The sequence below is a fragment of the Kitasatospora sp. NPDC093679 genome, assembly GCF_040683455.1.
Taxonomy (GTDB): domain Bacteria; phylum Actinomycetota; class Actinomycetes; order Streptomycetales; family Streptomycetaceae; genus Kitasatospora; species Kitasatospora arboriphila.
The window spans coordinates 1-55,191 of the sequence record NZ_JBFBDW010000035.1 but is presented as its reverse complement, the minus strand read 5'-3'; the positions used below and the strand labels follow the sequence as shown (position 1 = coordinate 55,191).

Annotated in this window: 48 protein-coding genes and 11 pseudogenes (1 of these 59 only partly in view); 33 read left to right on the top strand and 26 right to left on the bottom strand. The window is 72.8% G+C overall.

Features of this window, described 5'->3' with window-relative positions; all coding sequences use genetic code 11:
• Window positions 1–187: the beginning of a zinc-binding dehydrogenase gene (locus tag AB0O09_RS25790; RefSeq protein WP_363544919.1), read on the bottom strand. 737 nt of this gene lie to the left of the window's left edge; only the first 187 of its 924 coding nucleotides appear in the window; the start codon lies at window positions 185–187; the stop codon falls past the left edge of the window.
• An 89-nt stretch (window positions 188–276) separates the two neighbouring features.
• Between AB0O09_RS25790 and AB0O09_RS25785 the strand changes: the two genes are divergently transcribed.
• Together AB0O09_RS25785 and AB0O09_RS25780 are read left to right on the top strand one after the other, a co-directional pair.
• Complete coding sequence (locus tag AB0O09_RS25785) at window positions 277–720, top strand: MarR family winged helix-turn-helix transcriptional regulator (RefSeq protein WP_363544916.1); 444 nt, start codon at window positions 277–279, stop codon at window positions 718–720.
• A 557-nt stretch (window positions 721–1,277) separates the two neighbouring features.
• A complete protein-coding gene (locus AB0O09_RS25780) occupies window positions 1,278–2,357 on the top strand; it encodes a terpene synthase family protein (protein ID WP_363544914.1) in 1,080 nt (359 codons plus the stop codon).
• A gap of 312 nt (window positions 2,358–2,669) precedes the next feature.
• Here AB0O09_RS25780 and AB0O09_RS25775 read toward each other — a convergent pair whose 3' ends face one another.
• Window positions 2,670–3,293, bottom strand: a complete 624-nt coding sequence (locus AB0O09_RS25775) for a histidine phosphatase family protein (protein WP_363544911.1) — start codon at window positions 3,291–3,293, stop codon at window positions 2,670–2,672.
• A gap of 620 nt (window positions 3,294–3,913) precedes the next feature.
• Window positions 3,914–4,747 carry a class II glutamine amidotransferase gene (locus tag AB0O09_RS25770; RefSeq protein ID WP_363544908.1) on the bottom strand — a complete coding sequence of 278 codons (834 nt, stop codon included), beginning with the start codon at window positions 4,745–4,747 and terminating at the stop codon, window positions 3,914–3,916.
• Window positions 4,748–5,302: 555 nt separating this feature from the next.
• Between AB0O09_RS25770 and AB0O09_RS25765 the strand changes: the two are divergent.
• The 3 genes and pseudogenes from AB0O09_RS25765 to AB0O09_RS25755 form a co-directional block, all read left to right on the top strand.
• A pseudogene (locus AB0O09_RS25765) lies at window positions 5,303–5,503 on the top strand (NAD(P)-dependent oxidoreductase); the annotation flags it as partial.
• Window positions 5,504–6,396: 893 nt separating this feature from the next.
• Window positions 6,397–7,386: an SDR family NAD(P)-dependent oxidoreductase gene (locus tag AB0O09_RS25760; RefSeq protein ID WP_363544906.1), complete on the top strand. Its 990-nt coding sequence runs from the start codon at window positions 6,397–6,399 to the stop codon at window positions 7,384–7,386.
• A gap of 133 nt (window positions 7,387–7,519) precedes the next feature.
• Entirely contained in the window at window positions 7,520–7,696 is a 177-nt protein-coding gene (locus AB0O09_RS25755) for a hypothetical protein (protein WP_363544903.1), read from the top strand.
• Window positions 7,697–8,072: 376 nt separating this feature from the next.
• On the opposite strand, the gene AB0O09_RS25750 is transcribed toward AB0O09_RS25755, so the two are convergent.
• Complete coding sequence (locus AB0O09_RS25750) at window positions 8,073–10,343, bottom strand: helicase (RefSeq protein WP_363544994.1); 2,271 nt, start codon at window positions 10,341–10,343, stop codon at window positions 8,073–8,075.
• A gap of 337 nt (window positions 10,344–10,680) precedes the next feature.
• Here AB0O09_RS25750 and AB0O09_RS25745 point away from each other — a divergent pair.
• The 3 genes and pseudogenes from AB0O09_RS25745 to AB0O09_RS25735 all read left to right on the top strand — a co-directional run.
• Window positions 10,681–10,920 (top strand): annotated as a pseudogene (locus tag AB0O09_RS25745) (phosphotransferase); the annotation flags it as partial.
• Window positions 10,914–11,054: pseudogene (locus AB0O09_RS25740) on the top strand (FCD domain-containing protein); the annotation flags it as partial. The pseudogenes AB0O09_RS25745 and AB0O09_RS25740, both read left to right, overlap by 7 nt.
• A gap of 321 nt (window positions 11,055–11,375) precedes the next feature.
• Window positions 11,376–11,525 (top strand): hypothetical protein, encoded by a 150-nt coding sequence (locus AB0O09_RS25735; RefSeq protein ID WP_363544901.1) that lies wholly within the window; start codon window positions 11,376–11,378, stop codon window positions 11,523–11,525.
• 282 nt (window positions 11,526–11,807) lie between these two features.
• Here AB0O09_RS25735 and AB0O09_RS25730 read toward each other — a convergent pair whose 3' ends face one another.
• Window positions 11,808–11,900: a DUF6131 family protein gene (locus AB0O09_RS25730; protein WP_363544899.1), complete on the bottom strand. Its 93-nt coding sequence runs from the start codon at window positions 11,898–11,900 to the stop codon at window positions 11,808–11,810.
• A 220-nt stretch (window positions 11,901–12,120) separates the two neighbouring features.
• Between AB0O09_RS25730 and AB0O09_RS25725 the strand changes: the two genes are divergently transcribed.
• The 3 genes and pseudogenes from AB0O09_RS25725 to AB0O09_RS25715 all read left to right on the top strand — a co-directional run.
• Complete coding sequence (locus tag AB0O09_RS25725; protein WP_363544896.1) at window positions 12,121–12,594, top strand: hemerythrin domain-containing protein; 474 nt, start codon at window positions 12,121–12,123, stop codon at window positions 12,592–12,594.
• A gap of 267 nt (window positions 12,595–12,861) precedes the next feature.
• Window positions 12,862–13,170 (top strand): DUF6296 family protein, encoded by a 309-nt coding sequence (locus tag AB0O09_RS25720; protein WP_363544893.1) that lies wholly within the window; start codon window positions 12,862–12,864, stop codon window positions 13,168–13,170.
• Between the two features lie 81 nt (window positions 13,171–13,251).
• Window positions 13,252–13,494 (top strand): annotated as a pseudogene (locus AB0O09_RS25715) (NAD(P)-dependent dehydrogenase); the annotation flags it as partial.
• Here AB0O09_RS25715 and AB0O09_RS25710 read toward each other — a convergent pair.
• Both AB0O09_RS25710 and AB0O09_RS25705 read right to left on the bottom strand, forming a co-directional pair.
• On the bottom strand, window positions 13,380–14,516 hold the full coding sequence (locus tag AB0O09_RS25710) for a LysR substrate-binding domain-containing protein (RefSeq protein WP_363544891.1): 1,137 nt from the start codon (window positions 14,514–14,516) through the stop codon (window positions 13,380–13,382). The pseudogene AB0O09_RS25715 and the gene AB0O09_RS25710 sit on opposite strands and share 115 nt — an antisense overlap.
• 195 nt (window positions 14,517–14,711) lie before the next feature.
• Window positions 14,712–15,422, bottom strand: coding sequence for a hypothetical protein (locus tag AB0O09_RS25705; RefSeq protein WP_363544888.1), 711 nt, complete (start codon window positions 15,420–15,422; stop codon window positions 14,712–14,714).
• Window positions 15,423–15,530: 108 nt separating this feature from the next.
• On the opposite strand from AB0O09_RS25705, the gene AB0O09_RS25700 reads away from it, so the two are divergent.
• The 5 genes from AB0O09_RS25700 to AB0O09_RS25680 all read left to right on the top strand — a co-directional run bounded on the left by AB0O09_RS25700 (window position 15,531) and on the right by AB0O09_RS25680 (window position 18,060).
• A complete protein-coding gene (locus AB0O09_RS25700) occupies window positions 15,531–15,965 on the top strand; it encodes an Hsp20/alpha crystallin family protein (RefSeq protein ID WP_363544886.1) in 435 nt (144 codons plus the stop codon).
• A 177-nt stretch (window positions 15,966–16,142) separates the two neighbouring features.
• Entirely contained in the window at window positions 16,143–16,547 is a 405-nt protein-coding gene (locus AB0O09_RS25695) for a DUF2267 domain-containing protein (RefSeq protein WP_363544883.1), read from the top strand.
• Window positions 16,548–16,606: 59 nt separating this feature from the next.
• Window positions 16,607–17,005, top strand: coding sequence for a DUF2267 domain-containing protein (locus AB0O09_RS25690; RefSeq protein WP_363544880.1), 399 nt, complete (start codon window positions 16,607–16,609; stop codon window positions 17,003–17,005).
• An 85-nt stretch (window positions 17,006–17,090) separates the two neighbouring features.
• Entirely contained in the window at window positions 17,091–17,459 is a 369-nt protein-coding gene (locus AB0O09_RS25685) for an STAS domain-containing protein (protein WP_363544878.1), read from the top strand.
• Window positions 17,460–17,706: 247 nt separating this feature from the next.
• Window positions 17,707–18,060 (top strand): hypothetical protein, encoded by a 354-nt coding sequence (locus AB0O09_RS25680; protein WP_363544875.1) that lies wholly within the window; start codon window positions 17,707–17,709, stop codon window positions 18,058–18,060.
• 88 nt (window positions 18,061–18,148) lie between these two features.
• Here the strand turns inward: AB0O09_RS25680 and AB0O09_RS25675 are convergent, their stop codons facing one another.
• Complete coding sequence (locus tag AB0O09_RS25675; RefSeq protein ID WP_363544872.1) at window positions 18,149–19,150, bottom strand: pirin family protein; 1,002 nt, start codon at window positions 19,148–19,150, stop codon at window positions 18,149–18,151.
• A gap of 337 nt (window positions 19,151–19,487) precedes the next feature.
• On the opposite strand from AB0O09_RS25675, the gene AB0O09_RS25670 reads away from it, so the two are divergent.
• Window positions 19,488–20,045 carry a hypothetical protein gene (locus AB0O09_RS25670; RefSeq protein WP_363544870.1) on the top strand — a complete coding sequence of 186 codons (558 nt, stop codon included), beginning with the start codon at window positions 19,488–19,490 and terminating at the stop codon, window positions 20,043–20,045.
• 414 nt (window positions 20,046–20,459) lie between these two features.
• Here the strand turns inward: AB0O09_RS25670 and AB0O09_RS25665 are convergent, their stop codons facing one another.
• Window positions 20,460–20,924, bottom strand: coding sequence for a hypothetical protein (locus AB0O09_RS25665; protein WP_363544867.1), 465 nt, complete (start codon window positions 20,922–20,924; stop codon window positions 20,460–20,462).
• A gap of 327 nt (window positions 20,925–21,251) precedes the next feature.
• Between AB0O09_RS25665 and AB0O09_RS25660 the strand changes: the two genes are divergently transcribed.
• From AB0O09_RS25660 to AB0O09_RS25650, 3 genes are all read left to right on the top strand, one after another.
• On the top strand, window positions 21,252–21,965 hold the full coding sequence (locus AB0O09_RS25660; protein ID WP_363544864.1) for an ATP-binding cassette domain-containing protein: 714 nt from the start codon (window positions 21,252–21,254) through the stop codon (window positions 21,963–21,965).
• Window positions 21,962–23,905: a YhgE/Pip family protein gene (locus AB0O09_RS25655; RefSeq protein WP_363544861.1), complete on the top strand. Its 1,944-nt coding sequence runs from the start codon at window positions 21,962–21,964 to the stop codon at window positions 23,903–23,905. The genes AB0O09_RS25660 and AB0O09_RS25655 overlap by 4 nt, the downstream gene beginning before the upstream one ends.
• A gap of 198 nt (window positions 23,906–24,103) precedes the next feature.
• Complete coding sequence (locus AB0O09_RS25650) at window positions 24,104–24,895, top strand: maleylpyruvate isomerase family mycothiol-dependent enzyme (protein ID WP_363544859.1); 792 nt, start codon at window positions 24,104–24,106, stop codon at window positions 24,893–24,895.
• A 372-nt stretch (window positions 24,896–25,267) separates the two neighbouring features.
• Here AB0O09_RS25650 and AB0O09_RS25645 read toward each other — a convergent pair whose 3' ends face one another.
• Complete coding sequence (locus AB0O09_RS25645) at window positions 25,268–26,155, bottom strand: LysR family transcriptional regulator (protein ID WP_363544856.1); 888 nt, start codon at window positions 26,153–26,155, stop codon at window positions 25,268–25,270.
• 81 nt (window positions 26,156–26,236) lie between these two features.
• On the opposite strand from AB0O09_RS25645, the gene AB0O09_RS25640 reads away from it, so the two are divergent.
• Together AB0O09_RS25640 and AB0O09_RS25635 are read left to right on the top strand one after the other, a co-directional pair.
• Window positions 26,237–26,974 carry an SDR family oxidoreductase gene (locus AB0O09_RS25640; RefSeq protein WP_363544854.1) on the top strand — a complete coding sequence of 246 codons (738 nt, stop codon included), beginning with the start codon at window positions 26,237–26,239 and terminating at the stop codon, window positions 26,972–26,974.
• A gap of 162 nt (window positions 26,975–27,136) precedes the next feature.
• Window positions 27,137–27,364: pseudogene (locus AB0O09_RS25635) on the top strand (hypothetical protein); the annotation flags it as partial.
• A gap of 382 nt (window positions 27,365–27,746) precedes the next feature.
• Here the strand turns inward: AB0O09_RS25635 and AB0O09_RS25630 are convergent.
• Both AB0O09_RS25630 and AB0O09_RS25625 read right to left on the bottom strand, forming a co-directional pair.
• Window positions 27,747–29,213, bottom strand: coding sequence for an ornithine decarboxylase (locus AB0O09_RS25630; protein ID WP_363544851.1), 1,467 nt, complete (start codon window positions 29,211–29,213; stop codon window positions 27,747–27,749).
• 92 nt (window positions 29,214–29,305) lie between these two features.
• Window positions 29,306–29,911 (bottom strand): NAD(P)H-dependent oxidoreductase, encoded by a 606-nt coding sequence (locus AB0O09_RS25625; protein ID WP_363544849.1) that lies wholly within the window; start codon window positions 29,909–29,911, stop codon window positions 29,306–29,308.
• 820 nt (window positions 29,912–30,731) lie between these two features.
• Here AB0O09_RS25625 and AB0O09_RS25620 point away from each other — a divergent pair.
• Complete coding sequence (locus tag AB0O09_RS25620; protein WP_363544846.1) at window positions 30,732–31,232, top strand: ATP-binding protein; 501 nt, start codon at window positions 30,732–30,734, stop codon at window positions 31,230–31,232.
• 60 nt (window positions 31,233–31,292) lie between these two features.
• On the opposite strand, the gene AB0O09_RS25615 is transcribed toward AB0O09_RS25620, so the two are convergent.
• On the bottom strand, window positions 31,293–32,309 hold the full coding sequence (locus tag AB0O09_RS25615; protein WP_363544843.1) for a YihY/virulence factor BrkB family protein: 1,017 nt from the start codon (window positions 32,307–32,309) through the stop codon (window positions 31,293–31,295).
• 465 nt (window positions 32,310–32,774) lie between these two features.
• On the opposite strand from AB0O09_RS25615, the gene AB0O09_RS25610 reads away from it, so the two are divergent.
• The 5 genes and pseudogenes from AB0O09_RS25610 (at window position 32,775) to AB0O09_RS25590 (ending at window position 36,259) form a co-directional block, all read left to right on the top strand.
• Window positions 32,775–33,191, top strand: a complete 417-nt coding sequence (locus AB0O09_RS25610) for a GNAT family protein (protein WP_363544991.1) — start codon at window positions 32,775–32,777, stop codon at window positions 33,189–33,191.
• A 193-nt stretch (window positions 33,192–33,384) separates the two neighbouring features.
• Window positions 33,385–33,714: pseudogene (locus AB0O09_RS25605) on the top strand (integrase core domain-containing protein); the annotation flags it as partial.
• 41 nt (window positions 33,715–33,755) lie between these two features.
• Entirely contained in the window at window positions 33,756–34,091 is a 336-nt protein-coding gene (locus tag AB0O09_RS25600; RefSeq protein WP_363544841.1) for a hypothetical protein, read from the top strand.
• A 311-nt stretch (window positions 34,092–34,402) separates the two neighbouring features.
• Window positions 34,403–35,653: pseudogene (locus tag AB0O09_RS25595) on the top strand (IS256 family transposase).
• A 51-nt stretch (window positions 35,654–35,704) separates the two neighbouring features.
• On the top strand, window positions 35,705–36,259 hold the full coding sequence (locus AB0O09_RS25590; RefSeq protein WP_363544838.1) for a hypothetical protein: 555 nt from the start codon (window positions 35,705–35,707) through the stop codon (window positions 36,257–36,259).
• Between the two features lie 29 nt (window positions 36,260–36,288).
• Here the strand turns inward: AB0O09_RS25590 and AB0O09_RS25585 are convergent.
• A pseudogene (locus AB0O09_RS25585) lies at window positions 36,289–36,584 on the bottom strand (transposase); the annotation flags it as partial.
• A gap of 50 nt (window positions 36,585–36,634) precedes the next feature.
• Window positions 36,635–37,792 (bottom strand): FAD-dependent monooxygenase, encoded by a 1,158-nt coding sequence (locus tag AB0O09_RS25580; protein WP_363544836.1) that lies wholly within the window; start codon window positions 37,790–37,792, stop codon window positions 36,635–36,637.
• A gap of 70 nt (window positions 37,793–37,862) precedes the next feature.
• Between AB0O09_RS25580 and AB0O09_RS25575 the strand changes: the two genes are divergently transcribed.
• Complete coding sequence (locus AB0O09_RS25575; protein WP_363544833.1) at window positions 37,863–38,420, top strand: TetR family transcriptional regulator C-terminal domain-containing protein; 558 nt, start codon at window positions 37,863–37,865, stop codon at window positions 38,418–38,420.
• A gap of 281 nt (window positions 38,421–38,701) precedes the next feature.
• Here the strand turns inward: AB0O09_RS25575 and AB0O09_RS25570 are convergent, their stop codons facing one another.
• The 7 genes and pseudogenes from AB0O09_RS25570 to AB0O09_RS25540 form a co-directional block, all read right to left on the bottom strand.
• Entirely contained in the window at window positions 38,702–39,118 is a 417-nt protein-coding gene (locus tag AB0O09_RS25570; protein ID WP_363544830.1) for a nuclear transport factor 2 family protein, read from the bottom strand.
• A gap of 482 nt (window positions 39,119–39,600) precedes the next feature.
• Complete coding sequence (locus tag AB0O09_RS25565) at window positions 39,601–39,741, bottom strand: hypothetical protein (protein WP_363544827.1); 141 nt, start codon at window positions 39,739–39,741, stop codon at window positions 39,601–39,603.
• Window positions 39,742–39,849: 108 nt separating this feature from the next.
• On the bottom strand, window positions 39,850–39,975 hold the full coding sequence (locus tag AB0O09_RS25560; protein WP_363544824.1) for a hypothetical protein: 126 nt from the start codon (window positions 39,973–39,975) through the stop codon (window positions 39,850–39,852).
• 158 nt (window positions 39,976–40,133) lie between these two features.
• Window positions 40,134–40,274, bottom strand: a pseudogene (locus AB0O09_RS25555) (hydrophobic protein); the annotation flags it as partial.
• Between the two features lie 1,375 nt (window positions 40,275–41,649).
• Window positions 41,650–42,888 (bottom strand): protein kinase, encoded by a 1,239-nt coding sequence (locus AB0O09_RS25550; RefSeq protein WP_363544821.1) that lies wholly within the window; start codon window positions 42,886–42,888, stop codon window positions 41,650–41,652.
• 599 nt (window positions 42,889–43,487) lie between these two features.
• Window positions 43,488–45,182, bottom strand: a complete 1,695-nt coding sequence (locus AB0O09_RS25545; protein ID WP_363544819.1) for an FAD-dependent oxidoreductase — start codon at window positions 45,180–45,182, stop codon at window positions 43,488–43,490.
• 101 nt (window positions 45,183–45,283) lie between these two features.
• Window positions 45,284–46,714 (bottom strand): APC family permease, encoded by a 1,431-nt coding sequence (locus tag AB0O09_RS25540; protein ID WP_363544988.1) that lies wholly within the window; start codon window positions 46,712–46,714, stop codon window positions 45,284–45,286.
• A 338-nt stretch (window positions 46,715–47,052) separates the two neighbouring features.
• Between AB0O09_RS25540 and AB0O09_RS25535 the strand changes: the two genes are divergently transcribed.
• Window positions 47,053–48,153, top strand: coding sequence for a hypothetical protein (locus AB0O09_RS25535; RefSeq protein WP_363544816.1), 1,101 nt, complete (start codon window positions 47,053–47,055; stop codon window positions 48,151–48,153).
• Between the two features lie 305 nt (window positions 48,154–48,458).
• Window positions 48,459–48,610: pseudogene (locus AB0O09_RS25530) on the top strand (flavodoxin family protein); the annotation flags it as partial.
• A 51-nt stretch (window positions 48,611–48,661) separates the two neighbouring features.
• Here AB0O09_RS25530 and AB0O09_RS25525 read toward each other — a convergent pair.
• Entirely contained in the window at window positions 48,662–49,360 is a 699-nt protein-coding gene (locus AB0O09_RS25525; RefSeq protein WP_363544813.1) for a phospholipid scramblase-related protein, read from the bottom strand.
• Between the two features lie 242 nt (window positions 49,361–49,602).
• Here AB0O09_RS25525 and AB0O09_RS25520 point away from each other — a divergent pair, with 242 nt between their 5' ends.
• Entirely contained in the window at window positions 49,603–50,454 is an 852-nt protein-coding gene (locus AB0O09_RS25520) for an SAM-dependent methyltransferase (RefSeq protein ID WP_363544811.1), read from the top strand.
• Window positions 50,455–50,544: 90 nt separating this feature from the next.
• On the opposite strand, the pseudogene AB0O09_RS25515 reads toward AB0O09_RS25520, so the two are convergent.
• Window positions 50,545–50,757 (bottom strand): annotated as a pseudogene (locus tag AB0O09_RS25515) (hypothetical protein); the annotation flags it as partial.
• 375 nt (window positions 50,758–51,132) lie between these two features.
• On the opposite strand from AB0O09_RS25515, the gene AB0O09_RS25510 reads away from it, so the two are divergent.
• Window positions 51,133–51,438: a hypothetical protein gene (locus AB0O09_RS25510; RefSeq protein ID WP_363544808.1), complete on the top strand. Its 306-nt coding sequence runs from the start codon at window positions 51,133–51,135 to the stop codon at window positions 51,436–51,438.
• 490 nt (window positions 51,439–51,928) lie between these two features.
• On the opposite strand, the gene AB0O09_RS25505 is transcribed toward AB0O09_RS25510, so the two are convergent.
• Together AB0O09_RS25505 and AB0O09_RS25500 are read right to left on the bottom strand one after the other, a co-directional pair.
• On the bottom strand, window positions 51,929–53,071 hold the full coding sequence (locus tag AB0O09_RS25505) for a hypothetical protein (RefSeq protein ID WP_363544806.1): 1,143 nt from the start codon (window positions 53,069–53,071) through the stop codon (window positions 51,929–51,931).
• A complete protein-coding gene (locus AB0O09_RS25500) occupies window positions 53,068–53,586 on the bottom strand; it encodes a sigma factor-like helix-turn-helix DNA-binding protein (RefSeq protein WP_363544803.1) in 519 nt (172 codons plus the stop codon). Before AB0O09_RS25500 ends, AB0O09_RS25505 begins: the two co-directional genes overlap by 4 nt.
• Between the last annotated feature and the right edge of the window lie 1,605 nt (window positions 53,587–55,191).

The following is a 55,191-nucleotide window of genomic DNA, read 5'->3' as shown; positions in this document are numbered from 1 at the left end:
TCCCGGCGACCTCGCCTCCGAGCGGGACCGGCTCGCGGCCCTCGCGAACCTTGCGCACGGTGGGCAGGGTCACCCCGACCGCCTCGACCCGGATCAGAACCTCTCCGGCGCCCGCCTCGGGTCGGTCGATCTCCTCGGCGAACAGCACTTCGGGCCCACCGTCGACCTCATGGCGAATGCGCAGCACGGGACCTCCCCCGATCCGAACTCATTGGACATCCCAACGATAGGGCGCATGTCGTTGGGAAGTCCAATGACTTTGGATAGGGTGAGCCCATGACCACGGACCTCCAGCGCATCCAGGGCCTGCCCACGTGGCTCATCGGCCGCGTCGCGGCCCGAGGCCGGGGCATGGTCGCCGACGCGATCGCGGCGGAGGGGCTGAAGCTGATGCACCATGCGGTGCTGGCCGCCACCGCCGAGTACGGACCGGTCACCCAGGCCGACCTGGGCCGCCGGCTGGCCGTCGATCCCAAGGACATGGTCGGTATCCTCAACCACCTCCAGGAGCAGGGCCTCGTCCTGCGCGCCCCCGACCCCTTCGACCGCCGCAAGAACGCCGTCACCGTCACCCCGGAGGGCGCAGCCGTCCTCTCCCGCTGCGGCACCCTGGCCGAAGCCGCCAACGCCGAACTGCTGGCACCACTCACCCCGGACGAGCGGGAACAGCTGATCGCCCTGCTGAACCGGCTCCACAAGGCACCGGAGAGCCTGGACTGATCCCACAGGATCGACGGGCAGACCCTGGTGGCGTGAGCCGGAGATCCGCCGGCAGTGGCAGTGGCAGCGGGACTGTGGGCGGTGGGGACCGGGGGATGCCTCGGGCGTTGCGAGCGGTGCGGCCCGGCGGTCGGTCGGAGGGCGGGCAAGCAGGATCCGGGCGTGGCGCTTGCGCCGGTGGACACGGCCGATCCCGCGGGCGAACCCTCCACCTGCCGCTCGTGATCCCCGCAGCGGGACCCGACCGCGGCCCGCTGCATCCGGTCACGACCAGGCCTTCCTCCTCCTGGACGGGCCGGGCCTGCCGCACGTCAGCGGCCCGGCGGCAGTCGAGCACCCGCAGCGCAGGAGACGGGCAAGGGCGGAGCGATCGGCCTGTGCGGCTGTCGGCGTTCGCCTCGCTTCCTGCGCCGAGCCCTGCGGCGTGGTGCGGAAACGCACCGGTGTGACCGGACGGTCGTTGGTCTGTCGGGCGCGTGAGACGGCTCATGCCCCTCGCGCCGGCCGCCGAGAAGCGCGGCCGGCGCGGATCCCCTCTGCACGAGGAGTTCCGACCGTTGACCGACTTCCACCGGCCCGGCCTGCAGCCGCGGGAGGCCTTACGCGCCGACCTGACCGCTGACGCGCTCGGTTTCCTACGACAGTACGGCCTGCACCCGGCCCCCGAGGCGTACCTCGCGCACGGTTACGTGGACCTGTGCCTCAAGGCGTGGCCGACCGCCGGCGGGCCCCCGCTGCGCCTGGCCGTGCGGTGGGCTCTGTGGACGTGGACCACCGACGACCTCCTGGACGGAGGCCTCGGTGCCGACGCCCCGCCGGACGCGATCGAGCGACTCGCCCACGCGCTGCGGCGCGTCGCCGCCGGGAGCGAGCGGCCCGCACCCTACGAGCACCCCGTCGTCCACGCGCTGGCGGAGCTGGTCCGGCAGACCCGGGCGGCCATGCCCGACCACTGGTGGCAGCGCTACCGCGAGCAACTGGACGCCTGGATCGTCGCGGCGCGCGACAAGCTGGTGCACTACCTGCGGCCGGAACGGACACCAACGCTGCACGAGTACCTGCTGCTCCGGCCGGCCGACGGCGGGATGCTGCTGGCCGCCATGTGGTGCGAACTCGCCGGCCGGTGCATCACACCGCACTGGACCGACCCCGTGGTCCACGACCTTCTCGACGCCTTCTCGACCTGCGGGATCCTCATGAACGACCTCGCGGGCGGCACCGGCGAGGGCGAGACCTTCAACGCCGTGGCCGCCCGGATGGCCGACGACGGGCTCTCGGTGGAGCAGGCGCGCCGGGAGGTGAGCGAGCGGCTCGAGGCGGAGGAACGGCGCTTCCGGTGGCTGTACTCGGCCGTCAGGCGCGGCTTCCCCGCCGGGCCGCTCCCCGAAGCCGGCACCGCCACCACCGACCACCCGGACCTGGTCCTGGACACCCGCCGCTTCGCCCTGCTCCTCGACCAGTTCCGCACGGCCCTCACCGCGTGGACGGGCACCAGCGCCCGGTACCCGGCACCCCGAGCCCCGCACCGGGCGCGCCGCGCTCTTCGCAGCGTCCTGGTTTCCCCCGCACGCCGTACGTGGAGGGCGGTGGGTCGGTGCTCTCGGCGGACACCGGTGAACGGTGATGCGGTTCTCTGAACTTTCCTCCCGCCTCCCGCCTCCTTCCCGCCTCAGGCCTCCTTCCCCGCCACAGGCCGCGGACAGGGCGTCAGGGGAGGCGGAGGGCCGGGCCCGTGACGAGGAGGTAGGCCGAGACGGTTCTGTGCCCCCGACTCGTCCACGACCTCGGTGAAGAGCGCGACGACATCACCCTGATCGCCGCCCGGATCCCGGGCCGTTCCGGCAATCGAACGCCCGCAAGCCCGTGCCGGAGCCTCGGGGGTCGCCCTCGGGCGGGGGTGGCCGGACATCGAGGCCTGCGGGGGCGCCGTCGTCGCCCATCGACGGGGTTCAGATGTGGAGTTCGGGTGGGAAGCCGGTCCAGCGGAGGTCGGGGGTGAGATGGCCGGTGTCGTTGAAGAGGAGGAGGGCCGGGGGCCGGTCGGGGGTGTAGCGGATGACGGTCAGCGCGGCGTTGGCGTGGTTGATGCCCAGCCACCGCCATTCCGGGGCGGAGAGGGCGGCCCGGACGAGCCAGCCGATGAGGAAGTTGTGGGTGACGACGAGTTCGTGGCGCGGTTCGTCGCCGGGGACGGGGCCGGTGAAGTCCGCGAGGGCTGCTGCCGCGAGCGCGGGGCCCTGCTCGCGTTCCCGGACGGTGAACCGGTCCAGGAACCCGGTCCAGGTGTCGGCTGCCTCCGGCGGCAGTTCCTCAGGTGCTGGGAGGTGGGGGAGGTAGTCGCCGGCGGCCGGGGAGAGGTGACGCGGGACGTCGTCGAGCTGTCCGGCGATCAGCCGGGCGGTCTGTTCGGCGCGGGCGAGGGGCCCGTGGTGGATCACGGCCAGCGGTACCCCGCGCAGCCGTCGCCCGAGGAGGGAGGCCTGGCGGCGGCCCGCGTCCGTCAGGCGGCTCTCGTCGGGGGAGGCCTCGCCGTGGCGGGTGAGGTAGAGGTAACGGGCGGCCGTACCGCTCATGGGCGCATCCTCCAGCGGGGTCGATCTTGCGGATGCACGGACGGACGCCGACCCGTACCGACCGGTTCCGCGAACGGTGGGGGCGCTTCGCGTCGTCGGCGAGCCGCTGGCCGGACCGGGTCGGCCGGTGCCGGATGTTCGAGGACGGTGTCGCTCTCGGTGGGTTCCGGTCCGGCTTCGGCCGGAGCGTCTTGCGGCTGCCGGGCCGCCATGGCGGCGCCCTCGGCCGGGGACGCAGATCGGGCCACCACCCCGGCAACTCGGCTCTGGGACTCGTGACGACACCCTGCCGCGGCCTCACTCGTGTTGGTCCGTACGGCCGGCCGGCAGGGACGACAGGCGGACGACGGCGAGGGCGGTGCCGACCGGTGCAGGACAGGAGCCGCGGGAGGCGCATCCGGTCAGGTCGGCGCGGTGACCCGCCGAGCAGCCACGCAGCGCATCGGCAGTCCGGTCGTCGACGGACACGTCCGCGGCGCCGGAGGCGCAGGGCACCTGGGCTGCCGGCTGAGGAGGCGGTGCGCCGTGACCGGGATTCCGTGTCGCCGTTCCGTGCGTAGCGTCGAGGGTGGGTCGGCCGGCGGCGCACCGTCCCCCGGACCGGCCCTCCGGCCTCCTCGTCAAGCAGGAGTTCGGGGAGCGAAGGAGATCAGTTCCTCCCGGTCCTTGCTGACCACGCCGTAGGTGGCCTCCGGAACCTCGACCCAGGCGCCGGGCAGGTCCCCGATCGGTTCGGAGACCACCAGGCGCGCATCGTCGGCCGCCTCATGCAGGATGGCCCGATCGGGATACATCTTCCTGAGCTGTGGGACGCTCCGGTTGAAGTACAGCGATCGGGTCCGGCCCGCGCTCGAATACCGGAACGCCCACAGTGAATCGCCGTCGCTGGTCGCGATCGTTCCCTGGAAGGGGAACTGGTGTCCGTGCTCGCGGCCGCGCGCCTCGACGAACCCGATCATGCGCGCGACAGCGCCCGGAGGGTCGTCCTCGAGCCCGAAGGTGAGTGCCAGGTAGAACATCAGCTCGGTGTCGGTCGTGCCCTTGATGTTCAGCCAGAGCGCGGGGTCGATCTCGAAGGCGAGTTCTCGCTTGATGTCGCCGAGCCCGTCGATGAAGCCGTTGTGCATCCACAGCCACCGCCCGTACCGGAACGGGTGACAGTTGCTCTGCTGCACGGAAGAGCCGATGGCGGCGCGGATGTGCGCGAAGAACAACGGTGAGGTGGTGTGCGCCGAGACCTCGCGCAGGTTGGTGTCGTTCCACGCCGGCTCGGTGCTGTGGAACACCCCTGGCGCGTCGGTCCCGTCGTACCAGCCGATCCCGAAGCCGTCTCCGTTGGTCGTCTCGGCTCCGAGCTTGGAATGCAGACTCTGATCGATGAGCGAGTGGACCGGGGTGTAGAGCACATCCGTCAGCCGGACAGGAGACCCCCAGTAGGCGAGCCATCGGCACATGGTCGACCTCCTTGCGGACGTGGCGACCCGGCATGTCCCTTCGGTGGGAGAACACCGGCGGCGCCGGTCACTGCAGAAATTATCGATCAGTCCCGGGGGCGGTGCAGGACGAGAGCACGCCTGGCGAACCACGGGAAAGGGGCGCTCTCAAACGAGCTGCCCGATTGTTCACCGCCTGCAGTACTGCACCGAGTCATCTCGGCACGACCATGACAGTGACAGGCCGAGATGCGCCGTTCACACGCCGACACGGGACCGGAGACGCACCTCGGCAGCCGCCGCTCACCCGGCCTCCGCCGCGGTCGGCCGGCCGCCCGGCCGGCTTCCGGGCCCGGTCCGACACACCCGATGCCTGATCCTCACCACCGTCACCTGCCTGACCGTCCTGCGGGCCCACCCCCTCACCCCCGAGCGCCGGCACCGTTTCCTCGCCCTGCGCGAACGCACCCCGCCCCCGGCCCTCGCCGCAACCGACCGGAGCGCCGTCCGCGGCAGGGCGCCGCCGGGCCGGGCAGGCCCTAATCGCCCGGCGGGGTGAGGACGTTGTCCCGGCCCCAGGCGGAGAGCGGCGACTACACCTCCGACGTGGCATCCAACCTCGCCATGATGGTCGCCGGCAACGCCACCCTGCTGCGCACCGCCGATGAGCAGGGTGTCAGCCCCGAACTGCTCATCCCCTACACGGAACTGATGGAGCGCCGGCTCGATGCCGGCCACGGCAGGGAGGACGGCACCGGCCTGGTCGACCTGCTCTGACCTCCCGGAGCGACATCACCGTGCCGAAGCCCCCACCTGGTTACGGTTCGAGGCGGTACGCCGCTGCTCGGCACGGTCATGATTCAGAAGATCACCAGGTGCGCGCACCGACCTGCGCCGGCCCTGAGTCGTGGGTCCGGGCTCCCTGCCGTGCTGCGAGAGAGGCTCACGGAGGCCGGTCGGCGACCCCGCCGTGGCCTTCTCGCACCCCGGTGCCGCACCCCTGCACCGCCCGGCCGCGCCCCGCCAGGAGCAGTGGTGCCGCGCGACCCTCTACGGCGCGATGTCGCCCTCCCAACACATCCGCGCCGGATGCGTCGGAGACCAGCGGTACACGGAGAAGCCGCCCGGGTGGGTGCAGCCCTCGCCCGAGTCCAGTGCTACGCCGCCGGCGATCTCCGTGAGGGTGAGCGGGAGGACATCCAGATAGGAACCGTCGAGGGGTCCGGCGAACAGTTCCAGACGGCCTGCTCCCGGTTCGCTCCACAGTCCGGTGCCCGGTCCTCGGCCCGGCCCATGCGGCTCACTCCTGACCGGATCGGGCCACGCAGGCTTCATCGGCTCTCCGCCCTCCGCTCCAGCCGACACCTGGCGCCCTCCCCGTGTGTGCCCGTTGCGCCTGGAGCCGGCATCCGGCTTCGGCGTCCTGTACAAGTCAAGCGCTTCGGACCGCTGAAGTGTCACGGGGCGGGGCGGGGCGAGGCGGCGGCGACGGACGGGCCGGTGTCGTTCGGACCGTGCCGGGCTCATGCGGCGGCGGGGTGCCGTTCGAGGAGAGACGGAGGCCAGGATCCCGGGCCGCGCCCCTCCGCCCGGTACGCCGGAGGCGTCCGCGGGCGGGGCGGCGGGTCGGGCCGAGGTGTGGGCGATGACCGGTGGGGCAGGCGTGGGGCATGTCGGTGGCTTCGGCGATGGATACGGCGCTCGACCGCACGGTGGTGCTGGGCTACGGGAACGTCGGCCTGTGGGCACGCAGGCGCCTGCCCACCTGGCCGGCGGACCCGCCGCGCATGGACGGCAAGGTCGTGCTGGTGACCGGGGCCGCGTCGGGCATCGGTCTCGCGGCGGCGGCGGGCTTCGCCAGACTCGGTGCCTCGGTGCGGGTCCTGGCCCGCGACCGGCTGCGGGCCGAGCAGGCGGTGCGGCTGACCCGCGAACGTGCCGGCCCCGGCACCCCGGCGGCGCTGCCGGTCGCCTGCGACCTGACGAGCCGGGCCGAACTGCGGTCCTTCGTCGAGGCGTTCCTGAGCGGCGAGCCGCGGCTCGACGTGCTGGTCAACAACGCGGGCGTGATGCCGGACGAGCGCAGCTTCGGCGCGGACGGCGTCGAGTTGGACTTCGCCACCCACGTGCTCGCGCCGTGGATGCTCATCCGCGGTCTGGCCCCGCTACTGGCGCGCTCCGCGCCGGCCCGCGTCATCAACGTCACCTCGGGCGGCCAGTACGACCAGCACATCCCCACCGGCGACCTGCAGTCACTGCACGGCCGGTACGGCCCGAAGAAGGTGTACGCGCGCACCAAGCGCGAGGAGATGGTGATCACCGAGCAGTGGGCCCGGCGGCTGGCCGGCCAGGGCATCCACGTGCACGCCATGCATCCGGGCTGGGCCGACACCAAGGGCGTGCGGCAGTGGATGCCGCTGTTCCGCGCGGTGACCCGGCCGATCATCCGCACCCCGGAGGAGGGCGCGGACACCGTCGTGTGGCTCGGCGCCGCACCCGAGGCCCTGCACTCCACCGGTCTGCTGTGGCACGACCGCCGCCCCCGCCCCACCACCTACGCGCTCGGCGCCGGACCGGACGGCGACGCCGCCCGCCAGGAGCTGTGGGACCACCTCGCCGACCTCGCATCGGCGTCGGATCGTGACCGGCCGGCACCGTAGCCCCGAACGGGGCACCGATGGTGGTTACGCACCGGCCGACCTCGGCCAGAAGCGGTGTGTACCCGGCCGGGCAGGGTGTCTCACCTTCCGCACGGCACCGCCCAGGCGTGGGCACGAGCGAAGGGAGCACCTGATGAAGATCACCACCAAGATCGCCCTCGGGATAGCGCTTGTCGTCGGGTACGTCCTCGGACGACTCAAGAAGGGACGGTGGGCCCTCGCCGTCGCGGGGTACCTGGCCGGACGGCGTCTCGATCCGCGGGAGCTCGTCTCCGAAGGGTTGCAGAAACTGGGGGAGGCGCTGTCCTAGGGTGCCGAGCCGCCTGGGCAGGGCCCGTCCTGGCCCGTCCGAGGAGAGCACGTCCTGGACCTCACGCGCGCCGCAGACCGGCCAGGGGGCGGGGCCGCGGTCTGCGGCGAGGAACCGGCTCGGCTCTGCCGGGCGGTGGCGTCGATCCCGGCCACCGCCCGGGAGCCCCGGCCGGCGTCCCCTCCGGCCGGGGTGACGGCGTACCCCGTGGCCGACGAGCGCGAATGCCGTCTTCAGCCGATGCCGGCCGTGCCGGTCGTGACCACGGAGGTCCTCATGTGCGCCTCACCTCGAGGAGAAACGCATTCCTCGTCCGCTCGGCTGTCGGGGCGGGCGACACGGGGATTCGGATGCCGTCCGTCCGACCCCCGTTCCGTCAGGTCATGGTCGGCGCCTGCTCCTCCAGCTCCAGGCCTTCCGGCAGGGCCGCACTGTGCACCACTCCCAGCCGCTGCGTGGCGCGGGTCAGGGCCACGTAGAGCTCCGCGCGCCCGAAGTCGGCCGGTTCGACCACCAGCACGCTGTCGAACTCCAGGCCCTTCGCCTGCGTCGGCGAGAGCAGGACCAGCGGGCGGGTGAGGTCCGGTTCGGGCCCGGAGTCGGCGCCCGGCAGTGCCGCCGCCAGGTCGCCGAGCAGATGCTTCGGTGCCACCACGGCCAGCCGCCCGCCCGCGCCGTCCGTCGGGACGGGCTCCGCCGCCACGCACGCCGCCACCGCGGCGGCCAGCTCCGCCGCGTCCGCCACCCTCCGCGCCCACGGGCGGACCCCCGTCGACCGCACCGAGCGCGGCGGCCGGAAGCCCGGGTCCGTCGCCCGGACCACGCCGGCCGCGACCTCCATGATCTCGGCCGGGGTGCGGTAGTTGACGTCCAGCAGCACCCGCTCGAAGCGCTCGCCCACGTGCGGGCCCAGCGCGGCCGACCAGGTGCCGCAGCTGCCCGGCTCGGAGCTCTGCGCAGGGTCGCCGACCAGGGTCATCGAACGGGTCGGGCAGCGCCGCATCAGCAGCCGCCACAGCATCGGCGTCAGCTCCTGCGCCTCGTCGACGATGACGTGGCCGAAGGCCCAGGTCCGGTCCGCGGCCGCACGCTCCGCGGCGCTGCGCCCGTCCGCCTCCTCCTGACGGTCCGCCAGCCGTTCGGCGTCGATGAGGTCGTGGGCGGCCAGCTGCTCGGAGTCCTCGTCCTCGCGATCGGCGAACTCGTGGCTGCGCGAGCCGTACGAGAGGTCGAGCACGCCCTGGGCGTAGGCGATGGCCTCCTGCCGCTGTGCCTCCTCCGCGGCGAGGCGGGCGGAGTCGTCCTCGCCGAGCAGTTCCGCCGCCTCGTCCAGCAGCGGCACGTCCGCCGGGGTCCACGGCCAGGCCGTGAAGGGACCGCACGGGGCGCGGCGGACGGCCGCGGCGTCGGCGTCCGGGAGGTGGGTGGGTTCCTCCAGGTAGTCGGCGACCAGTCGCTCTGGCGTCAGCAGTGGCCACAGCTCGTCGATCGCGGCGTGGACCTGTGCGCTGGCGGCGACGCCCTTGCCGATCAGTGCCCGGTCGTCGGCGCCGAGCAGGTTCGGGCCGCCGTAGGGATCGGTGCCGATCCGCTCCACCAGTTGGGCGGTGAGCCCGTCGATGACGGCGAAGGCGAAGTGCGGCCTGGCGAGGTTGTGCGGCAGATGCGTCCTGCGGGCGCGGTCGCGAGCGGCGGCGACCAGCTCCCGGTCCAGTACCAGCACGCCGTCCTCGTGGTCGATCCGCAGCTCCGGCCAGCCCGTGGCCTGCCGGTCGCGGAGGTGGGCGGCGAGGGCGTCCGCCATGGCGGCACCGCCCTTGACGGCCGCCGCCTCGGGCGTGTCCGTGCCGGTGGCGCGCACGCCGGGGAAGAGCTCGCCCGGGGTGGCCAGCAGCACCCCGGTCTCGCCCAGTGCGGGCAGTACCTGGCCGATGTAGCCGAGGAAGGTCGGGTTGGGCCCGACGATCAGCACCGCGCGCCGGGCCAGCAGCTCGCGGTGGGCGTAGAGCAGATAGGCGGCGCGGTGCAGGGCCACCGCCGTCTTCCCGGTGCCGGGACCGCCCTCGACGACCAGCACGCCGCGGTGCGGGGCGCGGATGATCCGGTCCTGCTCGGCCTGGATGGTCTGCACGATGTCGTGCATCCGGCCGGTGCGGGCGGCGTCCAGCGCGGCGAGCAGCACGGCGTCGGCGGTCGCGCCCTCGTGGCCGGTGCGTTCGGCGTCGTCGAGGTCGAGGATCTCGTCGTGCAGGGCGGTGACCCGGTTCCGCTCGGTGGTGATGTGACGCCGCCGGCGCAGGCCCATCGGCTCGTGGCCGGTGGCGAGGTAGAACGGGCGGGCGACGTCGGCGCGCCAGTCGACGACCAGCGGCGTCCGCTCCTCGTCGTCGGCGCGGATCCCGATCCGGCCGATGTGGTGGTCGGCCCCGTCCCGGAAGGCCAGCCGGCCGAAGCAGAGCCCGTGTTCCCCGGAGGAGTAGAGGGAGAGCAGTCCGCTCTGCTCGGCCACCAGCACGTCCCGCTCCAGCAGCATCTGGGCGTTGGTCGCGCCCTGTGCCAGCGCGGCGTCGACCCCGGCGGCGGCCCGTGCCTCCAGTTCGGCGAGGCGCCCGCAGAGCAGATCGATGAATTCCTGTTCCCGGAGAATTTCGCCGTTTGACAATTCCGCTCCCGCTCACATATACTGACGCCATAAGGTTTCCGGAGTTCATGTTTTCGGGTCGTTCCGAATGAACTCATGGAATCCACTAATCTACGAGGTAAATGTCCGGGACGCCAGTGCGCCCCGGTTTTTTTGTTGTGCAGGGTGGCCGACTTTTACGTCGTCGTGGTCGTGGCGCCCGGCGCCAGGGGCCCGACCGGCCTGAATCCAGGCCGGTCGCCCGTCCTGGGGCCGCAGTCCGCCATGATCATGGTGGCGGTGCTGGTCCTCCGCTCGGAGTGTGCCGCGGCAGGGCGTTGAGCCGGGTGGCGGGGCCGCGCTGATGGCCCACCTCGCTCGGCACGGCTACCCGGTGCCTGCCGTCCGGCCGGAGGACGCACCGGACCGGGACGGCCTGGTGATGCAGCGGATCACCGGACCGACCATGGCGGAGGCGCTGCTCGCCGGCACGATCACCCCGGAGCAGGCCGGCGAATCCCTGGCCGAGCTGCTGAACCGCCTGCACGCCGTGCCCGCCCCGGCAGGAGCCGACGCCGGGCACCTCACCCTGACGGGCGGGGCAGCGACATCGAGGGCGCCGTCAGCGGCACGCTCTGCGAGCACGCGGACCTCCTGCGGTCCGTCCGCGACCGCGACCCGGGCGCGGCAGAACGCGCGATGGCCGAACACGTGCGGATGGCGAGGGCATCGACCTGAGGTCGGGTCATCCGCGCAGGAGGAGGAGGCCGGGTCGGTGTGAGGTCGCCGGCGGGGGATCCGGCCGGACAGTGTGCCGACGGGTCAGGGCGGAGCAGCCGACGACCGGTGCCTCTGGGGCGGGTCGCCGCTGAGCGCTTCGTGCAGGGTGAGGGCGAGGCACGGCGAGGTGCCCATGCTGACGTGGCCGTCGAGGGCGAGCACGTGGGTCCCGGCCGGCCCGGGCCGGCGGGCGGCACGCAGGTCGGGTGACATGGACCCGCACAGACGGGGCAGGCGGAGGCCTTGTCCGTTGACCTGCGCCCGGAGGTGTTCATGAGCATGGCCATGCTTCTGCTGCTGATCCCGCTCGCGCTGGCGGCGATCCTCACCGCGACCGCCCCCTCGCCCGCCCGCCACCGCGGCCCGCGTGCCGCCGCCGTCCGGGCCGACAGGGCGGCCCGCCCCCGCCACGCCCGGGCCTCCCGCTGACACCGCCGCTCCGTCGAGCGGTGAACGCGGCCGACTCCGTCATGGCGCGGTCGTGCGCCCGGCGGCGGAAGCGGTATGGCGCGCGGATCACGGCGGGCGGCCGGGCGGGAATTCCGTCCGGCCGCCCGCGGCCCCGCGCCGGAAGCCGTGGGTAGGACCCCTCGCTTCGCCCCGGCGCCCGCACCCACCGGCACGCCCACGCCGTCGGCAGAGCGCCCCACTGCCGGAGTGGGGCGCTCGGAGGGCGAGCTCGGTCGGCCCTGCACTCGTGCTGCGGCCGCGTCAGTAGTAGTGGGTGCGACCGCCGACACCGTGACCCAGGAGCCCGGCGACCCACAGGATGAGGCCTATGACGACCAGGACGACGGCGAGCACGGGCGGGTCTTCTTCACGGACGGTGGACAGCGCGCGTTGCGGCCCCGACTGCCCCGTCGTGCCGGGCACATGCGGGCACGGTCCGGAGCCGTCGGGCCGGCGGGCTTCGGCCGCGCCTCCTTCCGCCCGTCGGAGCCGCGGGCGCGCAGGGGGATGAGGCGGTCCCGCCCGGGTAGGCGTATCGGCCGACGGAACCAATGTGCCGGGACCGGAGGTCGGGATGGACGCGATCGTGCTGCTGAGGGACGACCACAAGACGGTCGAGAAGCTCTTCAAGGCATTCGAAAAAGCCGACGACGAGGCGCACACGGAGAAGCGGAAGATCGTCGATCAGGTGATCGAGGAGCTGACCGTGCACGCGGTCATCGAGGAGGAGGTGTTCTACCCGGCCGCGCGCGAGGCCGCTCCGGACACCACGGACCATGTGCTGGAGAGCGTGGAGGAACACCACGTCGTGGTGTGGATGCTGTCCGAGCTGGCGGGCATGGATCCGGCGGACGAGCGGTTCGACGCGAAGATGACGGTCCTGATGGAGAACGTGCGCCACCACGTCGAGGAGGAGGAGAAGGACTGGTTCCCCGAGGTCCGCAAGGCCATGGGCCGCAACCGCCTCGTCGAACTCGGCGAACGTCTGGAGGAGGCGAAGAAGAGCGCCACCCGCGACCCGCTCGAGGTCCCCAGCGCGACCAAGTGACCCCGCCCGGACGGGGTGTCTTCTCCGGCGGCGTGCAGAAGACCACCAGGGCACGGACCGACCTGCGCGGCGCCGCGATCCACCGGGTCGCGGCGCTGCGCCGCTTTCTCCGTTTCCCCCGCGCGTGTGATCACGTGCATGACGCGGTCCGACGCCCGATGGCCGCCCGAGCCGTGGTTTGCCGGGACCGGGGCCGTGCAGAAGCCGGGTGCTCCGGTCGGACCTCGCGATCTCCGGCCGCCTCGTGGTGGAGAGGACGTGATCGCCGTGACGCTGGATCGCGTTGACCGCTGGATGCTGACGTTCCCCGGGCCGGCCGGGTGCCACGGGGAGCAGGACACCGTCGTGGTGGAGCAGCAGGCCGGATTCGGACCGCACGGGCACCCGGTCTACGCGGACGCCGCACGCACCGTCCGGGTCGAGATCGAGGACGGCGGCCTGGTGCACGTCCTCGACTGCGTCGGCCGCCCCGTACCGGACAACCCCGTGCACGCCCGGCCCCTCCGTCGGCCGCCGACCTCGCCGCAGCCGCGGCGCGGTCCGCGAACGGTGCCGAAGCCGAGGATCACCCCGTGAGTGCGATCGCGCTGGTCGCGGCGTCCGCGGACGTCCGTCCGGTCGACCTCACCGACCTGCCGGAAGGGATCCGTCCGCGTGATGGCCGATCAGCACACCCCGCGTGATCCCGCCTCGCAGTATCCGACGCCGCCGTTCCCCGAGCAGTCGCAGTCCCACCCGGGCAGCGGCGAGGCCATGGGCCCGGAACCGGACCACGGGGAGACCTCCTACAGCGGTACCGGCCGCCTGGCGGGCCGCGTCGCGTTGATCACCGGTGGCGATTCGGGCATCGGCCGGGCGGTTGCCCTGGCCTTTGCCCGAGAGGGTGCCGACATCGCCTTTCGGGCTGCCGCGGTCTCGCTGTTCGGCTCCGTCGGACCGGGTATGCGCGCGCGGCACGAAAGGCACCCGCTGGCCACCCGTCCCTCCGCCGTCAGGCCGTTCCGGTGCCGGCATCGAGCAGGCCGGACGCCTCCGCACCGACACCGGCGCCGCCCGTTCGGCACGGGGGCGCGGTGCCCGGTCGAGCGGCGCGCGGACGGGGGAGGGCCCGGTCGGTTGCCCGCCCTACAGCGTGGGTGCCGTTGGCAGGGCGTCGTGCAGGCGTCCGAGGAGGGCTCGGGCCGCGGGACTTGCGGGTCCGCCGGCCAGGCGAGGACGATGCGGGCACGGATCCGGGGCCGGACGATCGGCAGGGTCCGCAGGGATTCGGTGCGGCCCGGTCCTTCCTGGTCGAGGGGCAGGACGGCGACGCCCAGCCCCCGGGCGGCGAGCCGCGCGAGCACGTGCGGAGCCGCCGCTTCGAAGGCGATCCGGGGCCGGAATCCCGCCTGCGTGCAGGCGCGTTCGAGGGCTTCCCGGACGCCGGTGCCGCGCGGTAGGCAGATCAGCTGTCGCCCCTGCAGATCGGCCAGGGGGAGTTCGGTGCGGTCGGCGGCGGCGAGGAGCGGGTCGCCGGGTGAGAGGGCGGCCCCGATCGGGGCGTCGACGACCGTCCGGTGGGCGAGGCCGGGCGGGGGCTCGTCGCCGATGGGCCCCAGGAGGGCGATGTCGATCTCACCGGCCAGGAGTGCGGCCTGCATCCGGTCCGAGGTGCCTTCGGTCAGCGCCATTTCGAGGGCGGGGTGGGCGTCGTGGAAGTCCGCGAGGAACGAGGCGACGTCGAAGGCGTGGTCGGTGGCGCCGGGGACCAGCCCGAGCGTGACCCGGCCGCGCAGCAGTCCGGCGTGCTCGTCCACGGCGTTCCGCACCGCGTCCGCGGCGGCCAACGCGGCCCGCGCGTAGGGCAGGACGGTCCGGCCCACCTCGGTGGGCGTCACTGCCGCATCGAGCAGCGGGCCGCCACCGCGCCGCCGGCCGACCATGCGGACATCCTGCGCCGCTGGGAGCTGTTCAACGACGCCCGGACCGTCACCGCCGTGCTGGCCTTCGCCCTCCTCACCCACCTCGCCCTGAGAGCACCTCAAGTCATGCGCCGGCGGTGGAAGGCCGCAGCAGAGGCGGGACACGCGGTGCCGGAGCACGGGGAGGGCCGTATGCGGTCGCCGGCGGGCAGGGGTTCAGGCGCGGCGCCGGTCGCTGTCGTGGCGGAGGCTGTCGGTGTGCCGGGTGAGGTCGTCGAGGCGGTCGGCGAGCCGGGGGTGGGCGTCTCCCAGGTGGTCGCGGACGGCGGCGAGGGGTGCGAGGAGGTCCGCGGCGTCGGCGGCGGCGAGGGAGGCGTGGACGGCGTCGAGTGCCGGCCGGGCCGAGGGCGGCAGGTCGTCGAGGGCGGTGATCTGCGCGGCGAGGACGCGCAGGTCGGCGGCGTTGTCGCGGGCCCAGGTGGTGACGGTGCGCTGGGCGGCGCGGCGGTCGCGGACGGCCTTGACGCGTTCGGCGCCGGTGGTGGCATCAGCGGGAGTGGTGCCGGCCGGCGGGGCGGAGGCGGGCTTGAGCCGCAGGTAGCGGTTCTCGGCGGCCTGGCGGCTGGCGACGCCCATGGGGTGGGCGAGATCGGCCCAGGTGGCGCCGGCCGCGCGGGCGGTCTCCACGAGGCCGGCCTCCCAGCCGGCGAGTTCGGTGCGCAACTCGCGCAGCAGGAGCAGCGCTGCCAGGGCGGGTTCGGGGCCGGGCTGCACGGGCGCGGTGGGGGTGCTGTCGATCGGGGGTGCGTCCTGGGCGGTGCGGACGGCGTCGTCGATCACGCCCAGCGCGGCCGCGGCGGCGAGGAAGGAGGCGGGGCCGACCGGCGCTGCGGGGCCGATCGGTGGAGGGCCGGGTCTCTCGGGCATGTGCGTCACTCTTTCGACGACTCGGTGTTTGTCATCCGATGGATGACATGTTAGAACAGATTCAGGTGAAAGCGCACTGGCACCCTTTTCCACTGGAGGTGTTTCGCGATGCTGATGCGCACCGATTCGTTCCGCGAGCTGGACCGTCTGACCCAGCAGTTGCTGAGTACCCAGGGCACGTGGTCGCGGCCCACCCCGATGCCGTTGGACGCTTACCGCGACGGCGACGAGTACGTGATCTGCTTCGACCTGCCGGGCGTCGACCCGGAGGCGATCGACATCGACGTCGAACGGAACATGCTGACCGTGAAGGCCGAGCGCCGCCCCCGCCGCGACAGCGGGGACGTGAAGTGGGAGCTGTCCGAGCGCCCGCTCGGCGTCTTCTCCCGCCAGGTGATGCTGTCCGACACCCTCGACCCCGCGGGGATCACCGCCGACTACGACGCCGGCGTGCTGACCCTGAAGATCCCGGTCGCGGAGAAGGCCAAGCCCCGGAAGATCGCCATCAGCCACACCGGCAGCCGCAAGCAGATCCAGGCCTGAACGGCCGCGAGCCGCCGGCCCCGCCCAGCTCTCCCCAGGCGCAACGGGCGGGGCCGGCCCACCCCACGTGCCCGGCGGCGGGGCGGGTGCCGCCGGTGGTCCCCGCCCCCGCCGGGACCCGGCAGTTGCAGCGCAAGGCGCTCGGACCGGATCCACTCACGACAGGGAGGTTCTCCGGTGCCCCTGCGATGGGACGCGTTCCTGGACGAGGTGCGGGAACGCGGCGAATACGACACTCCGCACGAGGCGGAGCGGGCGGCCCGCGTCGTGCTGGCGCTGCTCGGCGCCCACCTGGTCGGCGAGGTGCGCGCCGAGCTGGCAGCCCGCCTGCCCGAGGCCTTCGCCCTGGTCCTGCTCAACCCCCTCCAGGCCGCCGAACCGCTCAGTCCCGACCGGTTCGTCCGCGCCACTGCCGCCTGGATCGAGGGCGCCACCGAAACCACCGCCCTGTGGGACATCGGCGCCGTCCTCAGCACCACTGCCGAAGCCGCCGGCGACGACCTCACCGAACGCATCCTGCTCCAACTGCCGCCCGGCTACGACATCCTCTTCGGCCGCCCCCAGCCCGGCCGACGCCCCTGAAACACCGGGTTCCCGACGCCACCGCGTGCAGGCACCCACGTCCCGGAAGGCCACCGCCCATGACCCGGCACCGCCTCCTCCTCCAGCAGGTCCGCACCCTCGGCCGCTACAGCGACGACGAAGAAGCCGGTCGCGTCCTCGATACCGTCCTGACCCTCCTCGGCTCCCAGCTCACCGGCGAAGAGCGCTGCGACCTCGCCGCCGTCCTCCCGGAGCAGGACCGGGCCGTCCTCGTCTCGCAGGTCCCGCTGCCCGAGCCGGTCACCGCCCCGGCCTTCGTCGAGGCCGTCGCCAGGGCCCTGCACACCAGCCTCGCCTGCGCCCGCTGGGACACCTCCTCCGTCCTCGCCGCGCTCGCCGACCACGCCGGCGACGAGCTTATCGACCGCCTGCTCGTCCGGCTGCCGAGCGGCTACGCGCTGCTGTTCGGCCGGGCGGACCTCGCCGTCGCCGCCTGACCCCGCTCGCGCCCGAACCAGCTCGTCCGGGCCGGACACCGGAGCCGGCCCCCACGGAGCACGACGCAGGGAAGGAAGGGCGGCCATGCCGGGCGACCTGAAGACGAACGTGGAGCGCGTGGGCCCCGTTGCGGTGTGCTCACTCGCCGGGGACCTGCACATGGACAACCAGGAAGAGGTGCGAGCGGCCCTGAAAACCGCCCTCGGCCTCCTCCCCGAAGTCCTGGCCGTGGATCTCACAGGGGCGGAGCTCTTCACGTCCAGCGGCCTGAACGCCCTGCTGCGGGCACGCCTGGACGCGGCCGACCGCTTCGTGCCCCTCGTGCTGATCACCCCCAGCCGCGCGGTGCGCCGCGTGCTCGCGGTGACCGAGGCGCAGGACCTGTTCCCGATCTGCGCCACCGCGGAGGAGGCCGCCCGGTACGCCCCGACCAACCGGGCCCCGGGCGGGTGACCCGGGCCCGTTCGCACCCTGCGGCGCCGACACCGGCCGTCCCCGGGGGCCGGCCGGCAGCCGGTGGCCCCGGGATCGTGCACCCTGGGCCGCCCCGGGCAGTTCCCGGCCGGGGCGGCCTGTGGTGCGCCTGGTCTCCGCCTGCCGATCCGGCGTGCGCCACTTCCCCGGGCGGACGCCCTTGTCCGGGTCGGGCCGCTTCCCTAGGCTGACCGGGCACGTCCCGCCGGGGGGAAGGACACCGCGCATGATGAGACGTCTTGTTCCGCTGGCCGCAGTGATGTTGGCGCTGGCCGCCTGCAGCTCGGCCGGGTCCGACGGCCGGAAGGCCGACAGCGACGGCGAGCTGGCCTGCTCGCTGGTGCGGAGGCTGCCCGACCGGATGCCCGACCAGCCGGCCGGCGGTTCGTCGGACCGTTCCTGGGACGTCGCCGTCGGCCGACTGAGCACGGCCGCAGAGCTGGCCCGGGTGGCCGCGCTGGAGGACGAGAAGTACCAGCCGCTCGCCGACACACTTGCCACCGCCCGGCAGACGTTCTCCACCACCTTCGACCTCCACCGCGCCGAACCGGGCATCAAGCAGGCGCGCACCCACTGCTGACACCGTCGCCCGCAACGCCGAGACGGTTCCTGTCGTCGGGGCGGCCGACGACGCGCGACGCGACGGCCCCGGGAGCCACGCTCCGCCGTCACCGTTCCGGGCGGCGATCGGCTCCCCGCGCGGTGTGCGGCATGATCGCGTCGTCCGGGATCACCCCGAGCCGGCCCGCCTCGTAGTCCTCCACGGCCTGGATGATCTCGGCCTTGGTGTTCATCACGAACGGCCCGTAGTGGAAGACCGGCTCCCGGATCGGCTCGCCGCCCAGGATCAGCACGTCCAGGTCGGCCGTGTCGCCGTCGGGCCGGCTGCTCGCCGTGACGGTCAGGGCGCCGCCCGGGCCGAAGACCGCGAGCTGGTGGGCGGCGAGGGGCCGGCCCTCGGTCCCCACCGAACCGTGTCCCGCCAGCGCGTAGACCAGCGCGTTGAAATCGGGGCGCCAGGGCAGTACCAGACGGGCTCCGGCCGCGATGGTGGCGTGCGCAAGGGTGATCGGCGTGAACGTCGAGCCGGGGCCGGCATGTCCGTCGAGGTCTCCGGCGATGACCCGCACCAGCGCGCCGCCGTCGGCCGAGGACAGCAGGGTGACCTGGTGCCCTTCGATGCTCTGGTACTTGGGCGGGTTCCACTTGCTGGCCCTGGGCAGGTTGACCCACAGCTGGATGCCGTGGAACAGCCCACCGGAGACGACCAGCGCCTCGGGCGGCGTCTCGATGTGCAGGATCCCCCTCCCCGCGGTCATCCACTGCGTGGCGCCGTCGGTGATCAGACCGCCGCCCCCGTGCGAGTCCTGGTGCTGGAAGAGACCGTCGATCATGTAGGTGACGGTTTCGAAGCCCCGGTGCGGATGCCAGGGCGTGCCCTTGGGTTCGCCCGGTGCGTAGTCGACCTGGCCCATCTGGTCCATGTGGACGAACGGATCCAGCGCCTCCATCGGAACACCGGCGAAGGCCCGGTACACCGGGAAGCCCTCGCCCTCGAACCCGCTGGGCGCGGAGGTCACCGCGGTGACCGTCCGCTGCGTGGCGACCTGCGGATCGGGTTCGGCGACACGCGGCAGGTCCAGCACGTTGTCCACGGTCACGGCGGGCATGGCAGCCTCCCCGAGGGGTCGGAAGGTCCGGTCCAGTCTAGTGCCGGGGCGGCCCGCCGGCATCGTCGCGCCCCGGGTACCCGATCTTCCCGACCCCGACCCCGACCCCGGCCACGGCCCGCGCGGACCGGGGGCGACATCTGCGGGCCGCCGGCCGGCCGGCGGGGCGCGCACGTGGCCTCGCCGACCGTCGGAACGGGCACCGGGCTCACGCGGACGGTCCTCCTGCCGAAGCATCATGACGGCCGGTCATGCCGGGAGGAGCGGATCGGTCCGACCGTCGGCCGCTGTCGGAGGGGCGCGATACCGTTTCGGATCTTCGTTCGAGGGGGATTTCATGCGTCAGCTTCTGCTCGGTCTGATCATCGCCGTCACCGTCGTCCCGCTTGCCGCATGCAGTGAGGGCTCGCCCTCCAGCAGCCGGGCGTCAGCGGCGGGCGCGCCGTCGGTCTCCAGCACGCCGTCCGCCGTCGATGCGCCGACGCTCTCCGCGGAGGCCCAGGCCAAGCTCGCCGCGTGGTTCGCGGACAGCCGCCACAGGCAGGGCATGCAGGCCCTCGACCACGGCCTCCGCGACTTCAAGCGCAGCGTGGCCATCGCCCCGGCCGCCCCTGCCGACTACATGACGATCCGGTCGGCGTGCAGCGACCTCGACCACGATCTCAACATCATCAAGGACTTCGACCCCGTCCCCGATCCGCAGTCCCAGGCGCTGTGGTCCTCGGCGGTCACGAACCTGCGGCAGGGTGCGGCCGACTGCCTGACCGCTGCCACCGCCAACGACGCCGCCAAGGTCACCCGGGCCAAGGCCGCGCTCCTCAAGGGCGACACCGACTACTCGGCCGTCGTGGCCCGGCTGGGCACCGTCCTCGGCGTCGCCCCCACGGCCGGCTGAGGACGGCGCCGACGCCGCGGCGGCCGGTCCGGGACACGGGTGTCCCGGACCGGCCCCGGGCACCCGACCGACTGCCCTGGGTTCAGGTGCAGGTGGCGCGGCTGTCGTCCTCGACTACCGCAAGACCGACCACCTGTAGCCACGGCCAGCCGGTCCGCCCGCGCCTTCCCCCGCGCTGCCGCCGGGGCCGATGTGCGTCAGGAGCCGGGGCGGACCCGGCGTAGGGGACTCGGCGACCGGCGGATCCGGACGAGTCCCCCATGTCACCGACGGCGGGCACCGGGTGTCCTTCGGAAGACCCCCACTCTCGACTGCCCCGGCCGACGGGCGTCGTTGACCCCGAACCTCGGGGGTGCAGGCGGCCGGTGCCGAGGGGGCGCCTGCCCCCCTGTCCCGTCCGGGCCGGTACGGCGACTACCGAATCCGCATGCAGGGCTGGTGGTTCGGCATCGACATGTAGTGGCCGGCGTCGAAGCCGCCGACGTTCAGGGTCGAGACACCACGGCTACCGCCCGTGCCGTAGCCGAGGTCGGTGAGCCGGCGGCAGAGCGCCAGCGCGTCCTCGGGGGTGGTGTCTTCCGTCACGTGGATCGTCAGGGCCCGACCTCCTCCCACGGCGTCCGCGGCTTCGGGCGGAGGCACGAGCGTCTCGCCGTCCAGGACGTGGGGCAGGCAGCGCACGTCGTCCGGAAGGCCTGTGGTGGAGCCGCCCATCCAGCTCGACGTGGGCCGCGGCGATGCGCAGGCCTTCGGTGCCGGAGAGCCCTGCGGGCTCACCGACATCACCGGTTCGCTGCTCTCCGCGCTCGGCGCGGCCCGACCCTCGGCAGCCGAGGAACATCCGGCCAGCATCAAACCGGCCAGCACGGCGCCTGCCACTGCGAGTCTCATCGCGACAACCCTCTCCCCAAGATCGTTTCCACTCTAGCGGCCAGGTCAAGTCACTTGTCGTCCAGGCGTGAACGCCCGCATCACGTCCGGCCCCGCCGCGGGCCGCACCCCCCTCAGACACCCCCTCGGACACCCCCTCGGAGCGGCCGCCCCGACGGCTCCGGATCCCGGAGCGTCCACCACTGCCCACGGCACGTCCAGGCCGCGTGCCGTGTTCCCGGCGGACGGGACTCTCCTGCACCTCCGGCCGTCGGCGTGACCGGCATCTCACTGCCGCGGGGGAGTGGAAGCCGCCCCGGCGGACAACCGGTTGCCATGGAGATCCAGGGACTACCGGTCACCGCACACGGCCTCGCGGTCCACGGACCACGCGGACCCGTCTTCGAGGACGTGGATCTGGAGGTCCCCTCGGGGGGCCTGCTCGTCGTCCACGGCCCGGGCGGCTCCGGCCGCACCAGCCTGCTGCTCGCCCTCGCCGGACGGATGCGGATCACGGCGGGCACCGTGCAGGTCGGGCAGTACAGGCTGCCCGGCCGACGACGCGACACCGCAGCGGTACGCACGGCCGTGGCCGTCGCCCGCGCCGAGCCGGCCGTCGCGCTGGAGGGCCGCCTGACCGTCGCCGAGCACATCGCCGAACGGACCTGGCTCCACCCGGGAACCACACGGACGCTGGTGGCCGAAGCCCTCGCCGTGACCGCCATCGCCCCCGACCCCGCCGCCCTCACCGAAGACCTGCACCCGGCCGACCGGGTCCTGCTCGCCGTCGCCCTGACCCTGGCCCAGAAGCCCGCCGTCCTCGTCGTCGACGACGCCACCCACGGCTGCCCACCCGCCGACCACCACCGCATCTGGCACGCCCTCCAACAGGTCTGCGGCACCGGCTGCACCGTGCTCGCCGCCGACACCGCACCACCACCGCTCGGCCCGCACCACACGCTGAGCCTGCCCCGGCACACCGCCCACCTCCTACGGGCCCGCTCCCTGCCCGCGGCGGCCTCCCCGGCGGTCGGAAGCGAGGCGGCATGACCGCGCTGCGCCTGGCCGCCCTGGAACTGCGCCGCTTCCGCGGACCGCTGCGCCGCTTCGTCCCCCTGCTGCTCTGCCTGATCCCGCTCCTGTACGGCGCCATGTACCTCTGGGCGAACTGGGACCCGTACGGCAGGACCTCGCGCATCCCGGTGGCGGTCGTCGACGAGGACCGCCCCGCCCACAGCATCACCGGGGAACCGGTCGACGCCGGCGCCCAGCTCGTTCAACAGCTCAAGGCCTCCGGCGACTTCGGCTGGCGGTTCGTCGACGCCGACGCGGCACACGCCGGCCTCAGGTCCGGACGCTACTTCTTCGTCCTGCACATCCCCGGCGACTTCAGCGCGCGGCTCGCCACCGGCGGCACCGACCGCCCGGAGAAGGCCGGCATCACCATCGAACTCAACGACGCGAACAACTACATCGCGGGCATCATGACCGAAGTCGTCCAGTCCCGTCTCCAGGCACAGGTCGACTCGGCCGCGCACGCCGCCTACGTCCGCGCCCTGTACGGCGAACTCGGCGGCATCCGAGACCGCCTCGCCACCGCCTCCGACGGCGCCCACCGCCTCCAGGACGCCACCGACACCGCCGGCCGCGGCGCCGCCGCCCTCACCAGCGGCACCACCGCCCTGCACACCGGATCCGCCCAGGTCGCCGCCGGCAGCGACAGCATCTCCGCCGCCGTCACCCAACTCGACCGGGCCACCGAACTCCTGGACCGCAAGGCCGCCGCCGACCTCCCCGCCGCCGCGGCCGCCCTCGTCCGCACCGCCGAACTCGCCGCCGACGGAACGCACACCGTCCACGACACCACCACCCGCATCAAGACCGCCACCGGCGAGCAGACCACCCGCCTCACCGCCCTCGCCGACCACCACCCGGGCCTCGCGGACGACCCCGCCTACCAGGCCCTCCTCCAGCAGGCCCGGCAACTCGACGACACCGCAGGCCGACTCGACGCCGCCGCAACCGCCGCCGACACCGAAGCCCGGCAGAACCTCGACCACGCCCACCGGCTCCAGGACGGCGTCACCGGACTCCAACAGCACATCCAGGACGCCCGGACCCCGCTGCGCCTGGTCGACACCGGCACCCGCGACATCGCCGACGGCGCCCGCACCGCCACCGACGGCCTCACCGCGCTGCAGCAGGCCGCCCAGAGCCTGCAGACCGCCACCGGCCAGGCCCACGCCGCCGCCGGAACCCTCACCGCCACCACCGACGAAGCCCTCCGGAAGATCCCGCCCACCGACCCCGACCACGTCGCCCGCGCCGCCGAGGTCCTCGGCACCCCCGTGCACATCGACCGCACCGACCTCCACCCCGCCGGCGTCTACGGCCGCGGCCTCGCCCCCTTCTTCTTCGGCATCGCACTCTGGGTCTTCGGGCTCTTCGCCTACCTCCTGCTACGACCCCTCAACCCGCGGGCCCTGGCCGGTCGGACACCCGCCCGTACCGTCGCCCTCGCCGGCTGGCTCCCCGGCGCCGCGCTCGGCTGCGCCGGCGCCGTGGTCCTCTACGCCGTCGTAGACCTCGCCCTCGGCCTCCACCCCCGGCACCCCGTCCTCACCCTCGCCCTGCTGCTGCTCGCGGCGGGCTCCTTCGTCGCGGTCGACCACTTCCTGCGCACCGCCCTGGGCGCCCCGGGCGACGTGCTCTCGCTCGTCCTGCTGATCCTGCAGCTCACCGCCTCCGGCGGCCTCTACCCGATGCCGACCGCCCCGGGCTTCTTCCAGGCCCTCAACCCGCTGCTGCCGATGACCTACCTCGTCGACGGCCTGCGCGTGACGATCTCCGGCGGCGAACCGGCCCATCTCGTCCGCGACGTCCTCGTCCTGGCCGCCTTCGCCGCCGCCGCCCTCACCGCCACCACGCTCACCGTCCGGCGCCACCGCACCTGGACCGTCGCCCGCCTCCACCCCGACATCGCGCTCTAGACGATCAGCGGCCGGCCCGGGACACGTCGTGCCGGTCTTCCGGGGCGTCCAGGACGTGACGCGGCTGACGCCGGGACAGCAGGCGGGCGGTGGGCCGCCGTTCGCGGCTCCGGCCCGAGCGGGCCCGTGCTGCGCCGCTGCCGCGGTGGCCGGGGAAAACCGTTTTCCCGTGGGCCGAGCAGGTGATAGACACCCCGGGTGCAGAACACTCTCGATTTCTCCGACCTCCTGCGGCTGATCGACGAACGGTCGACCGCGTTCCGGGCCGCGGTCGCCTCCGCGCCCGACCTCGACGCGCAGGTGCCGACCTGCCCCGAGTGGACGCTGTTCGACCTGGCGCAGCACCTGGGTGGCGGCGACCGCTTCTGGGCCGCCATCGTCGGTGCGGGCCCCGCCGACGCCCCGCCGGCCGGGGCCGCCGCCGCGCGGGCCGCCCTGGTCGTACCGCGGGAGCGCGAGGCCCTGGTGGCCTGGCTGGAGGAGTCGACGCAGCTGCTGCTGGGTGCGCTGCGGGAGGCGGGCCCGGACGCCGGCTGCTGGGCGTGGTGGAGTGCCCTGCAGACGCCGCGGACCTCCGGCGGGGTCGCCCGGCACCGGGTCCAGGAGAGCGCGGTGCACACCTACGACGCCCGGCTCGCCGTGGGTGCCCCGCAGCCGCTGCCGGCCGAGGCGGCCCTCGACGGTGTCGAGGAGTTCCTGTTCACCTGCGTCGCGACGCCCAGCGCGTGGCCGCACAAGCCCACCGCCTTCGACTTCCACGCCGCCGAGGGGCGCTCCTGGCGCCTCACGGTCGACGGCGACGGCGCCCGGACCACCCGTCTGCCCGCCGCCACCGGGGCCGAGGGCCCGGACGCAGCCGCTGTCTCCGCCCACGCGACAGCCGGTGAGCTGGTCCTCTTCCTCTACGACCGTGTCCCGGCGGACTCCGTGCGGATCGACGGCGACGCCGGGCTGTTCGACCTGCTCCGCGCCTGGGAGCCGGAGGAGTAGGACGTCACGGGCCGTCGTGTCAGTCCCGGCCGGGGCTGACACGACGGCCCGTGTCATTTCCAGGTACCGGCTCTCCTGGTCACCTCGTCCGAGACTGCCGGCGCTCACGGCCCGGTCGGTGTGCTCTCCGGCGTTCAGGCGGGCGGGGACGCACAGCCGGGTGGCGGAAGCCGTCGCCGTGTCCGGCTCGGTCCAGGGGATGCGGTGGGGCCCGCTGTGGGAGACGTGCGCGTGACGGGCTCTCAACCGGCGACGGAGTCGATTCGTCTGCCGTCCCGGACGGTCCGGGTCCTGAGGGCCTGTCTCATCGGTCTCGTGGGTCCTGGGGCTGTCCGAGCCGTCCCGGGCGGTGGCCGGTGGGGCAGGGGCCGGTCACAGCCGTGTGGCCGTGCGGACCAGGCAGGCCAGGGCGAGGGAACGACTGTGTGCGGGCCAGGCTATGTGGGTCACGACGGGAGGCGCGTCGGTCAGCGGGACGGCCGCGTGCTCGGCCCACAGCCAGGAGCGGGCGGAGTCGGGGACGACCGCCACCGTGCGTCCGAGGGCGATCAGTTGGGCCAGTTGCGTCTGGTTGTGGATCTCGGGGCCCGGCCCGGGGGCGTAGGTGCCGTGGGTGGGCCAGCGGGCGAGCGGCAGATCGGGGACGTCCCTGACCTCGGCCAGGGACAGGGTCTCGCGGGCGGCCAGCGGGTGCCCGGCAGGCAGGAGGGCGACCTGCCCCTCGGTCATGAGCGTCTCGCTGTCGAATCCGGCGAGGGAGTTCCACGGGGTGTGCATGAGCGCGACATCGGCACGTCCGTCGCGCAGCAGCTCCTCCTGCTCGCACATGCCGCACAGCAGCACCTCGACCTCGGCGCTGCCGGGTTCGACCGCGTAGGCATCGAGGAGCTTGCGCAACAGCTCATGGGACGCGGCCGCCTTCACCGCGAGCACCAGCCGGTCGCGGGGGCCCCCAGGGCTGTCGGCACCCCCGGCGCGCCGGGTGCGGCGGACGGCGGCAGCGGCCGCGTCGAGAGCCGCCCGGCCCTCCTGCAAGAGCACCTCTCCGGCGCCGGTCAGGCGGACACCGCGGCGGTCGCGCTCCAGCAGACAGACCCCGAGGCGCCGTTCGAGCTGCTGGATCGCCCGTGACAGCGGCGGCTGGGCCATGCCGAGGCGCTCGGCGGCACGCCCGAAGTGCAACTCCTCGGCCACAGCCACGAAGTACCTCAACTCGCGGGTTTCCAGGGGGGTTTCCGGGGAGTCCACGGCCGACAGCATACGCGGTGATACCCGCCGGGTATGACAGGGCACCGTACCGGTGTTGGCCGCACCACCCGCCCACCGGCCAGCATCATCTGCATGAGCGAAACGATGATCGCGCTGGTGACCGGCGCGAACAAGGGCATCGGGTACGAGATCGCGGCCGGACTGGGCCGCCTCGGCTACCGCGTCGGTGTGGGAGCCCGCGATGCGACCCGGCGTGAAACCGCCGTCGGCAAGCTGCGCGCCGCCGGCGTGGACGCCTTCGAGGTACCGCTGGACGTGACCGACGACCGGAGCGTCACCGATGCCGCAGAACTGGTCGAACGACTGGCCGGACGCCTGGACGCCCTGGTCAACAACGCCGGAATCCCCGGCGAGATGGGCCCGGGATGGCTACAGGAGCCGACCGCCCTCGACCTGGAGGTGCTCCGCACCGTCGTGGACACCAACGTCATGGGCGTCGTCCGGGTGACCAACGCGATGCTGCCGCTGCTGCGGCGCTCGGCCTCGCCGCGCATCGTCAACGTCTCCAGCAGCGTCGGCTCCCTGGCCCGCCAGGCGGACCCGGACATCGAGGTCGGCCCGATCATGGCGGCCTACGCGCCGTCGAAGTCCTTCCTCAACGCCCTCACCCTGCAGTACGCCCGGCAGTTCGCCGGTACCGACATCCTCATCAACGCCGCCTGCCCGGGCCTGGTCGCGACCGACTTCACCGGCTTCCACGGACCCCGCACCCCCGCACAGGGCGCAGCCACCCCGATCCGGCTCGCCACCCTCCCCGACGGAGGCCCGACCGGTTGCTTCTTCGAGGACGACGGCGTCGTCCCCTGGTGATCACCGGCCCACCGCGGACCGGTCGGGGTGGCGCCGCGCGAGGCGCCCGACCGGCCCGCGGCCGAGGTTGTTTCCGCCCCGGCGGGTAGAAGCACCCCAGCGCCCTGCGGCACGTCCGCACCGGCCGATGCGCCCGCCGGGTGTGGGAGGAGGGCCGCGGTCATGGGCGAGGAGACCGGTCACGTCACCGGGACCAAGGACAGGGACTACGACCTGCTCTGGTTCGCCGAGGCGTGCCTGAGCAACGCGCTGCGCCTGGAGACGTACGCGGCGGACGCTGAGAGCGCGGGGGACGGCGAGGTCGCCGAGTTGTTCCGCAAGGCGCAGGCCGACAGCCGCAAGGGCGCGGAGACGGCCAAACGGCTGCTCGCCGCCCGCCTCACCGGCGGTGCAGGCGGCGGAAGCGGGGACGAGCACGACGGGGACGAGCATGACGGGGACGGCGCGGCCGGCACCACGACCGAGGGGGCCGATGAGGGTACCGCCACCGTCCTGCGTGAAGACCCCGAGGTCGGCGACGGTGCCCCCGGGCCGGCCGGCGAGCCCGGTGCCCTGCCGCAGGATCCGACCAAGCCGTAGGCGGCCGGCCCCGGCCGCCGAGACCCGGAGGACGGCAGGGCGACCTCACGGACGCTCCTGAGCCGCGGATCGTCCGACCTGCGCCGGCTCGGGGCGAGAGCGCGTCCCGCCCTCGCCGCGAGCCGGGGCGATGTCCTTGACGTGCTCCCTCATTCCCCGTCGGTCGTTGCGCGCCCACCCCGTGCCTTCCGCATCAGCTTTCGACGGCGACCCGCACGGTCTTCAACCGGGGGGCGGCGGCGTCGGGGACGACCATCCCGGCATCGATCCCGGTGCGCAGGTAGGCGATGACGTCGTCGTTCAGTCGCTCGCCCGGCAGGGCGGCCGGGATGCCCGGCGGGTACGGGGTGAGCATCTCGGCGGCGATCCGCCCGTCGGCCTCCTCGACGGGCACGTCCTCCACCGGTCCGAAGAAGGCGTCGCGGGGGAGCACGACCTGTTCCAGGCGCAGCCGTGCGGGGCCGGGGACGTGGACCTTGCCGGCGGGCGGGAGGCCGGGTGCGACGGAGACGAGTTCGGTGAGGGCGGAGAGGAGGGCGTGCGCGGTGGTGGTGTCGTCGGCGTGCGTGAGCTGGGCGCTGATCCGGCGGTGGTCGCACACGTGCAGGTCGACCTGGTGGTGGGAGCGCAGCCAGTCGCCCGCGAGGTAGCCGGTGGTGTCGAGCGCGGAGATGTCGACGACGAGTTGCAGCGGGTCGAGGTCGGCGGCGCGGCCGGGCCGGCAGAAGTCCTCGCGGCCGTGGACGTGCAGGCCCTCCAGCGCGTCGATGCGCTCCCGCAGGCCGGTGGCGAGGTCGAGGGCGGCGTCGTACAGGCTGCGGCCGTGCTGGACCATCTGCCGGCGCCAGCCGTCGAGTGCTGCGTAGATCAGGACGGAGGGGCTGGTGGTGCCGAGCAGGTCGGCGCGCTCCTTCAGGGTGGCCGGGTCCACCAGATCGCCCTGCAGGTGGAAGACGGAGCTCTGCTCGAAGGCGGAGCCCATCTTGTGGACGGAGGTGACGCAGACGTCGGCGCCCGCGTCCATGGCCCAGGTCGGCAGCTCGGGGTGGAAGGGCAGGTGGGCGCCCCAGGCCTCGTCCACGATCAGCGGTCGGCCGTGGCGGTGGGCGGTGTCGGCGATCGCGGCCAGGTCGGCGCAGGTGCCGTACGGGGTGGGGGAGGTGACGAGGGCTCCGCGGGCGTCGGGGTGCCTGCGGAAGGCGGAGTCGAAGGCGTCCGCCGAGGGCGGGTGCGCCAGGTGCAGGTCGGGGTCCCACTGCGGGTCCACCCAGACCGGGCGGATGCCGGCGAGGATCAGGCCGGCGACGACGGACTTGTGGGCGTCCCGTCCGACGAGCAGCTCCTCGTGCGGGCCGGCGACGGAGAGCATGGCCGCCTTGACCGACAGCGAACTGCCGCAGGTGGAGAGGAAGGTGTGCTCCGCGCCCACCGCCTCGGCCATCAGTTCCTGTGCGTGTTCGAGGATGTGCCGGGAGGAGGTGCGGTCGTCCAGGCCGGACACCGCAAGCACGTCGGAGCGGAAGACGTCCGCGCCGAGGACCTCCAGGACACGCGGGTCGGCGCCGCGGCCCTGCTTGTGACCCGGCGGGGTGAACGCGGTCGGCGGGTTCGCGTGGTGGGCCGCGAGCGCTTCGAGGACGGGGGCCTGTGACTGGTCCATGCCGGGCGCCTGCCCCCGCGGCCGGGGCGAAAACTCGGGCGGCGGCGCCGGCGGGTACCGGAATCGGTGCCGTCGCCGGCGCCGCACAGGGACTACTGGGCGGGGGCGGGCCAGTCGCGGCCGGCGAGGGCGGTGGCGACGTGGTGCAGGTTGCGGGCCATGGTGCGGCCGGTGGAGTGGGCCCACTCGTGGCCCTTGTCCTCGTCGAGGTAGTCGGGGCCGGGGCCCGGGCCGAGGTGCCAGTACGTCCAGGCCTGCGCCGGAATCGTGTAGCCGATGTCGACGAGGCCGCCGCAGATCTCGCTGATGACGTGGTGGGCACCGTCCTCGTTGCCGGTGACGACCACCCCGGCGACCCTGCCGTACCCGGGCGGGCGGCCTTCGTCGTCGGTCTCGGAGATCATCGCGTCCATCCGCTCCAGCACCCGCTGGGCGATCGAGGAGGGACGGCCGACCCAGGTCGGCGAGGCGACGACCAGGATCTCGGCGGCCAGCAGCTTCTCGTGGACGGCCGGCCACTGGTCGCCCGCGCCCATGTCCGTCTTCACGCCGGGCCTGAGGTCCAGGTCGACGGCGCGAACGGTGTCCACCTCCACACCGAGGGAGGTGAGCTCGGCTCCGACGACGGCGGCCAGCGCCTCGGTGTTCGACGGCTCGGGGGACGGTTTGAGGGTGCAGTTGATGACGAGTGCGCGCATGGTCCGCGGGTACCCGCCCGGCCGCTCGGCATGTGGCGCGCTCACCGCAGGTCACCCGCACGGCGGGGCGCGCCCCGCCGTTCCGGCTGGAAGAGGACGTCGACGGCGCCGTCGCGCGTGGCCCGGTGCGGCGGACCCGGCTCACGCGCGTTGCGTTTGAGGGACCGGCCGCCGACGGGCGCGAGGTGCCGTACGTGGACGTGGCCCGCGGGCGCGGAAGCGACGCGCGGACGGAGCGGGCTCCCGCGCCGGCCGGTCCAGGGGCGGTGGAGACGGCTCAGGGGTCGGCTGCAACGGACGGGGGCGCGATCGCCTTCTTCCGGGGTGTGCGGACAAGGGGGTCGAACCGGCGTTCGTGCTGCTGGAGCGAACCCCGGACCGGTCCCTGGTCCGGGCCGGGCGGACGACAGCGCGCACCGCTCGTTCCACTCAGACACCTACGCACCCGGACCCGGACCGGGGCAGGAACATGCGGCGGAGGAGGACAGCCCGCCCCCCCGGCGACACCGTCACCAGCGAAGGTCGCCAGGCCGAGAAGACGGCCGGGGGCCCTTCGTTGCCGCTGTGGGCTGTGATCGCCCCGACCTGTGCCGCAGATCCGTTCCCGGACGTCCCGCGGTCGGGGGATGCTTCACAGGACCGGGACCGGGACCGGGACCGGGCTGGTGGCGCGGGCAGCGCCTCCCACCCAGCGGCGTCCCGGCGCCGTGCTGGTCGAGGACCTCGTCCGCCACGCCTCCGGCCGCCGGCTTCCGACGTGTGGGTGATCCCGAGCCGGGCAGACGCGGGGCCGGAGAACTCTGACCGACCGGGATCCACCATGTGCACTTCTCCCTCCTCCGCGTCCGAGGAGCGCCGCCGACTGGAATTCCCACTCCACTCGGGCGGCGCCTGCGTGGCCGACGGCATCGACTTCACCCGCCGGACCCTCGCCGACTGGCAGCTGATCGGCCACCCCACGGCCGAAGAGGCCGTCCTGGTGGCGGCCGAGCTCCTGGCGAACGCGGCCGAGCACGCCGACGGTCCGCTCGCCCTCGTCCTGCAGCGGCGGCCCGGCCGGCTGCGGATCGCCGTCACCGACCGGAGCCCGGAACCGCCCCGCATCGACGCGTTCCACCGACCCTCCGACGCCAAGGGGCGCGGTCTGGCGGTCGTGGAGCGTACTGCGGCCGTCTGGGGCTCCGCACCGGACGGCTGCGGAAAGAGGGTCTGGGCCGAGCTGATGCTGCCCGGCGAGCCCGGCGCGCCGGATCCCGGGGCTGCTGAAGAGGCCGCACACGCGGCCGCGGCCGCGGCCGCGGCCACGGCCGCGCCTCGTTGAGGCAGAAGCGGGCCGTGGGGCGATCCGTGCCGTGGACGGCTGCGCGGATCGGCACGGGTGCTACCGACCCGGCGGGTCGAGGTCGTCGTCCTCGTCGTGCCATGTCCGGGTGTCCCGGGGGGCGACGTACGGTTCCAGGGTCCGGGGCTGTCCGGTGCGGATGGCCTGTTCGCGGGCGAGTTCGGCGTCGAGTTCGAGGCCGAGGAGGACGGCGAGGTTGGTCAGCCACAGCCAGACGAGGAAGACGACGACACCGGCGAGGGTGCCGTAGGTCTTGTTGTAGGAGCCGAAGTTGGCGACGTAGGCGGCGAAGCCGGCGGAGAGCGCGAGCCAGAGCAACACGGCGAGCAGGCTGCCGGGGGAGGTCCAGCGCAGGCCGCGGCCGCGGACGTTCGGGGCCGCCCAGTACAGCAGGGCGATCATCAGAGCGACGAGTAGCACGAGGGCCGGCCACTTGGCGACGGCCCAGACGGTGAGCGCGGTGTCACCGAGGCCGAGCAGGTCACCGGCGCGTCGGGCGACCCGGCCGGTGAAGACGACGATCACCGCACAGAGCACGAGCAGGACCATCGTCAGCAGCGTCAGGCCGATCCGCAGCGGCGTGGTCTTCCACATCGGCCGGCCCTCGCGGATGTCGTAGACGGCGTTGGCGGCGCGGATGAACGCACCGATGTACCCGGACGCCGACCACAGAGCGCCGGCGAGGCCGATGACGGCGAGGAAGCCGCCTGCGGCGCGGCCGTTCTGCAGCTGGGTGATCGCGCTGTGCAGGATGTCGCGGGCGGGTCCGGGTGCGAGTGACCGCAGGTTGTCGAGGACGGTGTCCGTCGCCGAGGTCCCGGCGAGGGCCAGGACGGACACCAGCACCAAGAGTGCCGGGAAGATCGCCAGGATGCCGTAGTAGGTGAGGGCGGCCGCCCGGTCGGGGAGTTCGTCGGCCATGAACTCGCGAGCCGTGCGTTTCAGCACCTGCCACCAGCCCCGTGCCGGAACGTCCAGAGGGCTGCTGGGCCCTTCCAGGCCGCCACGGGCCGGTCCCTCGGCTCGCCGGTCATGTCTGCTGTGCTCGTCTGCCATGAGCCCGCGTGTTCCCACCGGGCACGTGCTGAACCGGCGGCCGTCCGCAACGGGTCCGGCGGTGTCCTGGCCCGGCCCCTCGCCGGGCACGTCGTGCGTCGGCAGCGTGCTCGGCCGGAGGAAGCAGCCCCCGGACCACAGGGTGGGGTGGCACCGACCGCGTCACCAGGCGTCAGCGCTACGCCTGGTACGGCGCGCCCCGTTCCACCTGCCCGCCGAGGCGCACTGCCCGGCCCGCTCGGGTTGGCCGTCGCTCTGGGAGACGGCTGGGGCGCTGCGTCCCACTGCTGTCCCAGCTTGTCTGGGACATACGTTCGCTAGCATCCGCCCATGACCAGCGAGAACGCCTCCCCGATCATTACCCTTGTCCCGCTTGACGTGGACGACGCCGAGCTGCTGCACGCGTGGCGGTCCGAGCCGGTGGCCGCGCACGAGCTGGGCCACTGACCGCGCCCGCTCTCGGCGATACGCGAACAGATCGAGCGCGACATCGACGACGCCGACCACGACGGCTTCCTCGTTCTGCTCCCGGACGGCACGCCGGTCGGCGCGGCAGCCCTGGCCGAGCAGAACATGTCCGATGGCACCGCCACCGTCCGTCTCATCGTCGATTCGGACCACCGCGGCCGCGGCTATGGGCGCGCTGCCCTGGATGCCCTGGCCGACCTCGCATTCGGCGAACTCCCGCTGCACCGCCTCGAAGCGCTCCCTCACACGGGCAATGCCCCGGCGCTCACAGTCCTTGCCCGTGCCGGCTTTACCCACGAGGGAGTCCGGCGGTCCGCCTGCCTCCACCGGGGACGGCGGTACGACATCGCGATGCTCTCCCTGCTCCGTCCGGAGTGGGCGGCGCTGGAGCGGCCGCGCTCCTGGGATCTGTGACTGGACGTTTTGTCGACGGCGAAGTGAGGGAGCTTTGGCTGTGCGCGTTGTCCTCCACCGACCCCGGTGGCCGAGCGGGAAGATGTGGCTGGTTCGCTTGCCCGGGCCTTGGCCGTGCCGCGTGTCAATGTCGGCGACTGAGCTTTGCCCCGCGACGTGGACACCCTGACACTTGGATCTTGTTGATCCAAGAGTCGAAGGCGTGATCTTTCACTCGGGCAGGGGCTCGCAAGACGGCTCGGCCGAGTTCGCGAGACTCTGCCGGCGTTACGGTGTCCGGCGGAGCATGGGGAAGGTCGGCTCCAGCTACGACAACGCCGCCGCGGAGAGCTTCTTCGCCTCGCTGAAACGCGAGTTGATGCACGGCGCGCGCTGGGCCAGCCGGCATCAGGCGCGGCTGGACGTGTTCCGCTGGATCTCCTTCTACAACCTCCGCCGCCGCCACTCCACCCTCGGCTACCTCAGCCCGATCCAGTTCGAACATCAGACAGCGGCGTCCCATAGGATCACCCTCGCCGCATGAAACTCCGGTGTCCACGTCCCGGGGAAGGCTCAGGGGAGACAGTGGAGCGGATCACCGAGGACCAGATCGCACAGCTGAGCGGTTTCGTGTTTGCGCGAATCCCCGACGCGGCCCTACTCCAAGGCGAAGCCCGTCGCGCTGCCACAGCCCTGCGACTGGCCGCAACCAAACAGGTTGCGGCGGTGCGCTTCCACCGAGCCTCATCGCCCGAGCGCGCGGCGGAGACCGAGCTGCACGCAACCGCCTCGTGGAACCTGCTGGTCGCCCTCGCCCAAATCTGGCACGACCACCCAGAGTTCCCCGCCGACGCCGCCATAGAGACCTTCGAGTACGACTCCGAGTCTCCCCTCTCTACGACTGAGCCCCGCGAGCAATAAGCCCTACCGGACTTGGTGCAGAGAAGGTTGATGCGCCAGGTTCCGGCCAGGGACTTGACCCGCTGGGACTTGGGCACCGCGACCACGTAGCCGAGGCCGAGCTCCTCGAGTGCCCGGCGGAAGGCCCAGCCCTGCCCGTAGGCCTCGTCCGCAGTCACCAGGCGGCGGGCAGGCCGGCGGCGATGCAGCGAGCAATGCTCAAGACCTGTGGATCGGTTCCGGGAGGAATGCGGAGGACGTACCTTCCCGATTGATCCCGTGATGGTCATCGAGTAGGCCCGCGTTGCAGCGCGGGTCGGGAAGGCACGCCCATGCTCACCGTAGTCACCGACGACGGCTCGACCCAGTCCGGCTCCCTGATCGACGAGATCGCCCGTGAGGGCGCCCGTCGCATGCTGGCCGCCGCGCTGGAGGCGGAAGTCAACCAGTACATAGCCGAGTTGACTGCCGAGACCGACGAGCGAGGGCACCGCCTGGTGGTCCGCAACGGCCACCACCGGCCCCGCACCGTGGTCACCGCGGCCGGCCCGGTCGAGGTCACTGCGCCCCGGGTGAACGACCGCCGCATCGACGAGGCCACCGGCGAGCGCAAGCGGTTCTCGTCGAGGATCCTGGCCCCGTGGTGTCGCAAATCCCCGAAGGTCTCCGAGGTGCTGCCGCTGCTCTACCTGCACGGGCTGTCCTCGGGGGACTTCGTGCCGGCGCTGGAGCAGTTCCTCGGCGGCGCGGCCGGCCTGTCACCCGCGACCGTGACCCGGCTGACGAAGCAGTGGCAGGACGACCACGCCGCTTTCCAGCGGCGCGACCTGTCGCAGACCGACTACGTCTACGTGTGGGCCGATGGTGTGCACCCCAAGGTCCGCCTCGGCCAGGCACACTCGTGCCTGCTGGTCCTGCTCGGCGTCCGGCTGGACGGCACCAAGGAGCTGATCGCGCTGGCCGAGGGGCTTCGGGAGTCGACCGAGTCGTGGGCTGACCTGCTGCGCGACTGCCGCTGACGCGGCATGCGCGACCCCGAGCTGGTCGTCGGCGACGGCGCCATGGGACTTTGGCGGGCGCTCGCCGAGGTGTTCCCCGCCGCCCGCCACCAGCGGTGCTGGGTCCACAAGGCCCGAAATGTCACCAACGCCCTGCCGAAGTCCGCACAGCCGGGCGCGACGAGGGCGATGCAGGAGATCTACAACGCCGAGGACCGAAAGCACGCGGAGAAGGCGATCGAGGCGTTCGTGAAGACTTACGGCACGAAGTGGCCCAAGGCCGTCGCGAAGATCACCGACGACCGGGAGGAACTGCTGGCCTTCTACAACTTCCCGGCCGAGCACTGGATCCACCTGCGGACCACGAACCCCATCGAGTCCACGTCCTCCACCGTCAAGCTCCGCACCAAGGTCACCCGCGGCGCCGGCAGCCCGGCCGCCGCCCTGGCGATGGTGTTCAAGCTCGTCGAGTCCGCCCAGGCTCGCTGGCGCGCGATCACCGGCGCCCACCTCGTCGTGCTGGTCCGCTCCGGCGCCCGCTTCGAGAACGGCATCCTGGTCGAGCGCCAGGAGCAGGTCGCGTGACCACACGAAAACAGGTGCACAGATCCGGCTCAGCGGTGCGACACTGCCCCCATGACCAGGCCAGAGCTCTCCGAACTCGACTATTTGCGGGAGATCGAACGGCTCGCCAAGGCAGTCGCCTCCGCGGCTGCCGGCGAGCAGTGGTACGCCGGCGACACCGAAGGTGAGGGGCCGCTCCAACGTAGTGTCAACGCCCTGGGACGGGCACTGCTGCACTACCACTTTCCCCTGGACGGATGCCTGGAGGAGGAGGCAGAGCGTCCACATGTTCCTCTCGCCGCCGTGGCCGTCATCCGCCCCGAGGCCATGCCCGTCGGCACCGACGAGACCTACTCGCATGCCTGTGCCCGGCTGGGCGTGGAGGCACGCCCCGAAGGGTGGGCGTTGTGGGAGACCTGGGTCGACGGCAACGCGAAGGTCACCATGGTCGTCTCTGCCGTGGACACCACCGAGGGCTTGCTCACCAACTGGGCCAAGGGCAGAGACCTGCTCCCGGTCATGCCGCTGCCCTCCCAGATCGCCCAGGTTCACGCCGGCTGGACCGGCTGGGGATCGATCTTCTCCCCCTACGGCAAGAGGAAGCTCGGTCTCAACGGACAGTCGTGATCCACAGGTATTGACTATTGCTCGATGCAGCGGCGCACGATCGCCAGCGCCAGTGCGCCTTTGGTCGCGAACCCGCAGTCGTCGGGGATCTTCGCGGCCCGGCAGCGGTCCGGATCGCCCGTCCAGGACTTGGGCAGGTAGAGCTCGCGGTCGACCAGGGCCCGACCACGATCGGTGGCGTAGGCAGCGAACACGCCGATCTGGCTGGGGGTACCCCCTCTGGGGGATTGTCGATCTTTCCGGAGGTACCGGTGTACTGCCGCGACACCCCGGCCGAGGTCGTGCCCTTCTTGATGAAGCCGGTGTCGTCCAGGACCAACACCCCGCCGGATCCAAGCCGTTCACCGACGGACCGGACTTGCGGGGTGAGTCTGGTCAGCCCAGGCGGGGCGGTGTCCAGGCGTGGTGGCGCAGGATCATGTGCACGGCGGTGCGGGAGGGGGTCAGTCGCATCGCGGTGTTGCGCAGGGCGACGGCTAGGGGGTTGGAGAGCTGGTGGCCCATCCGCCCGGCCTGCCGGGCGGCCCGGGCGACCGATTGGCTGCGGGGACGGCGGTCGGTGTCGTAGCGGGTGAGGGCGGCTTCGACGGTGGGCTCGGTAGCGAGGGCTGCGGCCAGAGTGACCGCGTCCTCCAGAGCCTGGCAAGCGCCCTGGCCGAGGTTCGGGGTCATCGCGTGTGCTGCGTCGCCGAGCAGGGCGATGCGGCCGGCCACGAATGCGGGCAGCGGCGTGCGGAGTTCGTTGACGTCGTGGTGGAGCACGGCGTCGGGACGGGTCGCGTCGAGCAGGGCGGGGATCGGGTCGTGCCAGGTGTGGAATCGGCGGCGCAGTTCGGCGAGCGGGTCGGCGAAGCGCGTCCCGGCGGGCAGGGTGAGGACGGCGTGCCACTCGGCCCGCCCGTCGTTGAAGGCGATGTGCCCGAACTCGGCACCGCGCCCCCAGGTCAGCTCGAAGTCGGTATGGAGGTCGACTGCCTGCTCGGTAATGGCGCGCAGCACGGTTGACCCGCTGTAGACGGGGCCGGGGTGGGTCGGGAAGAGGCTGCTGCGCACTCGGCTGCCGGTGCCGTCGGCCGCGACCACGAGGTCGGCGTCCAGGGCAGTGCCGCCGCAGGTCACTCGGACCGGTGCGGGGCCGTCCGGTCGGATCTCGTGGGCCTCCGAGCCGATCAGTAGGCATTCGGCGGGCAGAGCCTCACGCAGCAACCGGTGCAGGGTGGAGCGGGGGATGCCCGTGATCGGGGTTCCCACCGCTTCCTCCAGGGCCGCGCCGTCCATCCGGGTGAGCCAGCCGCCGTCCGGGATGCGGGTGCCGCCGTTGTACTGGCCCCGTGAGGCCGTCCGGACTGCTGTGCCGACGCCGAGCTCGTCCAGTGCCCGAAGGCCGTTGGCGGCCAGTGAGATGCCTGCTCCCGCGTCGTTGAGAACCGGCGCGCGCTCGACGACCGTCACCTCCCAGCCGATCCGGTGAAGGCCGATCGCTGCGGCCAATCCGCCGATGCCGCCGCCGACGACCACTGCGGTGCTGCCCATGTCGAACCTCCAAGGCTTCTACATCTGTAGATGAACCTTAGTGGACCCGCTACAGGTGTAGAAAGGAGCTATGGCTTCCAACCGGCGCACACTCCTCGCGGACGCGGCCCTCGACGTGCTCGCCAACGAGGGGATCCGCGGCCTGACCCACCGTGCGGTCGACCGTGCGGCGGGCATGCCGACCGGTACCACCTCGGCGTACTTCCGCACCCGGTCCGCGCTGCTCACTGGGCTCGTCACGCGCCTGGTCCAACTCGACCAGGCGGAGCTGCAAGCGCTGGCCGAGCAGCTGCCCGTACCTCGCACCGCCGAGGAAATGGTGGACGGCGTCGCCCTGCTCGCCCGGCATCGGCTCACCGGCGAGGGCCGCCGCCGCTCGCTCGCCCGCTATGCCTGCACCGTCGAGAGCGTGCGTGACCCGGAGCTGCGCGAGATCCTCATCCCCCGCGAGAACGCCGGCCGAGAGTCCGTCCGGCTGTTCCTCGCCGCACACGGCGTGGCGGATGTCGAGGCCCGCAGCCAGATTCTGCTCTCCTGCATCGACGGATTGGTCTTCGACGGGCTGGTGAGCGGCGGCGACGTGTCGCGCGAGGCTATCGAAGGCCTGGTCGTCGCCGCCTTGCGGTAACGCGGGGCAACATGAGCGGACGCGCGAGCTGATCGAACCGACGGTCAGGCTGCGGATCGACTGCGCGCGCCCGAGCGGCGTCCGGCGAGGATCGCCCGCAGCACCGCCGAGGCGGTTCCCGGCATCCCGCTGCCCGGCCGCCAACGGCCGCGGGCCATGGGCACCCACCCCCGCCCAGGAGACTCAAAGAGCGGCTCCATCGACGGTCGGCCGCGCCAGCGGCGCCCCACGCCTGTCGCTGCGTCGAACCGTGAGAGGGTCGGATCCGGGCGGGGCGGCCCTCATGCCGTCCCGGCCCGGGCGGCCTCAATCGCTGCAATCAGCGGCGTGATGTCCCGCTCGAAGCTCAGCTCGTGCAGCAGCGTGGTCCACCGCCCGCCCGCGCGCTGCCAGACGAAGCAGTAACGCACCGGGACGCCCTGCTGCTCGCGGTGCATGATCACGGTGCCCTGGTCACCGCGCACGACGGTGGCGAGGAAGCGCACGTCGTCCACCGGGTCGCCGACCTGCTTCCCCTGGTCGCGCATGGCCCGGAAGTGCAGCATGAACTGCTCCTTGGTGATCGTCACCACCTGCCCGGCCTCGTCGGTGCGGATGTTCTCGAACGACGGGTCGTAGAGCTCGTCCAGCGTCTCCACGTCCATCGCCAGGCCGGCGTCGAGGTACTCGCGCATGCGGGTGATCAGTGACTGGTCCATCGTGGCTCCTGTGCTTGTGGTTCTGTCGGACGGGGTGTGTTCCCCGCCCCTGCTGCACCAAAGTCGCAGGGGCCGGCGGCAGATCACCGGCATGCCGCTGTCGGTCGGTTGCACCGCGTTGTCAGCGGACTGACGGGGAGGCCGACGCCTCGGTCACCACGGGGGGCGAACCAGCAGTCCGGGTGTTCGAGTGATTCCGGCCGGCCCTGGGTGTTCCATGACATCGGATCCCGAGGATCCGGCGCTGCGGGAGGCCCTTCCCGTTCCCACGTCACGGGCCGCAATCTGCTCGTCGTCCTGGACAACGTCCTGGACGACGAGCAGGGCCGGCCGCTGCTGCCGGGTTCGTCGCAGGGCTTCACCATGGTCACCGGCCGGGGCTGGCTCGCGGCCTCGTGCAGGGGAAGCTCATCGCCGGTCGGGGGTGGGATCAGCCGGACGGCGACTTGCGCGTCTCGCTCGTCCCGACGGCCCGGTCCGCATCACGGGGTTGGTGCTTGCAGCAGTGCCAGGCGTTCGGCGGACGGGCTGCCGGGCGCGGCCTGGTACACCACCAGCTGCTGGTCGGGAGCGCTGTTGAGGGTGAGCGTCCCCGAAACAGCCCCGGTGCCGATCCTGGCCATGGAGTCGCCTGCACCTTCCGGCTGCCGTCCCCTGTGACCACCGGGCGTGCCCCGCCGCATGCCTGCTACGAGGGCGGCGGTGGTTCCGAACGGCGATCGGCGGCTGGTCTATCGGCCGCGGCGGGTGACGGGGCCGAGGAGGGCGAGGCGCTCGTCCACGCCCCGGCACGCCGCCCGCAACTGCCAGTCCCACTCCTGGTGGACCGGCTCCGGCAGACGCGATATCACCGTCACGAACAACCCCTTTCGACAACCACCGGCCGCGCCGGACCGGGTGCGGCCGGCGCGCACGGCACTGCGCCTTGCCACCGGGCTCGGTTCCACACCTGCCACATGCCGATCCGGCCACGACGTCGAGGTGGCCCCTCGACCGTGACAGCTCCTCGACCGTGGCCGGCGGAGGCGGTGCCGCGGGCGACGAACCCGATGAGCCGGACGGGCAGGACCAGGACGGCGATCCACCACAGGGCCTTGACGGCGAAGCTGGCGCCGAACAGAAGCAGGGGGAGCAGAGCCACCACCAGGGGAAGCACGAGGGTCTCCTTCACAGTTGACGAACTGACCGCGGGCACCGGCTGCTCCACGCGGCGCAATGCGTGCAGGCATGTCCCGTCGCCGTCGCCGTCGCCGTCGCCGTCGCCGTCGGCGGGCCGCGGCCGTGGGAGCACTCGTTGCCATGACTCTCGACTGTTTCGCGTGGACGGGTGGTTTGGCCTCGCGGATCGGGGTGAGACGACATGCCGGGCAGTGTGGGAGAGCGGCCCGTGGCGGCGTATCCCCCCTCGCCGCCACGGGCCGTACCTCGTCGTCCCTTCTTCCGCCGCCACCACGGGACGGGATCTTGGCCGCGCCGCGTTGAGCCGACGTCCTCGTCGTGTGGCCCTGTTCGGTAAGCCCGGCGCCGTCCGGGAACTGACGTGAAAGCGGCATCCCGTTCCCGCTGGCCCCGCTGCCGCTTGCGCCCGCGCAGGCCAGCCGGCAGAAGCTCGCAGCTGTGCTTCTGCGCGGCGGGTCCGATAACGGAACCCGGACCCGCCGTTCTCGCCGGGACGTGCCCAAGGCGCATTCCGCTCCGGCAGCACGCGGGATCGGGGTCTGCCGGACTGCGTTCCTCGTCCGGCTTGTCGGCGATGTGGCCGACTGGTGGTCTCGCTGAAGCCCCGCTCGTCGGAATCGGGGGCCGCAGTCGTGCTGCCGTCGTTGTGTGTCTGCCGGAGTGGGGGTGCGCTGTGGTGGGCAGCGGTGTCGTCGAGGGCGGCGACGAGTTCGGTGTCGTCGGTCTTACGCCAGCCGAAGGACGAGGCGGCGGCCTCCTGTTCCCGTTGGATGCCGCCGCTGTGCCGGCCCGGCAGCTGAGACTCGCGGGATACGCACAGTCCCCCTCAGTGGCCGGGTTGCCGGAGACGGGTGCAGTCCCGTGGCTGGCGGGGACAGGAGGTAGCACCGACCGGCCGGCAGGGCACGGCATCCTGGCCCCAGACAGACTCCGAGAGGTTCGGGCGAGAACACCCCGCCAAGCACCCTGGATCTCCCTGAACGACGCACACAGCAAATCGAGGATGCGTTGGGAGCCCTGCCCGCCGCAGGCTTCCGGCTGCGTACCCGGGGCCCTGGCTCCTGACCGCGGTCCGGCGGCTCCCTGCCTGACCGCGGTCCGGCGGCTCCCTGCCTGGCCCGGACCGCTCGGAGGCCGCCCTGCCTACGGCCGGTGCTGGCTGGGCCTCCCGGCCGCTGGCCCCCAACCCACGGCCCGGCCGCAGCCCGGCGACGGTCCGTCCACGATCTGGTCCGGAGCGCGCCCACCAGCCCCGCCCGGAAACGCTTCCGGCTGCACAGGCCGGAGGCACTCGTCATTCATGCCAGACGGCTCTTGGACCAGAAGCTGGGGGCGCCGGGTGGTGCGGTGTGCTACTTCGGCTTCTTCCCGTGCCGGCCGTCCTTCCGGCCCTTCGGCTCTTGCCGGCCGTTGTCGCCCGGGTGATTCGTGGCGGAGGGTGTGGATGTTGCGGCAGCAGAGAGGGTTACGGCCCGCGTCCCGCCGGCAGGCGGGCGGGTGGGGGTGGTGGACGCCACCGGGGCCGGCCGTTGGTGGCTCGGGGGCGCAGGGGTGTCCGACGGTGGCGCCGCCACCGTCGGTGTCCCGGTACCCGGTCGGTGAGTTGTGGTGGGGCCGCCGCTGAGGGCGGCGCTGCCGCCCAGGCCGGTGAGGGCGAGAAGCGAGGCTGCGGCCAGAAGCGGCTTCATGTGCGTCGGCCGGCGGGCGCCGGCTCGCGCCTTGTGCGCAGGCCGGCCGGCGGCGGCCGCCCCCGCGGCCCCCGCCGCGGCCGCAATGGTGAGGAGCCGAGTGCAGGTGTCCGCGGACGGGCGGCGTTCCGGGTCCATGTCGGTCATCCGGCGCAGGGTTTTTGCGAGGTCGCGGGGCAGGGAGCGAGGGATGGAAGGCGGGCGGTGCAGGCGTGCCGCAGCTGCCTCTATAGGGGCCCCGGTGTACTCGCGGTTGCCGGTCAGACACTCGATCAGCAGGAGGCCCAGGGCGTACACGTCGGTGGCGGCCAGGGCGCCCTGGCCGCGGATCTGTTCCGGAGCGAGGTAGGCCGGGGTGCCGATGACCAGGCCGGTGCCGGTGAGTGCTTCGTCACCGGGAGCGGCGACTTCGTCGAGGAGGCGGGCGGCGCCGAAGTCGGCCAGCCTGGCGCGGCCGTCGGTGCCGATCAGGACATTGGACGGTTTGACGTCCCGGTGGACGACCCCGTGCGAGTGCACGTACGCCAGGGCCGTGGCCAGTTCGCGTCCGAGCCTGCGGACTCGGTCGGCGTGCATCGGCTCGGCCCGCAGCAGTGCGGCCAGTGTGGGGCCCCGCACCAGTTCCAGGGCGAGGTAGGGCCGGTCCGCGACGACGCCGTAGTCGTAGACCTCGATCAGGCCCGGGTGGCGGAGCCGGGCCAGCAGTCGTGCCTCCGCGCCGAAGCGCCGGGCGGTGTCCGCGCTCGCGCCGGGCCGGAAGACCTTGAGGGCCACCTCGCGGTTCAACCGCTCGTCCACGGCGCGCAGGACGTCGGCCCCGCCACCTCGGCCCAACACCGAACACACTCGGTATCGCTGCGCGAACAGTGTCGTCGCCGTGGTGCTTTCGGCGGTCACGGTCATGCCGGTCTCCCGATGCCGGAGGTCACTGGCTGTCTGCGCGCCGGTGGGACGCGTGCGCACCGCCGCCTACCCGCGATCCCCGGGGACACGCTCCTCACCATGCCGACAAAACCCTTCGGCCCGGAGGGGCCTGCCGGGCCGGCGCTCCGGCGGGCCGTACGGTCGTGGTGCGGGCAGTGCTGTCGCCTGCGTCGTCGGCCCGGTCGCTCCCTCCTCTTGGCAGCCGGGCCGTCCCGCTTGCGCACACTCCCGCCGGTCGGCCGGGGCGGTGTCGCGGGCACCGGCTACGCTCCCCGGTCATGGACGGTGCTTTTGACGCGCGGGGAATCAGGGGGTCAGGCACCAGTGGTGCGCATGCAGGTGAGGGGCCCGTCCGAGGGGCCGGCCTGCCGGGAGCGCAGGACCGCACTGCGCACCTTCGGCCCCGACGTCCGGGGCAGCCGGTCGGGTCGGCAGCGGCTCAGGCGTGATTCGGCCAACCACACGGTTCCGCCGGATGATCCACCCAGTGCGCGACCAGTCGGACACGTCGTGATCGAACCGCAACGGGCGGCCCGCATGGCGGACCGCCCGTTGCCGTTGCTGCGGATGGTTACCCGTCAGCCGATGGCGGCGAGAACCTCGTTCGCCGCCCGGGCGCCCTCGACGGCGCCGCCGTTCATGTAGCCCTGGAAGTCGTACGAGGTGTGCTCGCCGGCGAAGTGCAGGTTGCCCTGTGCGGTGCCCTCGTAGCCCGCGTAGGTGGTCAGGTAGCCCACCGGCCAGTACGAGTAGGCGCCGTACGAGTACGGGTTGAGGTGCCAGGCGGACAGCGTGGCCTTGCCGTTCCAGGCGGCCTTGGTGCCCGGCCAGATCGAGTCGATCTGGCTGAGGTAGTTGTCCACCAGGTTGCGGGTGTACGCGGTGGACGCGGTGGTGAACGCCGACGGCGGGGTGAGGCCGCGGGCGAGGCTGCCGCCGCCGTACTGGACCAGGATGCCGTTGCTGCCGGCCTGGCCGCGGGTGACGTCCCAGGCCTGCTGGTACGGCAGGTCGGCGAAGCACTCGCCGTTGGAGACGCCCGGCCAGACGCCGGTGCCGGACCAGGGGTTCCGGTTGGTGAACTGCATGTTGAGCTTGGTGCAGGCACCCATCCTCATGTTGGCGAGGACGCCCTTCATCATCTGGTCGAGCCCGGCCTTCGACAGGTCGACGTGGCTCTGCAGGATCGGCAGCGGGACGGCCAGGATGGTGTGGTCGGCGACCACCGTCTTGGTGCCGCCGCCGTCCAGGGCGAAGGTGAGGGCCTGGCTGCCGTCGGCGTTCTTCACCACGGCCTGCAGGGTGTGTCCCATCTGCACCGTGCCGGTCGGCAGAGCCGCGGCGATGGCGCGCGGGACCTGGTCGTTGCCGCCGGTGATGTGCCATCGCTCGTCGGAGCCGCCCCAGATGGAGAGGTTGCCCGGGCTGGACTGCCAGGAGAGCATCACCAGCATCGCGTACGAGGACTGCGTGGTGGTGTCCGCGCCGTACTCGACCGCGTAGGCGCAGTCCAACAGGGCGCCGAGGTCACTGCCGAAGCCGCCCGGCACCCGGGAGTCGATCCAGTCGCGGATCGACAGGTTGTCGAGGGCGACCGAGGCGGCGTTGTGGCTGTTCCAGGTGGGCGCCGAGCCGCCGGCCTGGATGTCGGTCTTGATCGACTGCCAGATCTGCTTGAAGTCGTTGTCGACCTGGTCCTTCGGGTAGTAGTGCCCGTTGAAGTGGAAGATGCCCTCGGCGCCGGGCGGCAGGTCGGCGGCGACGTCGGTCAGGCCGAGGCCGAAGCGCCGGCAGAGGTCCTTGATGGCGTGGTGGCCGGTGTCGACCAGTTCGCCGCCCCATTCGGAGACCTGGCCCTGGTTCCACGGGCCCGGGCTGGAGGGGCTTCCGCCGGAGTACATCCGGCCGCCGGTCCGGGTCGGGTTGGCCTCGTAGACGGTGGCGGCGACGCCCTTGTCGGCGAGGGTGAGGGCGGCGTTCAGGCCGGAGATGCCGGCGCCGATGATGGCGATCCGCGGCGAGCCGACGACCTTCGGGGTGGTGACGGGTGCCGCGTGCGCCTTGGCGCCGCCGGACAGCGCCGCGGCGCCGGTCAGGCCGATGCCGAGGGCGGCGGCCCGGCCGAGCAGCGCGCGGCGGGAGACGCCGTCCGGCTCGGCGCGGGCCTCGTCACGGAGGCCGCGGTACTCGTCGGCCGGCAGTTGCAGCCGGTCGGCGACCGCCTGGTCGGCCAGTAGGTTGCGGATCAGCCGGGCTTGGTGGGTGCGTGCCATGTGGGGGACAGCCTTTCCGTTCTCTGTGGGGGTCAGACTGCGAAACGGGGGGTCGGACTGCGGGGAGGGGGCCTTGGGGGCGGGGGTCGGACCGCGGTGAGTCAGACTGCGGCCGGCGCGGGCTCCTCGTCCTCGCGCTCCTGGGCGTTCTCGACGACGAGACGGCCCATCACCTCGTACCTCTCGGGGTTCCTGGCCTTCATCCAGAGCCCGAGGGCGATGCCGCCGAGGAACACCGCGGCGACGATCCACGGGATGAACCTGAAAAAGAGGATCTTGGAGGCGGCGCCGGCGGCGGTGTCCAGGTTCATCACCAGCAGCACGATCGCGGCGATCATGCCGAGGCCGCCGAGCAGCGGCGCGGTGAAGGTGCGGAACCAGTGCCGCGACTCGGGGTGGTTGCGCCGGAAGTACGCGATCACCGCGAAGGAGCAGAGGGTCTGCACCACCAGCAGGGCGAGCGTGCCGAGGATCGCGGTGAGGGTGTAGAGGCTGACGTACGGGTCCTGGCCGGTCACCCAGAAGGCCACGATGATCGCCAGCGCGATGCCGGTCTGGGTGAAGGAGGCGATGTACGGAGAGCCGTGCTTGGCGTGCGTGCGCCCGAGGACCGGGTGCAGGAAGCCCTCGCGGCCGATCGCGTACAGGTAGCGGGAGGCGCACTGGTGGAAGGCCATGCCGCAGGCGAAGGCGCTGGTCACCATCAGCCACTGGAAGGCGGTGACCGCCCAGTGGCCCAGGTACTGCCGGGCGGGGGCGAGGAACAGGTCGAGCGGGCTCGAACCAGTGGCGATGTCGAGGGACTTGGCCGGGCCGTTGCCGCTCAGCACCATCCAGGAGACGAAGGTGTAGAGCACGCCGAGCAGGACCACCGCGAGCAGGGTGGCGCGCGGGATGATCCGCTTCGGGTTGCGGGACTCCTCGCCGTACATCGCGGTCGACTCGAAGCCGATCCACGACCAGAAGCAGAAGAACAGGCCGACACCGGCGTTGATCCCGGCGAAGGCGCCGGTGGGGTTGAGCGAGGACAGGTGCAGACCGTCCGGGCCGCCGCCGTGCGCCAGCACCGAGCCGGCCAGCAGGATCAGCATCAGCACCTCTCCGACCAGGAAGACGCCGAGGATCTTCGACGCCACCTCCAGGTCGAAGTACGACAGGATCGCGGTGATCGCCAGCATGGCCAGCGCGAACACCTGCCAGGGCAGGTCCACGCCGAACTGCGACTCCACGGCCTGCTGGCCGAAGTACGCGAAGATGCCGACGATCGAGGCCTCGAACACCACGTAGGCGAGGATCGCGAGCAGGCCGGACGCCATGCCGACCACCCGGCCCAGGCCGTGCGAGACGTAGCCGTAGAAGGCGCCGGCGGTGGTGATGTGCCGGGCCATCGCCACGTAGCCGATGGTGAAGACGGTCAGCACCAGGGTGACGAAGAGGAAGCCGGCCGGCGCGTGGACGCCGTTGCCGCCGCCGACGATGACCGGCAGGTTGCCGGTCATCGCGGTGATCGGTGCGGCTGTCGCCAGCGCCATGAAGATCACGCCGGTCAGTCCGACGGAGTTCGCCTTGAGGCGTTGGACGGTCGGTTGGTCCTGGACGGCGGTGGACTGCTCGACGGCGGACACGGGCAACTCCCTCGGGACGGAACGTGCGGGGGCGGCGCGAGAAGGCTCCGCAGCGCGCGGAGTCGGCCCAGTGTGCGGCGCGTCACGCCATGGGCGGGATGTGCATCGTGTAGCGGGGACTATTAAAGGATTGACGACATGTCACACCCCGGCCCACCGGCGTCGTCCACCCCGTTGACCGCACGTGGTCCAGACCTCATGCTGTGATCTGCCCGGGGGCCGTCCCGTCCGTCTGGAGGCGTTGCATGCGCGTTCCGTCCAACAGGCTCCGCACGATCGTCGGCACCACCGCGCTGCTGGGCGCGGCACTCGTACCCGTCGGACCGCCGGCCGCGGCCGCCGCGGGCACCCCGCTCCAGGTGTACGGCGCCTGGCACTGCAGCGACGACGCCTGCATCTGGGGCACCGTCCGCGACATGGCCGAATTCGACGCGAAGAACCACTGGCTGATCGACCGCGGCGACGGCCGCCCCTCGGTCAACCTGGCCGTGCTCAGCTTCGTCCACCCGCTCAAGCTGCTGAACGGCACCACCGACGCCACCACCCTGGACGGTGTCCCGCGCGGCATGGACCAGGCCGTGATCGGCTGGTTCAAGAGCCACGGCGTGCGGGTGATGCTCTCCGTCGGCGGCATCACCTACACCGACGCCTGGGACCAGGCCCTCGCCCAGAACGCCACCCTGCTCGGTCAACGCGCCGCCGCCCTGGCCGGCCGGCTCGGTGTCGGCATCGAGATCGACTACGAGCAGAACACCGGCCCGGACCTCACCGGTCTGCAGGCCTTCGTCGACGCCTACCGGGCCGCCCACCCGTACGACCCCACCGGCGCGGACCCCGCCGCCAGGCTCACCATCGACACCGCCGCCGGCGACCGCTGGCTGATCGGCATCAACCAGTACGCCACCGCCAACTGGCTGCGGACCGACAAGCCGGTGCTCGACTACGCCAACGCGATGGTGCCCGCACGGCAGCCGTCCGCCTCCGGTGCGATCGCCGACTGGCAGGAGCACTTGGACGGCAAGCCCACCTACAACCCGCCCGTACCGCCGCTCGCCCCCGCCAAGTTCACCGGCAGCCTGTACATCGCCGAGGGGTCGAAGGTCCGGCCGGAGTGCAACGACTTCTCGGCCTCGCTGCAGAGTTCCACCGGCAGCTGGCTGCAGAGCGCGGCTCCCAACGGCGCCGGCAGCAGCAGCGGACTGCTCGGCTACATGTTCTGGGCGGCCGAGGCGCCTTCCGCCCGCGGGGTCACCACCCAGCCGCCGAACAGCTGCGAACGCGGCGTCGGGGCGGGCGCCACCGCGTACTCGGTCCCGATCCCGATGCCGGCCCTGCGGCAGAACTGACCCCGGGAGGGGCAGGCGGCCCCGCCCGACCCGGGGTGCGCCTCAGCCCTTCGGGGCGGTCCCTTCGTCCGGGCCGCCGTCCGCCTCGCCCGAGGCGGACGCCGCCGGGGGACTCTGCTCCAGGCTCCGCCGGGCCGGCGGGCTGCGCGTCGACCGGCTGCTCGGAGGTGCAGCCTCTTCTGGCCGGGCACGCCACCGATCCCACCATCCACCGCACGGTTTTGCACCCCAGCGGACGTGGCAGCCTTCCTCGCGCGGAAGCCAAGACCGAGATCAAATCAGCATGTTGGTTCTCTGCGGGCCCTAACCGCAACACCACCTTCATGACCTGGAACCTGGTGCACCTCGCCTCGCCCGGATGTTCAAGGACGCCGGCCGCATCCCCGCCCGCGGCAACCAGCGCTCCGAGTGGGAGGCCGGCTGCCGCTTCGACTTCGAGAACCCTGAACACCGCTGACCCCGGCGCCGGGCTGCCGGCGACGCGCGGCGCCGGGGGTGGGGAGTGGGCTCAGGGAGTGCGGGTGTCGCTCTTCAGCGCCAGGTCGACGCAGAGGGCCGTCGCGACGACCAGGGTGCGCAGTGGATCGGCGAGCGGCCGCATGATGCGCAGGACGTAGTGGTCGGCCCGGGTGAAGGTCACCCGGGCCACGCCCTCCCAGGTCTTGGTGATGTGGGCGATCTCCGTGCCGGCCAGGTCCAGGACGGAGATCTCGCCGCCGCGTAGGCTGCTGTCCCGCACCGTGCCGATCTTGTGCTCGGTGGTGTGGATGTCGAACACCGGTCGCAGGCCCTTCCCCTGGAGGGCGATCCGTCCGACCGGCGTGCCGTCGGGGCGGGTGACGGACACCTCGGGCCGGAGGAAGCGAGCGGCCTTCTCCAGGACGAGTGCGGGGGTGCCGTCGGCGTCGCGGACCTCGACCGTGCGGCGCAGCTCGCTCGCGAGGGCGGGGGACAGCAGCCGCGCGGCCTTGTTCAGCACGTGGTGGCCGGTCTCGACGGCCCTCCCCACCTCTGTGCCGTCGCGGTCGAACACCGTGTACTCGGCGGTCAGTTCGATGAGCTTCGGCTTCTCGTTGAAGACCAGGACCGACTCGCTGAACAGACTGCCACCGCCGGGCGCTGCCGACTCGTCCGGCTCGATCCCGGCGGCGAACCGCACCTGGCGTCGTACGCGCCTGCGGTCCCTGTCATCGGCGTCATCTCGCATGCCGCAGAGCGTAGTCCGGGGCGGAACAGGATCGAACAGCCGGGACGGAACGGATCCGGCGCCGCGCCGGCGGCCCGGGGCGCGAGAGCGCGGGTTCACTCGGCGGGGAGGGTGGCGGTGCGACGCCGGGCGAGGGAGGTGAGCCGCGGCGGGATTCGCGATGCGGCCGAGGACCCGCCACCGCCGCTGCCCGGGACCCTTAGGATGAGATGACGAGATGTCACGGATCCGGGGGAGAGCTGGTGCAGGACGAGATGACGCCCGGTGGGCCGCCGTCGATCGTGGCGGGGGAGTGGCAGCCTCCGGCGGAGCTGAACACCGGAATCCCCCACCCTGCGCGGATGTACGACTACTACCTGGGTGGCAAGGACCATTTCCCGGCCGACCGGGAGGCTGCCGAAAAGATCATCGCGTTGATGCCCGATGCCCGGCTCGGGGCGCGGATCAATCGCGAGTTCCTCGGCCGTGCGGTGGAGTTCGCGGTCGGCTCCGGTATTCGGCAGTTCCTGGACATCGGCACCGGGATCCCGGCGATGGGCAGCACCAGCGAGGTCGCCCATCGAGTCGCTCCGGACGCCCGCGTGGTCTACGTCGACAACGACCCGATCGTCCTCACCCATGCCCGTGCCCTGCTGGCCCACCACCCGGCCGGGCACACCACGGTTCTCCACGCAGACCTGCGTGACCCGGCCGCCATACTCGCCGATCCGGGCCTGAAGCAGGCAATCGATCTCTCCCGTCCGGTGGCCCTGATGCTGGTGGCGGTGCTGCACTTCGTCCGGGACGAGGAGGGGGCCGCCGAGACGGTGGCCCAGCTGCGGGACGTCCTGGCGCCCGGGAGCATGCTGATACTCTCGCACGGCACGCAGGATCTGATGTCGCCACAGGCGGCCGAAGAGACCACCCGGATCTACCGTGGTGCCAGTTCGCCGTTGGTCCTGCGGGCGCGGGCCGAGGTGGAGAAGTTCTTCGGGGACTTCGAACTGGTTGATCCCGGACTGGTGCAGCTTCCGCTGTGGCGGCCGCAGGGACAGCTGCCCCAGGGCTGGCAGGAGGCGGCTCCGGCCTACGCGGGAGTCGCTGTCAAGCGGTGAAGCGAACTCCCGGCGCCGAGCCCGGCGGAGCCGGCTCCGCCGAGGGCCGGCGCTGAAGCTTGGTGCAGAAGGCTATGAGCAGGCATGTCTTTATCTGCTCTGACCTGCTGTTTCATGGGCGAGGGCGAGGTCGTGCATGTGGGTGACGGCCTGCACCGCGTGGTGTTGGCCGTCTCCTTTCTGTCGGCAGCCGCGGAGGATCTCGTAGTTCTTCATGCGGGCGGAGGTGTGCTCGACGCGGGCACGCACGCGTCGGGGCTCGGCGTCGTCCTCTTCCTGGACACCGGTGACGGTGGTCCGGCCCGGCACGCTGCCCCGGATCTCGCCCTGTCACCGCCCGAGCACGAAGCGGACGCTTTCGAGGCCGGCCTCGCGTCCGCACGGGAGCGGGACGGCCCTGCAGGGTGTCACCGCCGTCACCGTCGCGTGAGAAACGACGATGTCTCTGCTCCCGTGTTGCGGCTGAGGGTGCCGGCCGTTCGCGGCCGCGGACGGCTGGTCAACGGGCGGCGGGCTACGACTCCCGGCGGACGCCCGGTTCCCGGGCCGGCGGGTCGGCCTGGAGCGTGCCGAGCACCGTGTCCCGCCCGTCGAACCCGACGGGTCGTGGAGCCGCCGCTGGGAGGCCGCCGTCGGGGTGGCGCTGGCGCACCTCGTGGCGGCCACCGGGACCGCCCGGTGACGCTCCCCGCCGGCCCCGCCGCCGAGCTGCTCGGCCACGCGGTCGGCCGGTACCTCCCCGCCGGACCCGATGCCCGCTCGGTGGGGCTCGCCGGCCCGGGGATCCGCGAGCCGCTCTCCCGTCCCGACGTCCTCCTCGTCCCCCGCCACCCCCTCACGGGCGAGCCCTGGCGCCCGCCCGGTGACGAGGCGGCCGTGGTGCCGCTGGACAGCGGGGTCCGGGCGTACCTCACGCAACCCGGTGAGACCTCGCCGATGCCCGCCACCGGGGTACTCCCCGAGGGCGTCCTGCGTGACGACTAACCCCTGCCACCGCGCCCCTGGTACCCACTGACGCCCCACCACGGCGCCTTCAGGGACACCCTGGTCCGGCTGCCCGCCGTACGCGGCCCCCGGTTGCGCGCCCGTCACGACGCTCATCGGCCGTGAACGCACGAGGGGCGGCGGCGGGGCGCGTGATCGAGGAGACGGCCCTCGGCGCGGGCAGTGCGCAGGTCGACGGATGAGTACCGGTACTCGGCCGCGGGCCCGCGGCCCGCTGCGGGGCCGGCGGGACGTCACCACCGGCGAGAAAGGGGCTTCATGGGCGCACTGTGGTCACCACCCGGAGCACCGCACCGCCATTCCGGACCTCCGAGACCGGAGAGGTCGTTGACCGACGTCCTGTGTCTGCTCGGACCGGGCGTCCTCGGGCTGGTCGGGGCCGCCGTTCTGACGGATGCCCCGGCAGGGGAGGACGGACGCAACGCCCGGTGCCCCCGTGTGCACCGGGCGTTGCGTCCGCGACGGGCCGTCAGTCACGTACGGCGGTGTTCCAGGTGGCCGGGTCCGTGCCGAAGAGGGTGAACCTGTCCAGCAGGCCCTGGGTGCCGCCGGCCGCGTCGAAGACGTGCGCCTCGTTCCCCAGGGCGGTCACGCACGCCTTCACGCCGTTCTCGGACGTGCACGTCGTCGACTCCGGCTGGTGGGGCATTCCGTCCGGCCCGGTCCGCACCGTGTCCGGGACGTCCGGTTTGACCGTGACGCCGATGAACGCGCCGGTCGAGGACCCGATGCTCAGGTCCAGCGAGAAGTCGCCGCCGTCGCGCGCCTGCCGGAGCGTCACCGAGTTCACCGTGTACGCCGCGGGCAGGTCGCTGATCCGCAGCGGCAGCGGCACCTGCCAGTGGCCGGTGGTCACGCCGGCCGCCACCTTCAGCGGGGTCCGCTGTTTGTCGGCATCGGAGAGGGAGCCGGAGTCGAGCTCCGCCCACCGGCCCTCCGCGGTCTTCCAGCGCAGGATGTTCATGGTCTCCGCCATGTTCGGGTCGCTCGCGGTGATCCAGTACGCCTCCCGCCCGTTGACCTGCGGGGCGTCGACCCGGATGGCATGGTTCCCCGGCTTGTAGCCCGGCAGGTTGGGTTTTCCGTCCGGGAGGGTCGGCAGTGCGGGCGTCACCCCTGCCGGGAAGACCTTGAGGCTGAAGGAGGGACTCGGGAACTTCCCTGGCTCCCCCAGTGCGCTGGCCTGCTGGCCGTTGGCCTCCCGCATGTAGCGGAGCGTCTTGACCGAGTCCGGGAGCCAGCCGAACCGCGCGTCGGAGATCAGCGGATCGGTGCCGGTCACCGGGGCGGGCGACCTGGTCTCGGACGGCGTCTCGGCGGGCCCGCTCGGCTGCGGGATCGGGTTCCACGTGTGCGCGCCGCTCGGCGACGGGGACACGCTCGTGGTCGGCAGCACGGCGGGATCCGCCGCCCTGCCGCCGCCCGGCAGCACCAGGGCCAGTGCGGCCGAGCAGGCCACCACCGCGGAAGCGGCGGTCACCAGCGCCACCCGCCGCCGCAGCAGCCTGACACGGCCGCGCCGCACCGCTCCGTGGACGTCCACGGTGCTCGGCGGGGCGGACCCGTCGGCCAGCGCCGAGAGCTCCTCGGCCAGGATCGTCTCCTCGTTCACGCCCTGCTCCCCTCGGCCGGTCGGTCGTCGGACGAACGTCCGAGTGCATCCGGGCCGCGCGAACTCCGAGTCCTCAGGTTGCCGGCGGAGCAGCCCAGGAGGTCGGCGGCCTGCTCGATCGAGAGGTCGCAGTAGTGGCGCAGCACCACGGCCGCCCGTTGCCCGGGCGGCAGCGCGGCCAGGGCTTGCCGCAGGTCGATCGTGGCGTCCACGTCGGCCCACGCCGTGGCCGCGGCCGGCGCCGTCCCACCCCTCCGGGTCCGCCGCCACCACGAGGTCCGCTGCTTCGCCAGGAACGTTTTGACCAGCACCGTCCGGGCGTAGCCGTCCCGGTTCTCCGCCCTCCCCGTCCGGGGCCACTTCACGTAGAGCTCGGTGATGGTCTCCTGGACGAGACCGTCGGCCCGGTCCCAGTCACCGCAGAGCAGGTACGCGACCTTGCGCAACCACCCGACCCGGGACGCCGCGTACTCGGTGAACTCGGCGTCGCGTGAACCCGCCGTACGTCGCACCATCAGGCACCCCTCCCTCCCTTTCGCGGGCACCGCCGGATTGCGCTGCCCGGATCCCTGATGCCTGGTGCCGTGCGAAAGGTTGCACCGGTTCCCGGACGGGCCGCACCCGCTCGGGCCCGACCCCCGCGGGCCCTCTCCGGCCCCGACCCGCCCTTCGACAACTGAACGGAGTCGATCGGCGCCGCGCCGGCTCCCCCGCACGGGCCGGCCACGGCACCCGGCCCGTGCGAACAGCGGGCCGGGTGCTGCCGTGCCTCCCCTGACCGGACCGACGGCCGGTGGACCTGCGGGGACCGTGCGCTGCGGAGCCCCGGCGCTCACCGCGCCCCGGAGTGCACCGGCCCTTCCGCTGCCGCGTGTTCCGTCGGTCCGGTCGGCGGTCAGGACTTCCGGCACCTCGCTGCGGCCGACTTCCCTCCCCGATGCCGGGAGTCGTCGCGGCTCGCCTCGCAGTCGCGTACCGCCTCGCGGAGCGGTCACCGCGCCGGACCGCAGCGCGGTGACCGTGGCGGGCCCTCATTCGGGGTGAACCGGCCGGGTTCAGAGGTCGAAGAAGGTCTTGGAGAACGTGCAGGCGATGTTCTCGGTCACGCTCCCCTGTCTCCCCGCGGATTCCCGGACGTGGCCGTCGCACCTTCGCGCGGGTACCCGTTGCAGCGGCTACCCGCCCGGGGTGTCCGCCGCCGTGCCACAGCTTCCCACCGCTGCCCCGCCGGTGCCCGCGTGCCTACGGACCCCGGCCCAGGAGGGCGGCCGCCGTCGGCAGGCGCCGCCCGGCCGACGCGGAGGAAGTGGCTGAACGTTCATCAACAATGATCCGGCACGGTTTTCCCGCCCTCATCATGCACACGGCGAAGGCGGGGAATTCTGCGTGCATTCCGTGCGTCGGCGATCGGAGTGCCGAGAGCGGCCCGGGAATGGAACGTGGATACGGGAGTCGAAACTCGGCGCGCACGCGACGGTGATGCGGCCGTGGCCGGGCCGTGCCCGTGCCGGATTCGCCTCGTCACCGGCGAGGCGGTGACCCCGGTGGGCGGAGGCCGGTCCTCCGTGGAGCCGCTCGAGGTCGTCCCGGGGACGGCGAACGGGCGGCGCGACCTGCGCCGATCGTCCTGTCGGCCAGGGCGTGGGGCGGTTCGGCGCAGTCCCTTCCGCGAGTCGGACCGGAGCTGTCGACCGTGCCGGCAGGTGTCCGCTCCGTCATCGTGCCGCGGTACGTGGAAACGGTGGAGGATCAGCTGACCATTCACCACGACATGGTCACGAAACCGGACTTGCCCTGCACTTCCCCTTCGCGTTCTGCGTCAATTGGCGTCGCGGTGTGGTGCCTGCCACGTCCGTGCGGCCGGAAAGCGGGGGAGGGGCGCACCGGCACCTCAAGGCCGGCCGTTGAGCGACGACATGACGAAAGATTCCATTCATGCACATGCGTAGCAAGCTCGTCGGCGGTGTCGCGGTCTCCGTGGCGGCGATCGCCCTGGGCGCCACCCCCGCCTCGGCGGCGGTCACGTTCGACGCCGCCACCGGCACCGGCTTCGTCGGCAAGGGCGACGTGCAGACCGCCCTCGGCTACAACAACGCGGCGCTCCAGAAGGCCGTCGACGC

Excerpts from the sequence above, each read along its gene's own strand:
- AB0O09_RS25785 (WP_363544916.1), top strand. The coding sequence starts at position 277 with ATGACCACGGACCTCCAGCGCATCCAGGGCCTGCCCACGTGGCTCATC.
- AB0O09_RS25775 (WP_363544911.1), bottom strand. The coding sequence starts at position 3,293 with ATGAGCGGTACGGCCGCCCGTTACCTCTACCTCACCCGCCACGGCGAG.
- AB0O09_RS25770 (WP_363544908.1), bottom strand. The coding sequence starts at position 4,747 with ATGTGCCGATGGCTCGCCTACTGGGGGTCTCCTGTCCGGCTGACGGAT.
- AB0O09_RS25760 (WP_363544906.1), top strand. The coding sequence starts at position 6,397 with ATGTCGGTGGCTTCGGCGATGGATACGGCGCTCGACCGCACGGTGGTG.
- AB0O09_RS25755 (WP_363544903.1), top strand. The coding sequence starts at position 7,520 with ATGAAGATCACCACCAAGATCGCCCTCGGGATAGCGCTTGTCGTCGGG.
- AB0O09_RS25735 (WP_363544901.1), top strand. The coding sequence starts at position 11,376 with ATGGCCATGCTTCTGCTGCTGATCCCGCTCGCGCTGGCGGCGATCCTC.
- AB0O09_RS25725 (WP_363544896.1), top strand. The coding sequence starts at position 12,121 with ATGGACGCGATCGTGCTGCTGAGGGACGACCACAAGACGGTCGAGAAG.
- AB0O09_RS25710 (WP_363544891.1), bottom strand. The coding sequence starts at position 14,516 with ATGGTCGGCCGGCGGCGCGGTGGCGGCCCGCTGCTCGATGCGGCAGTG.
- AB0O09_RS25705 (WP_363544888.1), bottom strand. The coding sequence starts at position 15,422 with ATGCCCGAGAGACCCGGCCCTCCACCGATCGGCCCCGCAGCGCCGGTC.
- AB0O09_RS25700 (WP_363544886.1), top strand. The coding sequence starts at position 15,531 with ATGCTGATGCGCACCGATTCGTTCCGCGAGCTGGACCGTCTGACCCAG.
- AB0O09_RS25690 (WP_363544880.1), top strand. The coding sequence starts at position 16,607 with ATGACCCGGCACCGCCTCCTCCTCCAGCAGGTCCGCACCCTCGGCCGC.
- AB0O09_RS25685 (WP_363544878.1), top strand. The coding sequence starts at position 17,091 with ATGCCGGGCGACCTGAAGACGAACGTGGAGCGCGTGGGCCCCGTTGCG.
- AB0O09_RS25680 (WP_363544875.1), top strand. The coding sequence starts at position 17,707 with ATGATGAGACGTCTTGTTCCGCTGGCCGCAGTGATGTTGGCGCTGGCC.
- AB0O09_RS25675 (WP_363544872.1), bottom strand. The coding sequence starts at position 19,150 with ATGCCCGCCGTGACCGTGGACAACGTGCTGGACCTGCCGCGTGTCGCC.
- AB0O09_RS25670 (WP_363544870.1), top strand. The coding sequence starts at position 19,488 with ATGCGTCAGCTTCTGCTCGGTCTGATCATCGCCGTCACCGTCGTCCCG.
- AB0O09_RS25660 (WP_363544864.1), top strand. The coding sequence starts at position 21,252 with ATGGAGATCCAGGGACTACCGGTCACCGCACACGGCCTCGCGGTCCAC.
- AB0O09_RS25655 (WP_363544861.1), top strand. The coding sequence starts at position 21,962 with ATGACCGCGCTGCGCCTGGCCGCCCTGGAACTGCGCCGCTTCCGCGGA.
- AB0O09_RS25645 (WP_363544856.1), bottom strand. The coding sequence starts at position 26,155 with ATGCTGTCGGCCGTGGACTCCCCGGAAACCCCCCTGGAAACCCGCGAG.
- AB0O09_RS25640 (WP_363544854.1), top strand. The coding sequence starts at position 26,237 with ATGAGCGAAACGATGATCGCGCTGGTGACCGGCGCGAACAAGGGCATC.
- AB0O09_RS25630 (WP_363544851.1), bottom strand. The coding sequence starts at position 29,213 with ATGGACCAGTCACAGGCCCCCGTCCTCGAAGCGCTCGCGGCCCACCAC.
- AB0O09_RS25625 (WP_363544849.1), bottom strand. The coding sequence starts at position 29,911 with ATGCGCGCACTCGTCATCAACTGCACCCTCAAACCGTCCCCCGAGCCG.
- AB0O09_RS25620 (WP_363544846.1), top strand. The coding sequence starts at position 30,732 with ATGTGCACTTCTCCCTCCTCCGCGTCCGAGGAGCGCCGCCGACTGGAA.
- AB0O09_RS25615 (WP_363544843.1), bottom strand. The coding sequence starts at position 32,309 with ATGGCAGACGAGCACAGCAGACATGACCGGCGAGCCGAGGGACCGGCC.
- AB0O09_RS25590 (WP_363544838.1), top strand. The coding sequence starts at position 35,705 with ATGACCAGGCCAGAGCTCTCCGAACTCGACTATTTGCGGGAGATCGAA.
- AB0O09_RS25580 (WP_363544836.1), bottom strand. The coding sequence starts at position 37,792 with ATGGGCAGCACCGCAGTGGTCGTCGGCGGCGGCATCGGCGGATTGGCC.
- AB0O09_RS25575 (WP_363544833.1), top strand. The coding sequence starts at position 37,863 with ATGGCTTCCAACCGGCGCACACTCCTCGCGGACGCGGCCCTCGACGTG.
- AB0O09_RS25570 (WP_363544830.1), bottom strand. The coding sequence starts at position 39,118 with ATGGACCAGTCACTGATCACCCGCATGCGCGAGTACCTCGACGCCGGC.
- AB0O09_RS25565 (WP_363544827.1), bottom strand. The coding sequence starts at position 39,741 with ATGGCCAGGATCGGCACCGGGGCTGTTTCGGGGACGCTCACCCTCAAC.
- AB0O09_RS25550 (WP_363544821.1), bottom strand. The coding sequence starts at position 42,888 with ATGACCGTGACCGCCGAAAGCACCACGGCGACGACACTGTTCGCGCAG.
- AB0O09_RS25545 (WP_363544819.1), bottom strand. The coding sequence starts at position 45,182 with ATGGCACGCACCCACCAAGCCCGGCTGATCCGCAACCTACTGGCCGAC.
- AB0O09_RS25540 (WP_363544988.1), bottom strand. The coding sequence starts at position 46,714 with ATGGCGCTGGCGACAGCCGCACCGATCACCGCGATGACCGGCAACCTG.
- AB0O09_RS25535 (WP_363544816.1), top strand. The coding sequence starts at position 47,053 with ATGCGCGTTCCGTCCAACAGGCTCCGCACGATCGTCGGCACCACCGCG.
- AB0O09_RS25525 (WP_363544813.1), bottom strand. The coding sequence starts at position 49,360 with ATGCGAGATGACGCCGATGACAGGGACCGCAGGCGCGTACGACGCCAG.
- AB0O09_RS25500 (WP_363544803.1), bottom strand. The coding sequence starts at position 53,586 with ATGGTGCGACGTACGGCGGGTTCACGCGACGCCGAGTTCACCGAGTAC.